Below are 57671 nucleotides of genomic sequence, written 5' to 3'. Positions count from 1 at the left end.
CCTCCACGGCCCGCAGCACGACGTCCACCAGGTCCGACACGACCGTGAACACCTTGCCGGTGAACAGGTCGTCGGGCAGCGTCACGTCCAACTCGTCCTCCAGCCGCACCAGCATCCCCAGGAACCCCAGGGAGTTGATCCGCAGCACCGCGCCGTTGAGCGGTTCGTCGTCGGCGATGTCGGCGGGCGACAGCGACAGCCGGGACTCCCGGATCACCAGCCGCTTCACCGCCTCGGCCACCTCGTCGCGCCCGCTGTGCGTGGTCGTCACCGAGCCCCTCCCGTTCCCCGGACCGCACCCTCGCCCTGGATCGCCCAGCTGTGCGTGAGCAGCGCGGCCAACCCCACCGGGCCGCGCACGTGCAACCGGCCCGTGCTGATCGACAGCTCCGGGCCCAGGCCCATGGTCGGCCCGTCGTGCAGCCGCATCGACCCGTTGACCACCAGCGCGGCGGCGTCGGCCCCGCGCAGGAACCGTTCCACCACAACGGGATCGGTCGCCGCGACGCCCTCGGTGTGCCGCGAGCCGTGCCGCCGGATGTGCGCCAGAGCGGCCTCCAGGTCCGGCACCGGGCGCACCCCGAACGACCGGTCCAGGAACTCGCGGCCGTCGTCGTGGTCGGCCAGCGGCATCACCCGCGGGTCGTCCGCCGACAGCCGGGGGTCCAGCCGCAGCGCGAACGCGTCGGACCGGGCGGTGAACCGCCGCACCAGCTCGTCCGCGACCTCGTCGTGCGCCAGCACCATCTCCAGGCTGTTGCAGGCGGTCGGCTCGGTCAGCTTGGCGTCCAACGCGATGTCCACCACCAGGTCGAGGTCCGCGCTGCGGTCCACGTACAGGTGGTTGACCCCGCCGCCGCTGGCGATCACCGGGATCGCGGAGGTGGTGCGGCAGTGGTCGATCAGCGACGGGCTGCCGCGCGGGATCAACGCGTCGATCGCGTCGTAGCGCTTCAGCAGTTCCCGCACCATGCGCCGGTCGGTCTCGGCCAGCACGTGCGCCATGCCCGGCAACCCGGCGGCGGTCAACGCCTCGGCGATCACCCCGCCCAGGGCCGCGTTGGTGGCCGCGATCTCGCCGCCACCGCGCAGGATGGCCACGTTGCCCACCGCCACCGGCAGCAACGCGCCCTCGACGGTCACCGTCGGCCGGGCTTCGTAGATCATCAGCACCACGCCCAGCGGCTTGGGCACCTTCCGCGCGGTGAACCCGAGTTCGCCGGTGATCGGCGCGCCCGGCGCGGTCACCGCCGGCAGCCACGACTTCACCCGCTCGGCCAGCTCCACCAGCACACCCAGGTGGTCCTCGGTCAGCCGCAACCGCTCCACCAGCGACACCGGCAGCCCCTTGGCGACACCCCGGGCCACGTCGGCGGCGTTGGCGTCCAGCACCGCGCCCCAGTGCTTGCCCAGCCGCTCGGCCAGCTCGTCGCAGTACGCGGCGTACCGGTCGTCGCCCGGGGGAGGGGCCAGCGCACGGGCTGCCGTCGCGGCGTCCAGGATTTCGTCCACGGTGCTCATCGGCCCTCCTCACGGCCCAGGAACCCGCCGATCGCGGCGGTCAGCTCGGGCAGGTGCTCCGGGTCGAAGACCTCGAAGTGGCCCGCCCGCAGGGTGCCGCGGTCGAGGTGCTTCGCGAGGGAGTGCCACCGCTCGGCTTCCTCGGGCGGCACGCCCTCCTCGTCGCACAGCAGCAACAGCACCCGCCCGTCGTAGGGCCGTTCGACCCGATGCCCGGACAACGCCCGGACGTGCGCCTCGAACGTGCGCACCAGCCGGTCCACCGTCTCCGGCGCCGGCCGCGCCCCCAACTGCGCCACGATCACGTCCCGGATCGCCCCGTCACGCTCCACAGTGGACCGCCACGGCTCCGGCGAGCTGTCCACCACGACCAGGTCCGGCGTCGACCCGCGCGCGGCGAGGTCCGCGCACACCTCCCACGCCACCACCCCGCCCTGCGACCACCCGAACACCAGCTCCGGGGTGATCCCGGCGTCGTCGAGGGTGGCCAGCACGGTCGCGGCCATGGTCGGGATGCTCTCCTCCGGCTCCTCGCCGGGCAGCAGCCCGGTCGAGCGCACCGCGTACACGTTGTGCGTGGCGCCCAGGAACGACGCCAGCCTCAGGTACGGCCCCAGCCCGCCGCCCGCGCCCGGCACCATCACGCACACCGGCCGGTCCTTGCGGCGCACGAACGGGATCAGCCGACCGGGCAGCGTGCCCGCGCTCACCGCCCGTCCTCTTCGCGGAGCCGGCGCACCAGCCCGGCCAGCGCGGACACCGTCGGCACCCGGAAGAAGTCCGCCACCGGCACCGCGACCCCGTGGTCCTCCTCGACCCGGGCGAGCGCGGTGAACACGTTGAGCGAATGCGCCCCGTACTCCAGCAGCGACCGCTCCGGCTCGACCCCTTCGACGTCCAGCACCTCGCACCACAGCGCCGCCAGGTCCCGTTCGAGGTCGTCGGCGTACTCGACCGGTCCGGTGGACTCGACGGTCCTGTTGAGTCGTCCGGCCAGCTCGGCGAGCGCGGCGTGGTCGGTCTTGCCGGTGCCCGAGGTCGGGACCTTCTCGATGTCGTGGATGCGCGTCGGCACCATGTAGGACGGCAGCGCGGTCGCCAGCCGATCCCGCACTTCGCGGTGGTCCGCGTCTCCTACCAGGAACAACACCAGTTCCCGGTCGGCTCCGGTCCCGACCGCGACGGTGACCGCCTGCCGGACCCCGGCCACGCTGTTGGCGACGGTGTCGATCTCGCCGAGCTCGACCCGGTAGCCCCGGATCTTGACCTGCGTGTCGCCGCGCCCGAGGAACGTCAGCACGCCGTGCTCGTCCCGGACCACGAGGTCACCCGTGCGGTACATGCGGCCTTCGCCTGCGAACCGGTCGGGCAGGAAGCCCTTCGCGGTCTTGTCCGGGTCGTTGAGGTAGCCCTCGGCCGGGCACAGGCCGCCCAGGTGCAGGTCACCCGGGACGCCCGGGGGAGCGAGGTGGCCGGTCTGGTCGACCACGTAGGCGGTGACGCCGTGCAGCGGTAGCCCGATCGGGACGTGGGCCGGCCAGGTTTCGTCGGCGGCGGTGAGTCGGTGGGTGGTGACGGCGTGGGTTTCGGTGGGGCCGTAGAGGTTGACCAGGGTGCAGTGGGGGTGGTCGACGAAGAAGCTTCGGATTTCGGGGTCGACCATGAGTTGTTCGCCGGAGACGCAGACGTATCGGAGGTGGGGGAATTTTGCGCGAGCGTCTTTCGCGGCTTGTACGTAGGGGCGGAGTGCGGCGACCGGCAGGTAGATGTGCGTGACCTCGGTGTCGGCGATTCTCTTGACGAGGGCGGGGAAGTCGCGGCGGTCGACGCCTCCGCGGCCGACGACTGTGCCGCCGGCGGCCAGGGTGGGGACGATCTCCTGGAACGACACGTCGAAGCCCAGCGGGGCGTACTGGAGGAACCGGGTTTGCCGGCCTTGGCCCAGGAAGCCGATCTGCCAGGCGGTGAGGTTGAGCAGCGGCCCGTGCCCCATCAGGACACCCTTGGGCAACCCGCTGGAGCCGGACGTGAACATCAGGTAGGGCGCCGCCTCCGCCACCCCACCCGGCACGCCACCCGCCGCGCCGCCGCCCGCCGGTTCGCCGCTGGTCGCCGCGCCGCCCGCCGCGCTGTCGGCATCGCGGGGTGCGGGCGGGATGGCGGGAACCGTCGTGACCCCGGCCAGGCCCATGTCCCGCCCGACCACCAGCCGGCACTCGGCCTTGTCCGCCATGTACTTCAGGCGGTCGGCAGGGAGGGTCGGGTCCAGGGGCAGGAAGGTCGCGCCGCACATCAGGATCGCGAACATCGCCGTCGTCGTGTCGCACAACGTCTCCGCCGCGAGCCCCACCACGTCGTGCGGCCGAACACCCCGCCCGACCAGCTCACCGGCCAGTGCTTCGGCGTTCGACAGCAACTCGCGGTAGGTCAGGCCCGCGCCGGGTTCCTCGATGGCGGGAGCGTCGGGGGAGGTCCGGGCGGTGTCACGGACCCAGTCCACCAGGGTCTCCGCCGGCACTCGGCCCGGGTAGCCGTCGGTGCGCAGGGAGTCCACCCACGACGAGTCGGTGAACAGGTCGGCGACCGTGCGCGTCCCGTCGGTGACCGCCCGGCGCAGGGCGGTGCGCAGGGAGTCCAGCAGGCCGTCCGCCACGGCGGGGGCGATGAGTTGCCGGTCGTACTCCAGTTCCAGCAGCCAGCCGCCGTCGCGCGGGGTCGCGCCCAGCCACAGGTCGAACTTCGCGGTGTCGTTGCCGGGCTCGCGGACGTCCAGGATCGTGCTGCCGGGGGTGCCCTCGAAGGTGTCCTGCATCGCGAGCATCGCCGAGAACAGCGGGTTGCGGTTGCTCGTGCGGTCCTGGCGCAGCAGCGCGACGAGTTGGTTGAAGGTGACGCCGACGTTGGCGCGGCAGTGGTCCACGGCCCCGCGCACGACCTCGCCCACGTGCTCGTCGACGGTGCGGGACCAGTCCACGTCCACCCGGACCGGGAGCGTGTTGACGAAGAAGCCGCACAGGTCGTAGGAGCCCACGGTCCGGCGCGCGGTGAACGGGCTGCCGACCAGCACGCTGGTCACCCCGCCGTGCCGTGCCAGCACTGCCCCGTAGACGGCGGTGAAGAGCACGAATGGCGTCACTGACAGGCGCTTGCAGGTCTGCCGGAGCAGCTCGTTGTCCTGCTCGGACAGCAGCCAGGAGACGCGGGCGCCGGTGAAGTCGGTCTCGTGCGGGCGGTCCGGGCGGGGGCTGAGCACCAGCGGCGGCACGTCCCGCAGGCGGTCGGCCCAGGCGCGGGCGGCGTCCACAGTGGACTGCGCGGTGGCGGTGCGGTTCTGGGCGTTCAGCTCGCGCACGAACGCCGTCTCGCGGGCGGCCACCAGTTCCGTGGTGAGCTTGCCCGCCAGAGCAGCTTCGAGGTCCCGTACGAGGGGACCCATCGAGACGCCGTCGCCCACCACGTGGTGCGCGCAGAGGATGACCGCCGCGGCCGAACCGTCGGTGGCCCGCACGTAGCCGAACCGGTAGGCGGGGCCGGTGTGCAGGTCGAACGGCTCGCCGCCGAGCTTGGCGGCCAGCGCGGAGCACGCGGCGGCGTAGCCGGCGGCGGGGGAGTCGACGCGTTCCAGCGGCAGGGTCTCGCGGGTGGGTGGCGGGGTGAGGCGGGCGTGCATCTCGGGCAGGGACAGGAACACCTGCCGCAGCCCCGGCTGCACCGCCACCAGCACGGTCAGCGCGTCGACGACGGTGTCCGCCGGCAGCGAGGGGTCCAGTTCGACGTGCATGAGCTGGTTGTAGATCTGGGCCGTGGTGACCCAGCCGTCCACCACCAGCAGTCCCTTCTGGGACTCGGTCAGCGGCAGCAACGTCCCGATGCCGGTGTCGGTCGCGGTGTCGGTGGACATCAGGCGTCCGCCACCGGTTGGCCGGCCATCTCCGCCAGCCACGCCTTGAGGTCGCCGATGGTGCGCAGGTCGACCATGCGCGTGGCGTCGATCTCGGTGTCGTCGTCGCCGGCCACCTCCACCGCGAGGCGCAGCAGCGACAGCGATTCCAGACCGGCGTCGAGCAGCGGGGTCGAGTCGTCGTAGGCCGCGGTCGCGTGCTTGGCGATGGCCGCGTCGAGATCCACTGGTGCGGTCGTCACGATGCTCCCCAGATCGTCCGTCCGTGCGCCGGCGTGGGGCCGGTCACACCATCCGGGAGCGATGGTTCACAGTGCCGATGTGCGGCCGATGTGCCCGCGATTCGCGGTCGATGTGCGCTTCGGGACCCCGCTGCGTCAGGCTCGCGGGTCCGCGGCGGCCCGTTTGCGGGCCGAGTAGGAACGGGCCTTCGCCCGGTTGCCGCACACGCGCATGGTGCACCAGCGCCGCGAGTGGTTGCGCGAGACGTCCCAGAACACCCAGCCGCACGTCTCGTCCGCGCACCGCTTGAGCCGCTGCGCCTGCCCGGTCACCGCCACCTCGGACCAGGCGATGGCCAGCACGCCCATCGCCTTGCGCGCGGCGGGCAGGGCCGGGTCCGGGCGCAGGCCGTGCCGGGGCGGCGGGCCGTTCGGGGCGGGGTCGGCGGACAGGAACACCAGCACCGGCAGGTCGCGCAGCACGGCGTTGGCCACCGCCAGCACGTGCGGCGACGACGGCCCGTCGCTGCCCAGCGCGTCCCGGACGCCGGCCCGCAGGTCCAGCAGCATCCGGTGCTCCTCGCGGGTCAACGCCACCGGCCGGTCCACCAGCCCGCGCGCCAGCAGCCACCCGGCCGCCTCGGGCGCGGAGGCCAGCACGTCGGTCTCGTCCTCCAGGTCGACGGTGTTCGCGAACGCGGCGACCAGCTCGGCCTCGGGAGACGCCTCGATCATTCGGCGACCTCCCTCATCGGTGCCCGGCTACGCCATTCGGTGGTTACTGCGCCGTGTCTACTACAGCATCGTCCTCTACGTGCGTACTGTCCAGTCAATCCGGTAGCCGGTTAACCCTCTGGAGCCGAAACATGGCCGAGCAGACCAGGGCCGTCGACGCGTCGCCCGAGACGGCGGCGGCTGAGGCGGTGGTGGCCGAAGCGGTGGTGGCCGACCCGAGCGGCCGCAACACCGCCGTGCTGGTGGGCTTCACCGCCGTCACGAACCTGACCGACGGCGTCACCAAGATCGCGTTCCCGCTGCTCGCCACCACCATCACCAGCTCGCCCGCGCAGATCTCCGGCGTGGCGCTGACCCTGTGGCTGCCCTGGTTGCTGGCGGCCCTGCACGTCGGCGTCCTGGTCGACCGGGTGGACCGGCGCAAGCTGCTGTGGGCGGCCAACCTGGTCCGGATCGCGGTGGTCGGCGGCGTGCTGTGGACGGTCGTCCGCGACGCGGTGTCCCTGCCGATCCTGTACGGCGGTGGTCTGGCCCTGGGTGTCGCCGAGGTCGTGGCTCTGACCTCCGCCGCCGCGCTGGTGCCCGATGCTGTCCGTCCCGCTCGCCGCGAACGCGCCAACTCTTGGGTCGCGGGGGCGGAGACGGTGTGCAACGAGTTCGCCGGACCACTGGTCGGCGGCCTGCTGGTGGCCGCCAGTGCCACCCTGGCGTTCGGGACGTCGGTTGCGGGCTACCTGATCGGCATCGTGATCCTGCTGGGGCTGGTCGGCACCTTCAAGGTGGCTCGCGCCACGGACGAGCCGCGCGAGTCGGTCAACAAGCAGATCGCGGCCGGTCTGAATTTCCTGTGGCACCAGCGGATGCTGCGGATGATGGCGCTGGTCCTGACCGTGCTGTGCGCGTGCTGGGGCGCGTGGTTCGGCCTGATGCCGTTGTACGCCACCAGTGTCATGGGGTTGGACGCCAAGGGGTACGGCGTGCTCATCAGTGCGATGGGCGTCGGCGGTGCTCTGGGTGCGTTCGTGACGACCACGTTGAACCGGTTGGTGGGGCGGCGGTGGGTGATGCTCGCCGACCTCATCGGCACGTTCGCGATGGTCATGGTGCCCGTGCTGTTCCCGTCCGTGTGGCTGGTCGCGGCGTCGGCGTTCGTCGGCGGGCTCGGCGGCACGCTGTGGACGGTCAACTCGCGCACGCTGAGCCAGGGCATCGTGCCCAGCGAGATGATGGGCCGCTACAACGCCGCCGCCCGGTTGTTCAGCTGGGGCGCGATCCCGTTGGGTGCGGGGTTGGCGGGCCTGCTGGCCGAGTGGTTCGGGATGAAGGTCGCGTTCGGGGTCTTCGCGGCGGCCGTGTTCGTCTTGATCGTCCCGTTCCTGCACACGTTCACCGCGAAGTCGCTGGCGGAAATCGAACCCCCCAAAGATTGACCGCCGCGCACACCGCCGTTCCCGGTCGCGACCGCTGGCGCACGCGACCGGGAACGCGGCGTACCCACCCACAAACCCCAGGTCGCCGCACACCCCAGCCACGCACCCGCCGCCCGGTAACGCATACCCACCACACCCATCCCGCCCGCGCTTTTCGCCGCGCCCCGCGCGGCGGGCTGCTCCCAGCCACGGCGGGGCTTCGGTTCCCCCATTGGCGGCCTGCCCGCCGGCGAGGCGCTTTTGATCTTGAGAGTGCGCAGCGCGTTCGAGCTCGAGAGCGCGTCAGTGCTGTTCAAGAGCGCGAAGCGCGTTCATTCTCCAGCAGCGCGGAGCGCGTTGCGTCTACACGCGCGAAGCGTGGATTTGAGAGTGTAAGCGCGGCTCTAAAGATTAAAGAGCCTCGCCGGCGGGCGAGCCGCCAAGGATGACACAACTACAACTGCGGGGCTTCTTGCTTGTGTCATCCCCGCATGACCACGGCAAAGCCGACCACAGATTTCCCGGGTGCCGCTGAAATTTTTTGCTCGTTCCTCACAAAGAATTTCGGCCGCACCCGGGAAATCTGTGGTAGCCCTTCGGGCGGGCCATACGGGGATGACACAAGCAAGAAGCCCAAGTTGAGGTGTGTGCCCCGGCGGCACTGCCCGGCGGCACTGCGCGCCGAAAAGCTGGGCGCCGAAAAGCTGGGCGCTGCGCGTCCCGGGTCAGGTGTCGGTCATGAAGTCTTGGATCAGTGCTGCCACTCGGCCCGGTGTCTCGACGACGGGGGAGTGGCCGGCCTCGGCGATCGTCTCGACCCGCGCCCCGACCGCCGCGTACCGCCGTGCCGATCTCGCCCCGTAGAACCGGTCCTGGCCGCCCAGGACCACCATCGTGGGCAGGCCCAGTTCCCGCACTCGCGTGTCGAGGGGGTTCGCGGCGAGTCTCCGGCGGCGTTGGACCAGGACGATCGGGAACATCCCGGCGTCCAAAGCCTTGTGGTCCTCCAGAGACTGCTGGACCAGAGTCGCGCCCACCCGGAAGCCCGGTGCCACCGCGTGTGCGGCGACCGCCCGTACCGCGAACGCCGGCGCGAAACGGTGCAACAGAGCCCCCACCAGCGGCAGCGTCATCAGGAAATCACCGGGCGGGAAGGTCGCGTCCGAGTAGTCCGGAGCCTGCGCCACGACCACCACTCGTGCCACCCGGCCCGACGTCTCCGCCAGCGACAGAGCCACGTCCGCGCCGAACGAGTGCCCGACCGCCACCACGTCCGACATCCCGAGCGACGCCAGCACGCCGGCCACGGCCCGAGCCTGTTCGTCGGCGTCCGCCGCCGGCCCGCCGGTCGCCCCGTGGCCCAGCAGGTCGACGCGGATCACCCGGCAACCGCCCAGCAGCGGCACCAGGCGGTCGAACCAGTGCAGTGAGCCACCGAAACCGTGGAGCAGCACGACCGGTGGGCCCTCGGCGGGGCCGTCCACCCGCACGTGAACGGCCCGCCCGCCAACCGACGCGAAAGACCCGGCGACCCGTCGTCTCACCGCAGGTCGCGCGCCAGAGCCAGGCCCGCCGCGCGGCCGGAGAAGATGCAGCCGCCCAGGAAAGTGCCCTCCAGGGCGTTGTAGCCGTGGACGCCACCGCCGCCGAAGCCGGCCACCTCGCCCGCCGCGTACAAGCCCGGCAGCACCGAGCCGTCCGCGCGGACCACCTGGGAGTCCAGGTTCGTCTCCAACCCGCCCAGCGTCTTGCGGGTGAGGATGTTCAAGCGCACGGCGATCAACGGACCGTGCGCCGGGTCGAGGATGCGGTGTGGCTTGGCCACCCGGGTGATCCGGTCGCCCAGGTAGCGGCGGGCGTGTTCGACGGCCGCCAGCTGGAGGTCCTTGCCGTACTTGTTGCCCAGCTCGCGATCCCTTGCGACGATCTGGCGCTCCAGGTCGTCGTGGTCGATCTTCGGGCCTCGGGCGATCTTGTTCATGCCGTCGACGAGTTCGCGCAGCGTCCGGGCGACGACGAAGTCCACCCCGTGCTGCTTGAACGCCTCCACCGGGCCGGGAGCACCCTTGGCCAGGCGGCTCTTCAAGGCCAGCTTGACGTCCTTGCTGGTGATGTCGGGGTTCTGCTCAGAACCCGACAGCGCGAACTCCTTCTCGATGATGGTCTGGGTCAGGACCAGCCACGAGTAGTCGTGGCCGTCGGCCAGGATCGCCTTCAGCGTGCCGTTGGTGTCGAAGCTCGGGTAGTTCGGCGCGGGCAGCCGGCGGCCCGCGGCGTCGAACCACAGCGACGACGGGCCGGCCAGGATGCGGATGGCGTGGTTCGGCCAGATCGGGTCCCAGTTGACGATGCCCTCGGTGTAGTTCCACATCCGGTCGCGGTTGACGACGTTCGCGCCGGCGGTTTCGCTGATCAGGAGCATGCGGCCGTCCACGTGCGCGGGGACGCCGGAGATCAGGGTTTCCGGGCACTTGCCGAGGCGTTCGGTGGGCCAGTACTTGCGGATCAGGTCGTGGTTGTGGCCGACGCCGCCGGAGGCGACCACCACGGCCGCCGCGCGGTGTTCGAACTCGCCGACGGTCTCGCGGGAGGAGGCCTTGCCGCGTTCGAGGTCGTCGCAGGGCTCCAGGACGGCTCCCCGGACACCGACCACGGCGCCGTCCTCGACGATCAGCTCGTCGACGCGGTGGCGGAAACCGAACTCCACCAGGCCGCGCTTCTCCGCGCCCAGGACGGGTTCCAGGAACACACGCACGACCTCGGGGCCGGTGCCCCAGGTGAGGTGGAAGCGGGGGACGGAGTTGCCGTGGCCGTCGGCCTTGCCGTCGCCGCGTTCGGCCCAGCCGACCATGGGCAGCACGCGCAAGCCCAGGTCGTGCAGGTACTGGCGCTTGCCGCCGGCGGCCCACTCGACGTAGGCCTGCGCCCAGCGCCGGGGCCAGTGGTCCTCGCGTTCGCGGTCGAACGCGGCGCTGCCCATCCAGTCCTGCATGGCCAGTTCGTAGCTGTCCTTGATGCCCAGCCGGCGCTGCTCGGGCGAGTCCACCAGGAACAACCCGCCCAGCGACCAGAAGGCCTGTCCGCCGAGGTTGTTGCGGTTCTCCTGGTCCAGCACCAGGACCCGTTTCCCCGCCTTGGCCAGCTCGTGCGTGGCGACCAGGCCGGCCAGTCCGGAACCGACGACGATGACGTCCGGGTTCATGCGTCCCCTCCGGGGGTGGTGTAGGCGAGCACGACAGCTTCGAAAAGGTCCAGCCGGCGGCGGCGCGCCGCGGGGTCGTCCGGCTCGACCAGGCACTGCACGGTCGTCCCGTCGTGCACGGCGACCAGCGCGAGCGCCAGCGCCCTCGGGTCGGCGACCTCGCGGCCGACCCGCCGCAGGAACGACACCAGGACCGGGGTGAGGGTGCCGGCGATCGCGTCCTCCCGCTGGGCGACGACCTCGCGCAACCCCGGCGTGCGCAACGCGTGCGCGGTGAACTCGGCGGTCACGCGGTACCAGGCGTCATCGACACCCACCGCCGCGTCGACCAGTTCCACGACGTCCCGCGCGGTGGTCAGGTCCGCGGTGTCCGCCGCCTCCAGCGCGCGCCGCAGGTCCTCCAGCAGGGTGTTCGACCGGTCCGCCCACATGGCCAGGAACAGCTCGTCCAGCGAGGCGAAGTTGGAGTAGAACGCGCCGCGGGTGAACCCGGCCCGCTCGCACACCTGCTCGACGCTGGCCCGGCCGAAGCCCTCGGCGGCGAACACCGCCAGCGCGGCCTCGTGCAGGCGGCGGCGCGTCTCGACCCGGCGGCGGGAGGGCGGCATGGCGGGACCTCACTCTCGATACACCAATGTATCGAATACGCCGGTGTATCGGAAGTGGTCAGAGCCAGCCGCGTTCCTTGGCCAACATGCCCGCCTGGAACCGGGTGGCCGCGCCCAGCCGGGACATCAGGTCCGCGACGTGCGCCCGGTACTTGCGCAGGGACACGTTCACGTCGCCGGGACGTGGACCAGCGTCAAGGAGCTGATGGCCGACCGGTACGCGCGGCGGCTCGCCGACCGGGGGATCGCGGCGCTGTCCGTTCGACTTCACCGGGTTCGGCGAGTCCACCGGCGGGCCGCGCGACGTGGAAGACCCGGCGCGCAAGGTCCGGGACGTCCACAACGCGCTGACGTTCCTGCCCACCCACCCGGAGGTGCTGGGCGACCGGCTGGGCGCGCTCGGCGTGTGCGCGGCGGCGATGTACATGGCGGGCAACGCCGTTATCGGGACATGCCGGGGATCTTGGCCGAGGCTGCCCGTGCGGGGTGCGGCGGGTGGTTCTCTTGTCGAGTCCGGCGGTGACGGCGTCGGACACCGGGAACGCGGTGTCGGAGTACATGATCCGGTCGGAGGAGGCGGTGCTGTCCTCGGGTCTGGAGTGGACGGTGTTGCGTCCCACGGGTTCATGTCGAAGTCGCTGCGCTGGCTGCCGCAGTTGTCGGTGGGGGACGCGGTTCGCGACGCGTTCGGCTCCGTGCCGGTGGCCATGATCGACCCTTGTGACATCGGTGCGGTGGCGGCCTCGGCTTTGACTTCGTCCGAGTTCGTCGGCCAGGTGCTGATGCTCAGTGGGCCGGAGCCGCTGCTGCCTGCCGACCGGGTTCGGGTGCTGGGGGAGGTCCTCGGCCGGGACCTGACGTTTGTGGGGCTGTCGGACGAGGAGGCGCGGGCGGAGATGTCGGCGGCGATGCCGGCGGAGTACGTGCGCGCGTTCTTCAGCTTCTACCGCGACGGCACGCTGGGCGAGTCCCGGCTCCACCCGACCGTCGAGCAGGTGACCGGCCGCCCGCCGCGCGACTTCCGGACGTGGGCGCAGGCGTACGCGGGGGAGTTCGCGACGCACTGACCGGAACGCCCTTCTCCGGCCGGGACCGGAGAAGGGCGGGTCCCGGTCGTCTTTGGTCCATGACTCGGCTCAGCCGGCCAGTGCCTCCCGGACGCGGGTGATCACCGCGTGTTCGTCCTCGCCCACGTGGCCATCCGCCGTGGCCACCTCCCGGCAGATCGACAGCACCGCCTCCGGGAACGCCCGCGCGTCCGCCGGGGCCTTCGTCGACAGGATCGCCGCGGACCGGCGCAGCGCGTCCAGGACACCCGCCTCCACGTCGGCGACCGTGCCCTCCGGCAACTCCGGGTGCGCGGCGGACAGGACCTCGCGCAAAGACGGCGAGAACGTGGACAGGGCGCGGATGCCGGCGTGGCTCTCCTGGTCGAGGGCGCCCGGCTCCGCGGTGGAGACCAGGACCATCGCGCCGAAGACGGCCGTGCGCAGGGTTCGGGCTTCGCTGTCGGTGTAGATCACCCGGTCAGCCTAGAGACCGGTAGATGTGATCTTCAGTAACTGCTACTTCAAGTTACACATATTTGGTATCGTCCCTCCCGACCCGGCGCACCGCAGGAGGCGACGATGCACGTCCTGGCACACGAGGCACCACCGGCGGGTGGGGCGGAGTTCACGCAGGTCCTGATCGCGGCGGCGATGGCGGCCGCGGTGTTCGTACCGGTGCTGCTGTTCGTGGTCGCGGAACGGGCCGGGCGGCCCAACCCGGTCGGGCGGCTGGCGGACCGGGCCGCGGACCGGACCGGGCTGCCGCGGTGGGCCGCGCTGCCGATGGGGCTCGCCGGGCTGTCGGGGTTCTCCGCGCTGGTCGGCGTGTACTGGGACGTCCCCATCCACATGGAACTCGGCCGCGACGAGGGTCCGCTGGCCAACCCGTCGCACTTCCCGATCTACTTCGGACTGATGGGCATCCTGGCCAGCGGCCTGATCAGCGCCGCCCTCGCCCGGGACCCGCTGCCGACACGCACCTTCCGCGTCTACAAGGACTGGCGCGTCCCCATGGGCAGTGTGCAGATGACGGCGACCGGGCTGGTGGGCGTGGCCGGGTTCCCGCTGGACGACGTGTGGCACCGGCTCTTCGGCCAGGACGTCACCGAGTGGGGCCCGACCCACATCCTCATGATCGGCGGCGGCGTCGGGGTCGTGCTCGGGCTGCAACTGCTGCTCGCCGAGGCACGCCAGGTCGGCGCGCACGGCCGGCTGGTGCGGCTGCTCGGGCCGGTGCTGGCGGGCGCGTGGCTGATGGGCGCCTCGACGTTCCTGATGGAGTTCGACCTGGGCGTGCCGCAGTTCCCGATGCTCGCGCAGGTGGTGCTGGTCGGGCTGATCGGGGCGTGGACGCTGACCATGGGCCGGCTGTCGTGGGGGCCGGGCGGGACGTTGATCGTGCTTGGTGTGCTGTTGGGCAGCCGGCTGCTGTTCTCCGCGATCCCGGCGGTGGCCGACCTGCACCTGGCCGTGCCGCTGCCGTACCTGGCGGAGGCCGTCGTGGTCGAGGCCGCGGCGCTGTTCCTGACCCGCTGGCGGTTCGCCCTGGTCGCCGGGATCGGCGCGGGCACCGTCGGCATGCTCGGCGAAGCCGCGCTGTCCCAGACGCTCATGCCCAACCCGTGGCCGTCACACCAGCTGGTCACCTACGTCGTCTACGGCACGGCCGCCGCGGTCGCCGGCGCGCTGATCGGCGTGTGGCAGCAGGAACGCGTCGACGAGGTCGCCGCACGCGCCGAGAGCACCGGTCCCCGCCACCTGCCCGGCCTGCTCGGCGCGCTCGCGGCGGTGGGGCTCATGGCCTCGGTCGCCGTGCCCCAGGATCCGGCGCCGTTGAGCGGGGACGTCAGGCTGACCGAGGCCATGGCCGGTTTCGAGGTCTCCAACCCCAACAGCGACGCCGCGCCCCGCTGGGCGCACGCCACCATCCGCCTGGACCGCCCGGTGGAGAACCCGGTGTGGCTCAACGGTTTCGCGTGGCAGGGCGGCGACTTCGCGACGACCCCGCTGGAGGACGTCGGCGACGGCGTCTACCGGACCGCCCAGCCCCTGCCCGTCTACGGCCAGTGGAAGTCCGGTGTCCGCCTGCACACGCCGGACGGCGTGATGGCCATCCTGCCGATCTACGCCCCGGCCGACCCGGCGGCGAACGCTGCCGCCATCGAGGCCCGGGACGGGGCGCGCGCGTTCATGGCGGAGATCGACTTCCTCCAGCGCGAGCGCAAGAGCGACACGCCGGCGGTCCTGTGGACGGTCGCCTACCTGGTCGTCGGCCTGATCTTCGCCGGCATGTGGGTGCTGTTCGCCTGGCTCTACGCGGGTGCCGCCCGAGTCCGCGGCCTGCACCGGGCGGTGTGAACGGGGGACGCGCTGCTCGGTACACCCGCGCAGCGCGTCCACCTTTACGACAGCCTGACGACCGTCAGGACAGCTTGGCGATCTGGGCCGCGACCTCGACCGGCGCCTCCAGCGGCAGCATGTGCCCGGCGTCCTCCACCACCACGGACTCGCCACCCACCGCCTCGGCCAACGCCCGCGCGTTGTACTCGCCCACCAGGCGGTCCTCGTCGCCCACGATCGCGATCACCGGCTTCTCCGCCGCCACCGTCAACGCCGCCTCGCGGTCGTAGCGGTCCACCGCCGGTCGGAACAGGGCGATCGTCTCCGGCCAGTGGCCCCACACCATGTCCGCGGTCAGGTCGACGTCCTCCGCGCGCGGCTGGTCACCGAACAGCCACCACCGCAACCCCGCCGTCTTGGCCGGCTCGATCCGCTCCCGCACCGCCCGGACCAGCGGCCCGAACGCCCGTTCCAGCTCGCGCACCAGCTTGCCCAACGCCTTGGGCCACGCCAACGAGGTCTCCGACAGGCCGCTGGCCGCCGTGGACACGAACACCAGCCCCGCGACCCGCTGCTTGTACAGCCGCGGCCGGCGCTCGGCCATCGCCATGGCCGCCATGCCGCCCATCGAGTGGCCCGCGACCACGACCTGGCCGGTGGGCACCAGGCGTTCGATCAGCTCGCCCAGGTCGTCGCCGAGCTGCTCGATGGTCGCGGTCTCGCGGGTGGCCGGGCTCGACGCGCCGTGGCCGCGGTGGTCGTAGGCGATGACCGCCACCGACTCGGGGAGTTCCGCGATCACCCGGTGCCAACTGCGGTGGTCCAACGCGTAGCCGTGCGCGAGCACCACGGTCACCTCGGCGTCGGGCGTGCCGCTGCGCACCACGTTCAGCTCGGTGCCGTCCTCCAGCCGCAACCGCTCGGTCGCCATACCGCCGTCCTTTCGTCGTCGGACCTCACCGGGTCCAACGACCGGCGGAACGGAACGTCACGGTTCTGGAGTGGACCCCAGCGCGCGCAGCCGGCGGTCGAGCAACCACGCGAACCCCTCGGGATCACCGACCACCATCTGGATCACCCGACCCTCCGCGCGCACCGCGACCACCGGCCCGCCCGGCGGCTCGTCGGCATGCGCCACCCACACCGCCGACACGTCCCGCAACGCCACTTCGCCCCCGTGCAGGTCACTCCCCGTACCGACCCGCCACCGCAACCACCGGTCGTCCACGGTCGCGAACGCCAACACCGGCTTCCACCCGGCCATCCCGGGCACGGATCGCGTCCGACTGCGCATCACCAGCGACGTCCCGGCGATCGCCCCACCCTCGGCGTCGAACAACACTTGATGGGCCCGCACCACCAGCACAACGCCGAGAATGGCGGCCACGACGGGCGGCACCACCAACACGGCGCGATCCGTCACCGCCGCAACCCCCACCACCTGCACCACGGCCCCGACGACGACCACCCACCACCCACTCCACCGCACGTAGCCGCGCAGGACGAAGAACACCACCGGCACCAGACACCCGATCCCCAGCACCACCCACCCTGCGGCTCCGCGCCCCCCACCCACCACGGCGGTCACGACACTCTCCACCGGCGGCCCGAGGAAACCGGTCACGAGCAGCGGAAACACCCGCCGCCACCGCCCGCGGAACTCGGCCAGCACGGCGGCGTGGGCGAAGAACGGCAACCCCACGGCGCACCTCCCGACCCCTCCAAGAGACCACGCCCAGCCCAAGACCGCCCGCCGAGCCGAGAAGTCGAACCCATCCATCCCCAGGTCGGCAGAATTGTCGGTACGTCGTGGGACAATGGAAGCGGGGGCCGGAGGCCGCGCACGCTGCTATCCACGCACGCCGGGCACTCAGCGCCGCAAAGCTACGCCCGCCGCCGCGATCACCACTCCAGCCGCCGCCCGCCACGCCATCTGCCGCCCAATCCGAGCCGTGGCACCCCCGGTCAGCCGTCCTTGAACCGGCCGTCCCAGACCGGCCGCCCCACCCGGCCGTTCCGAAATCGGCCCCGCACGCCGGCACGCGCAAAGAGCGGCCGCCGCACGACCCGGCGCACCCGGACCGCGCGGCGGCCACCCCACCTCAGCTGTTGCGCAAGAACCGGTCCAGCACCCGCACCCCGAACTGCAGCGCGTCCACCGGCACCCGCTCATCCACCCCGTGGAACAACCCCGAGAAGTCCAGATCCGCCGGCAACCGCAACGGCGCGAACCCGAAGTTCCGGATCCCCAACCGCTGGAACGACTTCGCATCCGTCCCACCCGACAACATGTACGGCAGCACCCGCGCCCCCGGGTCCTCCGCCGTGATCGACGCCGTCATGGCGTCCACCAGCGCCCCGTCGAACGTCGTCTCCACCGGCGGCAACCCGATCCACTCCCGCTCCACGTCGGGCCCCAGCAGCTCGGCCACCTCCCGGTCGAACGCCTCCTCCCGCCCGGGCAGGATCCGGCAGTCCACAGTGGCCTCCGCCACCGACGGGATCACGTTCGCCTTGTACCCCGCCGTCAACATCGTCGGGTTCGCGGTGTCCCGCAAAGTAGCCCCGATCATCCGCGACAGCGCGCCCAGCTTCCCGACCGCACCTTCGACATCGTCATCGGGGAAGTCCAGCCCGGTGATCTCCGAAACCCCGTCCAGGAACTCCCGCACCGACGGCGTGATCACCACCGGGAACCGGTGCTGCCCCAGCTTCGTCACCGCCGCCGCCAGCTTCGCGACCGCGTTGTCGTGGTGGATCATCGACCCGTGCCCGGCGGTCCCGCGCACCCGCAGCTTCAGCCACCGGATGCCCTTCTCCGCCGTCTCCACCAGGTACGCCCGCACGTCGTCCTTCAACGTGATCGAGAAGCCGCCCACCTCGGAAATCGCCTCGGTGACCCCCTCGAACAGCTCGGGCCGGTTGTCCACCAACCACTTCGCCCCGAACAACCCGCCGGCCTCTTCGTCGGCCAAGAACGCGAACACGATGTCCCGAGGCGGCACCACGCCGTCCCGCTTGAACCGGCGCGCCACCGCCAGCGACATGGCGACCATGTCCTTCATGTCGACGGCCCCGCGCCCCCACACGTACCCGTCCTGCACCGCGCCCGAGAACGGGTGCACCGACCACTCCGACGCGTCCGCCGGCACCACGTCCAGGTGACCGTGCACCAGCAGCGCCCCGCGCGACGGGTCGGCCCCGGCCAGCCGCGCGACGACGTTCCCGCGCCCCTTGGCCCCGGACTCCACGTAGGCCGTCTCGTACCCGACCTCTTCGAGCTTCTCCGCGACCCACTCGGCCGCCTCGCGTTCCCCGACGAGCGTCGTGGGATCCCCGGTGTTGGTGGTGTCGATCCTGATCAGCTCGCTGGCCAGGCCGACGACCTCGTCCTGCGCCACCCGGAGGCCTTCTTCGACGTTGCTCACCACGTCTTCCTACCACTCCGGCCCGACCTGCCTTGCGCCCGCGTTGCGGGGGAGGACCATGGGAGGTGTCCCCGATCGGAGGTGGCCCGCGATGCCGGACGACTTCTTCCGCTTCGGCGCCAACCCGCTGGAGGACCTGGTCGGCAAGCTCTTCCAGGGCCTGGGCGCGCCCACCTCACAGACCCGCCGCGCCGAGCGGTTCGGCCGTGACCTGACCGCCTCCGCCCGGGAGGGCGCGCTGGACCCGGTGGTCGGCCGGGACGACGTGATCGACGAGGTCGTCGAGGTGCTGTCCCGGCGGACCAAGAACAACCCGGTCCTGCTCGGCGACCCCGGCGTGGGCAAGACCGCGATCGTCGAGGGCATCGCGACCCGCATGGCCACCGGCGACGTGCCGCCCACCCTGGCCGGCAGGCGCCTGATCTCGGTCGACCTGGCCGCGATGGTCGCCGGCTCCAAGTACCGGGGCGAGTTCGAGGAGCGCCTCCAGGGCGTGATGGACGAGGTCGCCGCGACCAACCGCATGATCGTGCTGTTCATCGACGAACTCCACACCGTCGTGGGCGCCGGCAGCGCCGAGGGCGCGGTGATGGACGCGGCGAACATCCTCAAACCCGCCCTGACCACCGGCCGCCTGCAACTCATCGGCGCGACCACGGTCGAGGACTACCAACGCCACATCGTCAAGGACGCCGCCCTGGAACGCCGCTTCCAGCCCGTCCTGGTCGCCGAACCCACCCCGGACCAGGCCGTCACCATCCTGGTCGCCCTGCGCAGCCGGTACGAACGCCACCACGCGGTCCGCATCACCGACGAGGCGATCCAGGCCGCCGTCGAACTGTCGGCCCGCTACGTGACCGAACGCTTCCTCCCCGACAAGGCCATCGACCTCATGGACCGCGCCGGCGCGCGCGTCCGCCTGCGCCAGAAGACCCCGCCCCCCGACCTCGACGCCCTCGAAGAACGCGTCCGCGACCTCCGTGACGAAGACCTGCCGGACCCGTCCCGCCTGGCCGAAGCCGAAGCCGCCCTGGCCGCCGCCCGCGAGGAGCTGGCCAACGCCCCGGAGGTCGACGCCGACGACATCGCCGAGGTCGTGTCCCGCAGCACCGGCATCCCGGTGACCCAGCTGACCGAGTCCGAACGCCACCGCCTCCTGACCCTGGAGGACCAGCTCCACCGCCGGATCATCGGCCAGGACGAAGCCGTGGAAGCCGTGGCCGACGCCGTCCGCCTGGGCCGAGCCGGCCTCAAACACCCCCACCGCCCCACCGGCTCTTTCCTTTTCCTAGGACCGACCGGTGTGGGAAAGACCGAGGTGGCCCGCGCGCTGGCCGAATCCCTCTACGGCTCCCCGGACCGCCTGATCCGCTTCGACATGTCGGAATACGCCACCCAACACGTGGTTCCCCACTTGACCGCCGCGGTCCGCCGAACCCCTTATTCGGTGGTGTTGTTGGACGAGATCGACAAAGCCCACCCCGAAGTCCTGAACACCCTCCTCCAGGTCCTGGACACCGGCCGCCTGGCCGACCCCCACGGCCGAACGACGGACTTCGCCAACACCGTCATCATCATGACCAGCAACACCACCGCCGACCTCATCCACTTCCGCCCGGAATTCCTCAACCGCCTGGACGAAACGATCCGCTTCCGCTCCCTGGACGCCGAGGACCTGCGCCAGATAACGAAACTCCTCCTCAACGACACCCGCGCCCGCCTGGCCGCCCAGAACATCACCCTGGACGTCACCGACGAAGCGATCACCTGGCTGGCCACGACGAACCACACCCCGGATTCGGGTGCCCGCCCCCTCCGCCGAACAATCGCCAAAGAACTGGACCGCCGCCTTTCCCGGGCTTTGCTCACCGGCGACCTCCGCCCCGGCCACCACGTGTCCGTGACGATCCACAACAACGAACCGGCCCTCACCGTTTCCCAGGCCTCGATGTAGGCGGGCTTGTCGGCGGTCTCCGCCCGAGCGGCGCCGGCGGCTGGGACGTGGCGGAGCAAGGCCACCGCGAGGATGGCGACGACCGCGGAGATTCCGGCGCACACCGCCGCCGCCGTGCCGAAGCCGGACGTGAACGCTTCCCGGGCCGCGGAGACCAGCGACGCCCCTGCCTCACCGGGCAGCTTGGCCGCGTCGGCGATGGCACCGGACAACGTGTTGCCCGCCTCGGTACACGGCGAACAGCAGCGCGCTGCCGCCGACGGTGAGGACGCCGAGGAGCATGATGCTCAGCGCGCCGCTGAAGGCGCGGTTGCCGAACAGCGACACCTCCATCAGCGGGTTGCTGATCTTGCGCTGCCGCCGCACGAACAGCACGCCGAACACGACACCGGCGACGGCGGCGATCAGCGGCACGACGGCGAAGCCGTCCTTGGCGATCTCCTTCGGGGCGTAGATGATCGGCAGGATCGCCACCAGCGACAGCGCCACGCTGGCCAGGTCGAGCTTGCCGGCGGACGGGTCGCGGTGCTCGGGCAGCAGGACGGGCGCGGTCACCAGGAGCAGGATCATGACGGGCCCGCCCATCAGGAACACCGAGCCCCACCAGAACCACTGGAGCAGCGCGCCGCCGATGACCGGGCCGATGGCCGTGCCGCCCATGAAGCACGCCATCCAGATGCCGATCGCCGACGCCCGCTGCTTGGGGTCGGTGAACATCGTGGTGATGAGCGACAGCGTGGACGGCATGAGCGTCGCGCCCGCGATGCCGAGCAGCGCCCGGGTGGCGATCAGCATCTCGGCCGAGGTCGAGTAGGCCGCCAGCACCGAGGCCGCGGCGAAGGCCACGGCGCCGATCATCAGCAGCTTCCGCCGGCCGATGCGGTCGCCGAGGGTGCCCATGGTGACCAGGAACCCGGCGATCATGAAGCCGTAGATGTCCATGATCCACAGCTGCTGCGCGCCGTCCGGCGCCAAGTCGGCGCTCAGGTTGGGCAGCGCGAGGAACAGGACGCTGAAGTCGAGTGCCAGCAGGATGGTGGGCAGGGCCAGCACGGCCAGCCCCAGCCACTCCTTGCGCCCGGCCGGCGCGCCGGGCTCGGTCGTGGAGTCCATGATGAGTCCATTCCAGCCTGGTCAGAAGCGCCAGCGGGTGGGCGCGAACTTGTCGCTGGTCGGGAAGCCGAACACGGTGACCGGGTCGACCTCGTAGACGGCGAACGGCCCGTCGCCCGCGGTCGGCGCCGCGTAGGGGGCGGTGAACGCGGCGTCGACGATGGTCACCGGCCAGCCGTACTTCTCCCTGTACGCGGCGGCGACCTGTTCCAGCCGCGCCAGGTCGGTGACCCGCGCGGCCGTGCCCTCGACCACCAGGTCCAGGTCGTCGGTGGACGCCGAGATGGCGAAGTGGCCGGTGGCGTCGATGTTGCGGCTCTTGCGGGCGGTCGGGTCCGACGAGAGGTACAGCGCACCGTCCACCCAGACCGCGAGCACGGGCCGCAGGTGCGGTCGCCCGTTCGGGTGGCTCGTGGCGGTCCAGTAGGACTGCGCCCCGGCCAGCCGCTCGCGCGCCTGCGCCCACGGCGCCGGCCTGCCCCCGTCGGCGCCCAGCACCTCCGCGGAAGCGGGCTCCTTGGCGTTCACTGTCGTTGCTCCTCTCGGACTTTCTTCTCGGATGGGGAAGGATTCAGGCGGGGTAGGGAGACGTCGAGCGCGCCTGGCGCAGCGCCGCGGCCCACCAGACGAGCCGGTCGGCGGTCGTGCGCACCCACCATCCGACACGGCCCCTACGGTCGACTTACCGTCCGCTTTCGGGTTCACGGCAACGACTCGGCTGCGTCCTCCCGGCCAGGGCGACCTGCCCCGCTCCCCGCGCCGCTGGAGGTGCTTGTCACCGCCGACATGGACTCCTATTCGGACGTGCCGCTGCCCGCGTTCACGCTCCCACGCGGCACCGAACCGCTGTACTCGGGCTCAGGCCGGTCGCCGGCCCCGCTCCGGACTTCCCCGAGCGGGTCAGGATTTCGTCGATGGCCCGGGCGGTCAGGGTGGCGCCGCGGGTCAGGGCCGCGTCGAGCGCGGCGGCGTCGAGGGTTTGCACGACCCGGGCGGACACCCGGTCGTAGTCGCCGCGTTCGGCGGGCGGGAGCGGGGCGCCGACCGAGGCGCGGGCCGCGGTCGCCGCGCCGAGCAGGAGCGCGCCGGCCTCGGCCCGCCCGTCGAGGGTCAGGGCGCCGGCCAGGCCCTCCAGCGCCAGCGCGACCGCGCGGGGGTCGCCGGACTTCCGCGCGATCGCCAGGCCGGTCTTGTGGTGGTCCGCGGCCCCGGCCGGGTCGCCGCGCAGTTCGGCGACGAAGCCCAACTCGGCGACCACCAGCGCGTGCCCGACGCCCTCGGCGAAGTCCGAGCCCCGGCTCCACTCCAGCAGGCGGCGCAGGCACGCCTCGGCGGCGTCGAGGTCGCCCTCGCGGCGCGCGCCCAGCGCCAGGCCCAGTTCCGCGCTGACCTCGGCGGTCTTCGCGTTCTGCTCGGCCGCCATGCGCAGCGCCCGGCCGTGCGACTCCCGCGCGGTCGCGAAGTCCCCGGTCAGCAGCGCCACCCGGCCCAGGCCGTTGAGCCGGTCCACGACCTCCGGCCACAGCCCGAGCTGCTCGGCGGCGCGCAGACCCTCCTGGTGCAGCCGCGCCGCCAGCGCGTAGTCGCCGCGGATCTCGGCGAGCGCGGCCAGCGCCGCGGACGCCCTCGACTGCCCCCACCGGTCCCCGACCTCGGCGAACAGCGCCGCGCCGCGGCTGCCGTCGCGGCCCAGCGCGGCCAGGTCGCCCCGGGCCAGCGCCTGGGTCGCGCGCGTGCTCAACGCCGCTGCCGTCCCCCAGCGGTCGCCCGCCGCCTCGAACTCCGCGAGCGCACGGTTGACCAGGTCGCCTTCGGCGGCGACGTCCCCGGTGCGCGACACCGCGTGGTCGAGGAACCAGAACGCCCGCGCCCGGCCCTCGGAGAAGTGCTCGAACAGCTCCACCACCCGCGCGATCCGGGCCGTCCGGTCGGTGCTGTCGCCTTGGAGGACCGCGATCCCGGCCCGCCACGCCAGGGCCGCCGCCACGAGCGGACCGTCCCCGCCGAGGCCCACGGCCGCGTCGAGGGACCGGCGCGCCTCGGCGAACCGGCCGCGCAGGCACCAGTACCAGGCCAGCGCGTTCACCAGCCGCAACGCCGCGTCCCGGCTGCTGTCGTCCCGGCCGGCGTCGCGGACCGTCCCGTCGAAGGCGGCGCGCAGGTGCGCCGACTCCCGGTCCAGCCGCTCCAACCAGCGCCGCTGGTCGGCCGCCCGCAGGTGCGGCTCGGCCCGTTCGGCCAGCGCCAGGTAGTACTCGCGGTGCCGCAGCCGCACCGCCTCCGCCTCGCCCGGGTCACCCGGCTGGTCGAGGCAGTACGCGGCGACCGACTCCAGCAGCCGGTACCGGGGTTCGCCCGCCTCGACCGGCACCACCAGCGACCGGTCCACCAGCCGGGTCAGCAGGTCGAGCACGTCGGCCGGGGCCACGTCGCCGCCCGCGCACACCGCCTCCGCCGCCTCCAGCGTCGCGCTCTCCCCGTGCCGGGCGAGCCGGCGCAGGACCGCGCGCTCGGGGTCGGTGAGCAGGTCCCAGCTCCAGTCGATCATCGCGCGCAGCGTCCGCTGCCGGGGTGCCGCGCCCCGGTAGCCGGTGGCCAGCAGCCGGAACCGGTCGTCGAGCCGTTCCACCAGGCCGGACACGCCCAGCGCGCGCACCCGGTTGGCGGCCAGCTCCAGCGCGAGCGGGATGCCGTCGAGCCGCCGGCACAGCACGGCCACGTCCTCGGCGTTGTCGTCGTCGAGCCGGAACCCGGGCGAGACCGCCGCCGCCCGCGCCACGAACAGCTCGACGGCGCCCGCGCGGTCCAGCGGCGCCACGTCGCGGCGGACCTCGCCGGCCAGGCCGAGCGGTTCCTGGCTGGTCGCCAGCACCCGCAGTCGGGGCGCGGCGCGCAGCAGCCGGTCCACCAGTTCGGCGGCGGGCGCCACGACGTGCTCGCAGTTGTCCAGCACGAGCAGCGCTTCCCGGGTCCGCAGGGCGTCGGCCAGCCGGGCGACCGGGTCCAGCGGCTGGCCGACCGCCGCGTCGTCGCGCAGCCCCAGCGCCGTGGTCACCGCCTCCACCAGCGGTTCTGGCGTGGCTGCGGTCAGCGGGGCCAGCTCGACCAGCCACACGCCGTCCGGGAACGACCCGGTGAGCTGGGAGGCCGTCTCCACCGCGAGGCGGGTCTTGCCGACACCGCCGGGTCCGGTGAGCGTGACCAGCCGCGCCGCGCCGAGCGCCGACCGCACGCCGGCCAGGTCGTCGTCCCGGCCCACGAGGTCGCTGAGCTGGGCGGGCAGGTTGCCGCGCGGCGCGGGAGCGGTCGCGTCCAGGGCGGGATCGCGGGTGAGGACCGCCTGGTGCAGGGCCTTGAGCCCGGCGCTGGGGTCCAGGCCCAGTTCGTCGGCCAGCCGTTCGCGCAGCTCCCGATAGCTGTCCAGCGCCGCGCTCTGCCGGCCCGCCGCGTACAGGGCGCGCACGTGCGCCGCGCGCAGGCGTTCGCGCAGCGGGTAGCGGGCGACGAGGTCCTCCAGCTCGGCGACCAGTCCGGTGTGCTCGCCCAGCCCCAGCCGTGCCTCGGCGCGCAGCTCCAGCGCCGTCAGCCGGTCCTCCTCCAACCGGGCGGTGACCGGCCGGGCGAACGGCTCGTCGGCGAAGTCCGCCAGCGCCGGGCCGCGCCACAGCTCCAGCGCCCGCGCGAGCAGGTCCGCCCGGGTCGCCGGGTCGGCGGTGGCGGCCCGCCCGGTCAGGGCGTGGAACCGGCCGACGTCGGTGCGCTCCGCCGGCACGTCGAGCAGGTAGCCCGGCGGCTGGGACACGACCAGGGCGCGGGCGCCGGGTTCGGCGTCGTCGAGCGCCCTGCGCAGTTGGGAGACCTTGACCTGCAACGCCGAGTGCGGGTTGTTGGGCAGCGCCTCGCCCCACAGGTCGTCGATGAGGCGCGCGGCCGGGACGAGGCCGCCGCGGTGCGCGACGAGGTCGGCCAACAGGGCGCGCACCTTCACGCCGGGCACCGCGACCGGGACGCCCGCATCCGTCCAGACGGCCAGTGGACCGAGCACGTCGAAGCGCACACGAGCACGATAACGCCTCGCACATCGGAGGATGCGGAGCGTTCCGACTGGACAGCGACACGGCGGCGGTCCCCTGCGCCGGGGACCGCCGCCGTGTCGTGCGAAGACCCGCTACCGGAGCTTGTACGCGCGAATCAGGGTGTGCTCGAACGTGTTGCCCTTGCTGTCCGCCCCTGCACCCGCAGCGAGGCGTACGCGCCCGCCGCCGCGGCGTTGCGGACCATCGCGGTGCGGCCGAGCACGGGAGCCTCGGACCACGTGCGACCGTCGTCGAAGGACGCTTCGACGCGCAGGCGCTGCAACCGCCCGTTGTCCCCGCCCTCCTGCCGGCTGATCACCAGCGGCACCGGGAGCAACCGGCCCGCGACGACCGCGCCGTCGGCGTCCAGGTCCGGGGTGAAGCGGACGACGGTCAGCGGCAGGGCGCGCGGCGTGTCCCCGGGCGCGGTGTCGGAGCGGAACGTCCATGCCGCGTGGACCCGGGTGGTGAACTCGCTGACCTCCCTCGGCCGGGAACTCTCCGCCTCCAGCCGGTAGTCCGCCGCCCCCGGCGGCACGGGGAACACCCCGATGCCGGGCAGCGGCGTCTCGCCCACCTGCTCGCCGTTGCGGTACAGCGTGGTCCGGGACGTGCCGGTCAGCGAGTCGCCGCGGTTGCCCGCGCCGTCGCCGAACAGCCACAGGTCGGCCACCACGAGGTCGCCCGTGCGGAACAGGTAGGGCGACGACGAGTGCGGCGGGGTCGGGCCGATGACCGGGAAGCCGAACGACTCCGCGTACCGCCGACCCGGCCGGTAGGTGCGGGCCGGGCCGATCAGCACCGTGTCCGGCGCCTCCGGCGTGCCCTGGAGCAACTGCCAGCGCCACCTCAGGCCCGCCGCCAGGACGTGGTCGACCGCGCCGCCCGAGGCCTCGACCGCGCCGCCGAGCCCGTAGACGCCGTCGGCGGTCGTGGCGTTGCCGGAGTGCCGGCCGATCCGGCCGGGTGCGCGCGGGCCGAACGCGGTGCCGACCTCGGTCAACTCCCTCTTGGAAGGAGCGCGCACGAACCCGGTCGGCGCCCGGCCGCGCTCCTCCCACGCGAGCCGGTAGGACACCGGTTTCCCGTCGACCGGTGCGCCGGCGAACTCCGTGCCGATCAGCACGCCGTACTGGTCCGCGGGCAGCCCCGGGCCGCTGTTGCCCAGGGCCATGTCCGCGGAAAACCCTTGCGTGTACGCGAGACCCATCAGGGACATCGTGTCCTGGTAGCGCCGGCCGAACACGATGTAGCCCAGTCCCTGCTTGGCGGCCTTCTCGGGCGGTGCGATCTTCACCGGTGCCGCCGTGCGCGCGTCGAAGACCACCTCGGTGTCACCGGAGACCGTGATGTCCGGTCGCAGCAGCACCGTCGTGCCGGGCTTGTCGTAGCGGTGCTCGGACACGGCGGTGTAGACGCCCTTGGGCACCCGGACCGTGACGTCGCCGTCCGCGTCGGTGATCAACGTGAACCGGTTGTCGCTGACGCCGAGGAGCAGTGCGGCGTAGTCCGGCTCGGGGTTGCCCGACCGGTCGAGCTGGGTGATCCGGACGTTGTAGCTCTCCACCTCGCGGGTGATGCCCACGGGCGTGCTCAGCACCACGTCCGCGCCGCTGCGGGCCACGACCAGACCGGAGTACGGGCCGTCCGCGGCACCGGACTTGGCGTCGCCGGTCACCACCACCGCCGCTTCGCCGCCCGCCGGCACGGTGACCGTGGCCGGGGTGACGGTGAACAGGCCCGCCGGGGCGGGTGTGCCGTCGGGGTTGCGCACCTCGGTGGTCAGGTCGAGGGTCACCGGCGCGGAACCCGCGTTGCGGTAGGTCAGCGCCTTGCTCAGCGGCACGTCGTCGTCGTGCGGCCACTCCTGCACGCCCAGGGAGGCGCTCGGGGGCGACGTGGTGAGCGTCGTGGTCATGGCCTTCGCCGCGTCGACGCGGCCGGAGCCCTGGTCGAACACCGTCAGGTCCGGGTTGGGTTTCGCCGCGGCCATCAGCGCGGCCTTGAGCCGATCGCCGGACCAGTCGGGGTGCTGCTGGGCGAGCAGCGCGGCGGCGCCCACGACGTGCGGTGTCGCCATCGACGTGCCGGACATGGCGTGGTGGTCGGCGGGACCGGCGCCCGGCACGCCCCGGGACTTGGCGGCCACGATGTCGACGCCCGGCGCGGTGATGTCGGGCTTGATCCCGCCGTCGCCGACGCGCGGGCCGCGGCTGGAGAAGAACGCGATCTCGTCGTCCCGGTCGACCGCGCCCACGGTCAACGCGGCCTCCGCGCTGCCCGGCGAACCCACGGTCTCCGCGCTACCGCTGTTGCCGGCGGCGACGACGAACAGCGTGCCGTGCGCCGCGGACAGGGTGTTGACCGCTTCCTCCAGCAGGTCCACCTCCGGCCCGTCGGTGCCGCCGAGGCTGACGTTCACCACGTCCGCGCCCTGCTCGGCGGTCCAGCGCAGGCCTTCGAGGATCGCGGACTCCGTGCAGCCGGCCTGTCCGCACACCTTCGCGTCGAGCAGTTGCGCGCCCGGCGCGACGCCGCGGTACTGGGTGCCGTTGCTCGCGATGGTCGCCGCGACGTGCGTGCCGTGGCCGATGGTGTCCGTGGCGTCGGGGTCGCTGGTGAAGTTCCGCTCGGCGACCTCCCGGCCGACCAGGTCGGGGTGCCCGCCGTCGACACCGGTGTCCACGACGCCGACCCTCACGCCCACGCCGGTGTACCCGGCCGCCCACGCGGCGGGCGCGCCGATCTGCGCGACGCTGCGGTCCAGCACCGGCCGGCGCACGCCGTCCAGCCAGACCTTCGCCACGCCGGGGGCGGTCAGCAACGCCTGCCAGTCGGCACCGGACGCCTTGACCGCGGTCGTGGCCACACCCCGCACGGTCGGCAACTCCCGGTCGACCCGCAGCGTGCCCAGTGCCGCCGCCCGGTCGCCGGAGCGCGTGACGATCAGCGGCACGCGGTCCCGGCGCGCGTCGTCGTAGCCCGCCTCGACCAGTCCCGTGACGTCGAACAGCCGAGCGTCGAACCGGCCTTCGGCGAGCGGCCGTGCGGCGTCACGCGGGAGGACGTGCAGGTGCCCCTTCCGCTGGAAGACCAGGTGCCCGACGCCCTCCCGCCCGGCGCCCGGGGTGATCGACGCGACCCGATCCCCGTCCAGCACGACCCGATCCCCGCTGACCAGCGTGACGACCCGCCTCGCGCTCGCGGTGTCGTGCGCACCGCCCGCGGGCGCCGCCATCGCCGGCAGCGCCACGGTGGCCGCTACAACCCCCAGCACGAGCACCGCGGCAGGCCACGCCGTGCGCCTTCGTGATCCAGAACCCGACACGAGGTCCTCCCCTTCCCTCCGGCGCGCTCCGCTGCGCCGACCGGCTCGCCAGGCTAGGGATTCCGCGTTGTTCACGGTCAGGACCGCGGTGCTGAACAACGTTCTCCGGACAACGCGAAAGGCCGGTTCAGCGCGCGCTCAGCGTCGGCTCAACGCGTCCCTCGATGCTGTGGCGGCCCGTGATGTCGACAGAGGGGACGGGCCGATGGCGGTGCACTGGAGGCGTTGGCTCGCCGTGGGGAGCGCGGTGGGTGTGGCGGGCGCGCTCGTCGTGGGCGGTGTGTCGGTCGCGCAGTCCCCGGCCGGCACGAACGTGTCGACGTGCAACAACCCGGTGCTGAACAAGTCGCTGGCCGAGTGGGGCTCGTTGCGCGGCGCGGCGCCGGTGCGTGAGGCGGTCACCGACCACCAGTCGGCGAGGTTCGCCTACGCGCAGAAGAACAACTCCGTGGTGAACCCGTCGCTCTACCTGCCGCAGCAGCCCGTCAAGGCCGGCGAGCGGTGGACCTTCGGCTACGACCTCGGGGCCACGCAGGCCGGCCGCGCGCGCGTCGAGGTCGACTGGTACTCCACGCCCGAGGGCGACAACTCGGGGTACCTGGGCCACGTCGACGGCGCCTGGGTGTCGTTCGGCACGACCGGGTGGACGCGGGTCGCGGCGCAGTTCACCGCCCCGGCGGGCGCGGTCCGCGCGAACGTGCTCAGCGACCACGAGTACTCCGCGACCGGCGCGACTTTCCGCGCCACCGCGTGCGACTACCGCGCCGGCGCGCACACGCCCACCGACCCCACGACAACTACGACCACCGACCCGACGACGACCACCACCACGAGTCCGACGACCACCACGACCACCGCGCCGCCCGGTGACCAGTCGCAGGCCGCCGTCCGGTACGGCTGGGGTGCGCCGCTGCCGATCTCGGACGAGTTCGACTACACCGGCCCGGTCGACCCGGCCAAGTGGTCGGTGCCCAGCGGCACGGTCGGCGGCACGGCCGGCTGCTGGGAGGGCCACGCGGGCAACGGCCGGCGGTGCGCGAAGAACTCCGCGGTGGCCGGCGGGATCATGACGATGACCGGTGAGGCCAACGGCGACACCGGCTGGCTGCGGCAGAAGCTGGACCGCCAGTACGGCAAGTGGGAGATCCGGTCCCGCTCGCGCAACACCGGCGCGTCCGGCGGCCTGTACCACCCGCTGCACCTGATCTGGCCGACGTCGGGCCGGCGGCTCGTCGACGGCGAGTACGACTGGGTCGAGTACGCCAACCCCGACGCGCAGTGCCTGTCGGCGTTCCTGCACTACCCGAAGAGCCCCAGCGACGACAAGGTCTACCGCGAGACGTGCCCCGTGGACATGACGCAGTGGCACAACTTCGCCTTCGAGTGGTCCCCGACCGCGCTGGTCGGCTACGTCGACGGCACCGAGTGGTTCCGCCTGTCCGGCGGCGCGGGTCCGGGCGGTCGCGCGGACCTCCAGGCCATGCCGTCGGGTCACCTCAACATCCAGCTCGACAACTTCACCGGCGCCGGCGGCCTGCGCCCGGCGGTGTTCGAAGTCGATTGGGTCCGCACCTACGCCTAGGTCCTTCGCGATGACCTGTGCGCAGGCGTCGCCATAGCGGGAGGTCGCTGCCGTGCACCCTCGTCGGTCTTTCCCCCTCATCAGACTGTGGCCGAGACCGGCGCGCTCCGGCGACCGGGCACCGGGCGATCCGGGTTCGGGCGCCAAGGGCCTGTCGGCGCTCCTGATCGTGGCGCTGCTCGCGAGCCTCACGCAGGTCGTGGCGGCCGTTCCCGCCGTCGCCGAGACCCCGCCGGCGCCCCCGGTGGAGGCGTGTCCGCCGGACCGCCCGGACCCGGTGTCGGCGGTGGTGGCGGCGCGGTTGTGCGGCGGCCGGGTCGGTGTGCGGTCGCAGACGTCGGAGTCGGCGTTGGTGTTCGCCAACCCGGACGGCACTTTCACCCGTGAGCAGCAGACTCGGCCGGTCCGGGTGCGGCGTGGCGAGGACTGGGTGCCGGTGGACACCCGCCTGGCGTTCGAGGACGGCGCGGTCACCCCGCTCGCGGTGCCGCTCGCCATGCGGTTGTCCGCCGGCGGTGACGGGCCGCTGATCACCATGACCGACAACGGTCGCGAACTCGCGGTCGGCTCACCGGTGGGCACGTTGCCGCGCCCGGCGCTGGACGGCGACACCGCTGTCTACCCGAACGTGCTGTCCGGTGTGGACCTCCGGATCACCGTCGACGCCAACGGGTTCTCCGAGGTGCTGGTCGTGCGTGACCGGCAGGCCGCGGCGAACCCGGCGTTGCGGGGCCTGCGGTTCCCCACGAGCACCAAGGGATTGGTGCTGCGCCCGGGCCGCGACGGCGTCACCGAGGCGGTCGACGAGAAGCAGCCCGACCCGGCGACCGCGCACGGCGCGAACCAGCCGGTGTTCACCTCCTCGGCGCCCCGCATGTGGGACGCCACGGGCGCGCCGGGTGTGAAGACCACATCGAGACCGGGGGCGGTGCGCGAGATGCGGGCCGAGCTGAAGGGCTCGGACCTCGTCGTGACACCGGACCTGGACGCGTTGCTGGCCGACCCGGCCACGAAGTTCCCGGTGTTCATCGACCCCGGCTACACCTCCACCCGGCACTCGTGGAGCTTCGTCGACTCGGCGACCCCGGGCACGTCGTACTACAACGTCGCCCAGGACGCCGAGATCGGCAGCGCGAACAACGGTGCCAACCGGCGCCGGTCGTTCTTCAACATGCGGCTGGACGGGTTGTCCGGGCAGAACGTCGTCTCGGCCACCTGGAACCTCCAGCAGACCTGGTCGGGCAGTTGCGACCCGCGGCCGTTCGAGGTGTACCGCACGAACTGGATGACCTCGTCGTGGACGTGGGCCTACCAGGAGACGCCGTCGAACGTGGTGTGGACCAACACCTACGGCGGCTTCAAGCCGCTGGTCGCCACGGTGGACTCGGCGAAGGGGCACTCGGCGGCCTGCCCGGCGGGGCCGGTCCCGGTGGACGTGACGAGCGCGGTCCGCTTCGCCGTCGGCGAGGGCTGGACGTCCGTGTCGTTCGGCGTCCGCACCCCGGCGGCGCACGAGAACGACGCCACCTACCACAAGAAGTTCGACAACAACCCGACCATGAGCGTCACCTACGGCGCCGTGCCCGCGGTCTCGGCGCCCTCGACGGTGCCGGCCACGTCGTGCCTGACCGGGACGGGACGACCGGCGATCGCGTCGCTCACCCCGACGCTGCGCGCGACGGTGACCAGTTCCAGCGGCGGTGACGTGCGCGCCCGGTTCGCCTGGCAGCGCGTGGACGGCACGGCGGTCGGGGAGGTGACCACCGAGCCCGGCGCCTCGGGCTCGGTGCTCGCCACGGCGGTCCCGGCGGGGCAACTCACCGAAGGCACCGCCTACGCGTGGCGCGTCCGCGGTGTCAACGCGGTGGGAGAGGGCGCGTGGGGCCCGTGGTGCGAGTTCGTGGCCGACGGCGGCGCGCCGGGCGTGCCGTTCGTGTCCTCGTCGCAGTACCCGGCGGACGGGAACTGGCACGGCGGCAGCGGGCAGGCCGGGACGTTCACGTTCACCCCGGCGGCGGGCACCGGCGACCTGGCCGGGTTCGTCTACTCGCTGGACACCGACACCACGTCGACCACGCTGGCCGCGACCGGGACCGCCACCGTCACCCTCACGCCGTCGCAGGAAGGCGCCCGCACGCTCACCGTGCGGGCCAAGGACCGCGCCGGGCACCTGTCCGCCCCGAACACCTACCGCTTCAACGTCGGCCGGGCCGGCCTCGCGCAGCCGCAGCCCGGGACCACCGCGGTCAAGCGGATGAAGATCGCGGTCACGAGCCGGCCCGGCTACACGCGGGCCACCTTCCAGTACCGGCGCGGCCCCGGCGCCCCGGAAGCCGACATCCCCCTGGTCAACCTGCGCACCGCCGCGGACGCCCCGATCGCGGCGACCCGCGTGGCGCTGGCCGACCTCGGCGGGCACGCCGTCTGGACCGCGGTGGACACCCTCGGCGCGGTCGGCGGCGTGGTCGAGGTCCGCGCGAAGCTGTTCACCGCCAACGACACCGACCCCGCCTACGACACCGCCTGGGTGCGCGTCACCGTCGACCCCGACGGCGACGCCGCGGCGGACACCGGGATCGGACCCGGCTCGGTCAACCTGCTCACCGGCGACCACACCCTCGACGCGACCGACGCCGACGACCTCGGCCTCACCGTCTCCCGCACCGCCTCGTCGAGGCAGCCGCGCGACGGATGGCTGCCGCAGGGCGAACGGCTCAGCCCCAACCAGCGGCACGTCACCACGGACACGACCGGGTTCGGGCCGAGCGACACGACCGCCGCCCGCTCCACCTCCCGCGGCCACGACCACAGCACCGACTCGCTCGTGATCACCCCGGTCTCGTCGTCGACCAACGCCTACGCCAAGCAGGGCGACACCTTCGTCGACGTGGGCGGCGACTTCGGCGGTCTGCGACTGGGCATGCAGCCCGGCAAGTCCTACCGGTTCACCGGCTGGATCTACGTGCCCGCCGCGAGCGGCCTGACGCTGCCCGCGCCCTACGGGCAGCAGCGCGGTCTGCGGCTGGTGCCGTTCACCAAGACACCCTCGGCCGGCTACCAGGCCACGCCGAGCGGCCCCGCCACCTACACCGACGGCTGGCAGCAGCTCAGCGTGGACTTCACCGTCCCGCCGGACGCCACCGAGGCGTTCCTGCGCCTGTACAACGGTTTCGCGCCCGGCTCCGGCAAGAAGGTCTACTTCGACCACCTGTCGTTCACCGAGATCGTCGCGCCGTTCGGCCCGCAGTGGCGCGGCGGCGCGGCCGGCGGTGAGGGGGCGGGGGAGTACACCACCCTGGAGTTCCCGGAGGCCAACCTCGTCAAGGTCAACTCGCTCGACGGCACCTGGACGACGTTCTCCCGGCACGCCGACGGCACCTTCACCCCCGAACCCGGTGCCCAGGCCCTGACGTTGACCAAGGTCGACGACGGCACCTACCGGCTCAGCGAGGCCGACGACGGCACCGCCGAGTTCACCAGGCAGGGCGACGTCTGGACGGCGACCGCGCACTGGACCGCCGACGCCGACTCGACCACCCGCACCACCTACCAGACGGGCAACGGCCGCGCGCTGCCCAAGCGGGTCGTCAACCCCGTGCAGCCCGGTGTCGGCGACTGCGCGGCCGCCACCCCGGCCCGGGGGTGCGAGGTCCTGGAGTACGACTACGCGACGACCACCACCGCCACCGCGACCGGGCTCGGCGACGTGGTCGACCGGGTCCGCGCGGTCAAGCTGTGGACGTGGGACGGCACGGCGATGACCGCCGTCGACGTCGCCCGCTACCGCTACGACGGCGCCGGGCGGCTGCGCGAGACGTGGGACCCGCGCATCACCCCGCTGCTCAAGACGACCTACGACTACGACACCGAGGGCCGGGTGACCACGCTGTCCCCGCCGGGGCGGCAGCCGTTCCACTTCGACCACGGCACGGCGCCCGGCGACCCCAACGCGGGCAGGCTGCTGCGCGTCCGCCGGCCCGCGCTCGTGCCCGGCACCCGCGACCAGGTCGACGGCGAGACCGCCACCACCGTCGTCTACGGGGTCCCGCTGACCCGCGCCGCCGGTGGCCCGCACGACATGGACTTCGCGTCGGTCTCCCGGTGGGCGCAGACCGACCTGCCCGCAGACGCCACCGCGGTCTTCGGCAGCCAGGACCCGCCCCCGGCCACGCCGGGAGCCGACGGCTACCGGTACGCCACGGTGCACTACCTCAACGCATCCGGGCAGGAGGTCAACGTCGCCACCCCCGGCGGGCACATCGACACCACCGAGCACGACCGGTTCGGCAACACCGTGCGCACCCTGGAGTCGACCAACCGCCTGCTGGCCCTGGGCGAGCTGCCCGACGCCGCCCTCCTCGCCGGCGAGCTGAACCTGCCCGCCGACACCGGCGAGCGGGCCCGGCTGCTGTCGAGCACCAACCGCTACAGCGCCGACGGGCTCGACCTGGTCGAAACCCTCGGCCCGGTCACCGCGATGGCGCTGGCGAAGGACCTGGTCGACCCCACCGGCACCCGGCCGACGCTGCCCGCCGGCACCCAGGTCGTCGCCCGCGCGCACACCGTCAACACCTACGACGAGGGCAAACCCGACGGCGCGAACTACCACCTGCTGACCACCAGCCAACAGGGCGCCCAGATCACCGCCGGCTACCCCGACGCGGACGTCACGATCGACCGCACCGGCTACGGCGCGGAGAAGGGCGGCACGTCGGGGTGGCGGCTGAAGAAGTCCACGTCGTTCCTCGACGACACCGGACCGGGCGGGCTCAACCTGGCCACCCACACCGTCTACGACGACGCCGGCCGCACGACCGCCGACTGGGGCATCGACACGAACGGCGCCGATGCCCGCACCAAGGTCAACGTCCACTACACCGCCGGGCCCAACCCGGCCGACGCGGCGTGCGGCAACCGGCCGGAGTGGGCCGGGAAGCTGTGCGTGCGCCGCGCCGCCGGGGCCGTCACCGGTCACGACCCCGCGCGGATGGCCACGGACCTGCCCGTCCACCGGGTCGAGTCCTACCACCGCTTCGGCGGCGAAGCCGTCGTCACCGAGACCGCCATGGGCCGCACCAGCCGCACCACCACCACGTACGACGCCGCGGGCCGCACCCTCACCGTGACGACCACCGCCGACGACGGCACGCAACCGGTGCCCGCGGTGACCACCGAGTACGACCCGACCACCGGCGCCGAACTGCGCACCCGCACCCCCGACGCCGTCATCACCGAAGAACAGGACACCCTCGGCCGACCGCTGACCTACACCGACGCCGACGGCGCCACCACCCGCACCGAGCACGACCGGCACGACCGGCTGACCAAGGTCACCGACCCGTCCGGGTTCCGCACCTACGCCTACGACCGCACCGTGGAGCCACGCGACCTGGTCACGTCCCTGACCGACTCCACCATCGGCACCTTCACCGCCCGCTACAGCCCCGACGGGCAGTTGGTCGAGCAGACCTACCCCGGCGGCTTGGTGCGCCGCGACCGGCTCGACGCGTCGTTCTCCCCGGTGCAGCGCACCTACAGCCAGGACAACACCGTCGTCTACGCCGAGTCGGTGGTGGAGAACTCGCGGTCGCAGTGGATGTCCCACACCCACACCGGCGGCTGGAAGACCTACGCCTACGACGGCATCAGCCGACTGCTGCGCGCCGAACAACGCGACCCCAGCGGCGCCTGCACCACCCGCACCTACACCTACGACAACCGCACCAACCGCACGGCGAAGCACGTCTTCCACCCCGGCCCCGACGGCGCCTGCAACACCGACGGCCCGGACACCACCACCACCACCCACACCGTCGACACCGCCGACCGCCTCACCGACCAGGGCGTCACCCACGACGCCTTCGGCCGCACCCTGACCACCGCCGACGGCTTGTCGCTGACGTACCACGCCAACGACATGGTCGCGAGCCAAACCCAAGCCACCAACCGCAAGCGCTGGACCCTCGACCCCGCGAACCGCCTGCGCGCCACGCACACCGACGCCGGCGGCGAGGGCGCGTGGACCACCACCGGCACCAGCACCAACCACTACGGCGACGACTCCGACGAACCGTCGTGGATCGCCGAACCCGGCGCCGTCACCACCCGCATGGTCTCCGGCCCGGACGGCGACCTGGCCGCCGTGGTCAGCGGCGGTGAGGTCAAGCTCCAGCTCGCCGGCCTGTTCGGCTCGGTCGTGGCCACGACCGACCTGGCGGTGACCGAGCCCGAGCTGTTCGACTACGACGAGTACGGCCTGCCCGCGGCAGACCAGCCGACCAACCGCTACGGGTGGCTGGGCGCGAAACAGCGGTCCGGCGACACGCTCGGCGGGACGATCCTGATGGGTGCCCGGGTCTACAGCCCGGACCTGGGGCGCTTCCTCACCGCCGACCCGGTCGAAGGCGGCTCCGCCAACGACTACGACTACGTCTACGGCGACCCGGTCAACAAGCTCGATTTGGACGGCGAAGCGCTCTGGATCCCGCTGATCGTGGCCTGCGTCCGGTTCTGCGGGCACATCGCCCGAGGGGCCGCCGCGCTGGCCCGGGCGGCGTCCCGCGCGGCGCCGAGGTTCGCGCGCAAAGCCCCGCGCCGCTCCGGTTGCGGGCGCGGGAACTCGTTCGCCCCGTGGACACCGGTCCTGCTGGCCGACGGCACGGCTCGTCCGATCGGTGAACTCGCCGTCGGCGACCTGGTCGCCGCGACGGACCCCGTCACCGGCGAGACCACCGCCCAGCCCGTCCTCGACGTCATCGTGGGGTACGGCGACAAGCACCTGGTCGACATCGACCTCGACGCCGCGGACCCGGACGTCCTCACCGCCACCGCCGGCCACCCCGTCTGGGTGCACGGCGAGGGCTGGGTCCTCGCGGAAGACCTGCGCGTCGGTCACCGGCTGCACGGCCGGGGTGCGGTCACCGGGGTGGTCGACCGCGGGATCACCGCGCACGCGCTGGTCTACAACCTCAACGTCGCGGTCGTCCACACCTACGTCGTCCTCGTGGACGGCGTCGAGGTCCTGGTCCACAACTGCAACTTGCCGAAGATGTTCCGGAACGCGCCCAGGAAGCAGGGCGTCTACGTGATCAAGTACGGCAAGAAGGAGGCCTACGTCGGCCGGTCCCGCAACATCCACCGGCGCATGCACCAGCACAACAGGAGCAAGTACGGGAGGCTCAAGGGCGCGACCAGCGTCCGGTACTACAAGGGCGGCAACCGGAGCCACCTGCGGATGCGGAAACTCGAACAGGGGATCCAGAACAGGTACCGCGCCGCCGGGGTCAGGGTCCGTGGTATCAACGGCTTCAGGCGGTACGCGCGGCGCTTCTGACGGGATGGTGCCATGAAAGTGCGGAAGTCCCGACTCGGTCTGCGGGAGTTGAGCGTGTCCAACCGCCCGTGGACCGAGGAGGCGGCCCGCCGCTACCGGGACGAGGGGTGCGCGGCCGTGTCGTACACCGCGTTGGACCGCGGGTTCACCGTGCCGGACGTCGGCTTCCTGCGGGAGCTGCCCGGCTTGCGGGAGGTGCGCCTGCTGGGTTCCTTCGAGGACGACACGGCCGTCGCCGGGATCGACACGCTCGAAGTGCTGTGGCTGCAAACCGGGTCTCAGCGCGCGCTGGACCTGCGGGGCCTGCCCCGGCTGCGGGACCTCCTCGTCTCGTGGGCGCGTCCGGTGGACGGGGTGGACGGGCTGGCTTTGCTGCGCGAACTGGAGGTCCACGACTTCCGGGGATCGTCGCTGCGCTGGTTGGGCGCGAAACCGGAACTGCGGTTCCTGCGGATCGACACCTCCCGCAGGCACCGGTTCGACGTCTCCGGGATCGAGGGCTGCACCGGGTTGGAGAGGCTGTGGGTGAACGGCGGGACCATCGAGGGCTCTCGTGCGTTCGCCGCGCTGGTGCGGTTGCGGGAACTGGCGCTGCACGGCGCGAAGGTGCCGGACCTCTCGTTCGTCTCCGCCCTGCCGGCCCTGGCCGAACTGGAGTTGGAGAGCGTCGGCGCGCTGGCGAGCCTCCAGCCGCTGCGCGGGCACCCGGGCCTGCGTTCGGTGGCGATCACGGGATCGACCACGGTCGAGGACGGCGACCTCTCACCGCTGACCACCATGCCCCGGCTCGTCTCCGCGCCGATCGGGACGGCGAAAGCGCACTACCGCCCCACGGCGCGCGAGATCAACGAGCGGTTCCCGCCGATCGCCGGGCCGGTGCCCTGGGAGTGACGAGAGGGGGCGTCGAGGTCTGGTCCGGTCGCGACGCCGAGGACGGCCCGGCGAGTGGCGGAGTCGCGCAGTTCGGCCGCCAGCGCCGCCAAGGGGAATTCCGGGTCCACCGCCGCCCGACCGGCCACGACGGCCAGGGCCAACGGGAACCCGCCGCAGTACGCCAGCAGTTCCGCCACCGCCCCGGGCTCCGCCGCCACCCGCCCCTCGCCCAACCGGCCGACGAGCACCTGCCGCGACTCCTCCCCGGTCAGCACGCCGACGCGCAGCGGCTGGGCGCCGTGCCGGGTGACCAGGTCGGTGAGGCGGTCGCGGCTGGTGACCACGACCGCGCACAGTGGACTGCCCGGTAACAGCGGCACGACCTGGTCCGCGCCGAGGGCGTTGTCGGCGACGATGAGCATCCGCCGGTCCGCCACCAGGCTGCGGAACAGCCGCACCCGGGCGTCCACGTCGGCCGGGACCGACCACGGGGCGACGCCGAGGGCGTCGAGGAAGCCGCGCACCGCCACCGCGGGCGCCACCGGCGCACCGCCCGGGCCGGACCCGCGCAGGTCCACGAACAACTGCCCGTCGGGGAACCGGTTCGCGTGCCGGTGCGCCCAGTGCAGGGCCAGCCAGGTCTTGCCGATGCCGGCCGAGCCGCCGATGGTCGCGAGCGCCATCGTCGCGCCCGGACCGGCGTCGCCGTCCGGCCCGGGCAAGCCGTCCAGCGCGGCCAAGCCGTCCAGCCCGGGCAAGCCGTCCAGCGCGGCCAGTTCACGACCGCGGCCGGTGAAGCCCCTCGGGGGCGCGGGGAGCTGCCTCGGCACCACCGCGGCAGTCGTGCGGAGAGCCGTCGTCACGGCCGGCGCGTCCAGTTCCGGGTCGTTGCGCAGCACCCGTTGGTACAGTCGTTGCAACTCGGGTCCCGGGTCGGTGCCCGTTTCGGCGCTGCACGCCCGCCGTGCGTCGTGGAAGACCCGCAACGCCTCCGCCGGGCGGCCGTCCCGGTACAGCGCCACCATCAGCAACCCGTGCAACCGCTCCCGCCAGGGGTGCGCCGCGACCAGCAGGCGCAGCTCGGGGACCAGCGCCGCGTGCCGCCCGGTCCGCACCTCCCAGTCCAGGCTCTCCTCCAGCACCGACAGCCACTCCTCGACCAGGGCCTGCTTGACCACGGCCAGCTCCGGCGCGGTCACGTCCGCCAGCGGCTCACCCCGCCACAGCTCCAACGCCTGCCGCAGCCCCGCCGCCCGTCTCTCGCCGTGGCCCGCCGAACGCGCCCCCGCGGCCAACGCGCGGAACCGGTGGAGGTCGATCCGCGCCGGGGCCACCTCCAGGGCGTAGCCGGCGGCCCGGTGGACGAGGCGGACCTCCGGGTCGACCGCCAGCACCCGCCGCAGGTCCGACACGGCCCGCTGCACCACGTTGCGCGCCGTCCGGGGCGCCCCGTCACCCTCCCACAGCGCACCGGCGATCCGGGCGACCGGCACCACGCGACCGGCGTCCAACAGGAGCAGCGCCAGCACGCACCGCTGCTGGGCTTTCGCGATCCGCGTCTCCTCGGCCCCGTGCCGCACCACGACCGGCCCCAACACCCCGAACTCCACGCGAACCCCCGGTCACCGTCGTAGCAGGAAGGAGTGCGCTTTTCCTATCGGACCTCGGGGGGACTGGTCCCCTCGCTGATCGGCCAAGCTCCACCGCATGTCGCGTCTCAGACCAAGGAAGGGATTGGCGATGACACGGATTCGTCGTGTCCTCCTGGTGGTGTTGCTCGCGGTGGCCGGGTACCAGCCGATCACCGCGTCGGCGGCCACCGCGTTGCCGGTCGCCGGCGTCTCGGCCAGCGCGCACGACGGCAACGTCCCGGCCAACACGCTCGACGGCGACCCCGGCACCCGCTGGTCCGCCGAGGGGGACGGGGTGTGGATCCGGTACGACCTCGGTTCGGCGCAGGCCATCGGTTCGGTGTCGATCGCCTGGCACAAGGGGGACGTCCGGAAGTCGACGTTCGAAGTCCAGCTCTCCGACGACGGGTCGGCGTGGACCACCGTGATCGCACGGAGGACCAGCAGCGGCACCACCCTCGGGCCGGAGAACTACGACTTCCCCGACAGCACCAAGCGCTACCTGCGCATCCTGGGCTACGGCAACACCGACAACGACTGGACCAGCATCACCGAGACGGCCGTCAACGGGGCCGACAGCGGCGGTGCCTGCGCGTACCCGGCCGACGTGCTGGACCTGTCGAACTGGTACATCGGGCTGCCGATCGGCGCGGAGGAAAGCCCCACCAACGTCTACCAGCCGGCGTTGGACACCTACAAGATCGACCCGTGGTTCACCACGACCCCGGCGTGCGACGCGGTCCAGTTCCGCTCCGCCGTCAACGGGGTCACCACGAGCGGTTCCAGCTACCCGCGCTCGGAGTTGCGTGAGATGAACGGCTCCGCCAAGGCGAGCTGGTCGTCCACCTCGGGGACGCACACGATGGTGGTCGACCAGGCCATCACCGCGCTGCCCGCGGACAAGCCGCACGTCGTGGCAGGCCAGATCCACGACTCGTCCGACGACGTGTCGGTGTTCCGGCTCGAAGGCGGCAACCTCTACATCACCAACGGCGACACCAGCCGCCACAAGCTCGTGACGAGCAACTACGTGCTGGGCACCAGGTTCCAGGCCAAGTTCGTGGTGAGTGGTGGCCAGATCAAGGCCTACTACAACGGTGTGCTGCAGACGACGATCTCGAAGAGCTTCACCGGCGGCTACTTCAAGGCGGGCGCGTACACGCAGGCCAACTGCACCAACTCGTCGCCGTGCAGCGACAGCAACTACGGCGAGGTGAAGATCTACGGGCTGACCGTGACGCACGACAACGGCGACCCGGGCGAGCCGGGGGCCGACCGCACCGTCAACGTCGCCAACTCGACCCAGCTGCAGAGCGCGTTCACCGACGCCCGCGCGGGTGACCGCATCGTGCTCGCGAACGGCAACTACACGATCGGCAAGCTGACCGGCAAGCACGGCACCGCCGCCAAGCCCATCACCGTCGTCGCGGCGAACCGCGGGCAGGCGGTGGTCACCGGCGGGCAGCTGGAGGTCGCGAGTTCGTCGCACGTGGTGGTCGACGGTCTCAAGTGGACGAACAGCAACACGTTGAAGCTCACCGGTTCGAACAACGTGCGGCTCACCCGCAACCACTTCCGGCTGACCGAGCAGTCGTCGTTGAAGTGGGTGCTCATCCAGGGCGCGGACAGCCACCACAACCGGATCGACCACAACCTGTTCGAGGAGAAGCACCAGCAGGGCAACTTCATCACCATCGACGGGTCGGCGAGCCGGCAGTCCCAGTACGACCTGATCGACCACAACCACTTCCGCAACATCGGACCGCGCGCGGAGAACGAGATGGAGGCCATCCGCGTCGGCTGGAGCGGGATCTCCCAGTCCAGCGGGTTCACCACCATCGAGTCGAACCTGTTCGAGAACTGCGACGGCGACCCCGAGATCATCTCGGTGAAGAGCAACGACAACACCGTCCGCTACAACACCTTCCGCAGCTCGCAGGGCACGTTGTCCCACCGCCACGGCAACCGCGGCACCTTCCACGGCAACTTCTTCTTCGGCGAGGGGAAGGCGGGCACCGGCGGGATCCGGATCTACGGCCAGGACCACAAGGTCTACAACAACCACTTCGAGGGCCTGACCGGCAGCGGCTACGACGCCGCGTTGCAGATCGACGGCGGCGACGTGGACACCTCGGGCGCGTTGAACGCGCACTGGCGCGTCTACCGGGCGACCGTCGTGCACAACACGTTCGTGGACAACGTGTCCAACATCGAGATCGGCGCCAACTACACCCACGCGCCGGTCGACTCGACCATCGCCGACAACGTGGTCGTCGGCGGCCGGGGCAAGCTGTTCAACGAACGCAAGACACCGGTGAACATGACCTACGCCGGCAACATCGCGTGGCCGACCGGCACGGCGACGGTCGGCGTCACCAAACCCGCCGACGCCATCCGCACCGTCGATCCCTTGCTGGTCCGTGAGGGACCGGTGTACCGGATCGGCGAGGCCAGCCCGGCCATCGACACCGGCACCGGCCGCTTCACCTTCGTCACCGACGACATGGACGGCCAGCCCCGCGCCGGTGTCGCCGACGTCGGCGCAGACGAACGCTCCACCACCGCAACCGTCCGAGGCCCGCTCACCCCGGCCGACGTCGGCCCGAACGCCCCGTAGGAATCCGGTGCCGGCGGGCGCGCTTCACGCCCGCCGGCCCACCGGACCAGGGGTCACGCCAGCCGCTGCGCGCCGAACCGGTCACAGCCGCGCTGGAGGCCTGCGACCGCTCGACCGCGTCATGACCGTGGTCCTCGGCAAGCGTGGTGCTGCGCGGCGTCGGTGCTGGCTCCGCCGTCAAACGGCTCTCGCCCGTGGAGGTGGCTCGCCGTTGAACTCCTCGCGCCGGGCAGGCGTGGGCAGTCGGCGGCCGGGGCCCTCGGACAGGACCGGTTGGCGTTGCCAGGACGACAGGTCGTGCGGGGTGGTCGGGGTGCCGTGGCAGAGGACGTAGTGGCGGGGGGTCATGGCGGCCGGGTGGGCGGGTAGGCGGGACATGCAGCGGGCGTGGGCTTGCTCGGGGGTGGTCACCGCGTCGGTGGCGGCCACGTAGGCGACGAGCGGTCGGTCGTCGACCTCGGCGAAGATCCGGGCGGGAGCCAGGGTGTCGTCCAGGAGCCGTTGCACTTCCGGCAGGTGGACCCAGCAGGAGTCCAGGTGAAGCCAGTCGTCGCCGCGCTCGGTGCGCGGCAGGTCGATGATCCCGCTCATCTCGCCCGGTGACAGGTCGTCCTCCGCGGCGGCGACCAGGAGGCGTTCCACGGCCAGGAGGGTCTGCTCGACCTCGGGCCGGTCGATGCGCGACGTGTCGCCGGTCCAGGCGTCCATGGCCAGCACCGCGTCCAGGCGCCACAGGTCGAAGCGGAGCGGGGCCGGCGTCGCCTCCATGCGGCGCCAGGTGAACTCGGTCGACCGCACGGGGTCCGGGGTGGCGTCGGAGCGGATGTACGCGGCGGCGTTGTTGAAGATCGGCGGGAAGTAGTTGAAGGCCACGCCGCGTTCGTGCTCGACCCGTTCGGCGATCGCGTGCATCCGGTGCGCGTCGTACATGGCGCTCATGGACGCCCGCACCATCCCCGCCCGCACCCGCGCACCCAGCTCGTCGAACGTCGCCCCGCCGCCGTCGACCTCGACCAGGCTGGACGCGGCCAGCGTGCCGACGTGGTCGGCCAGCCGGCGGTCGAAGAAGCGGTTGTTCGACAGCGCGCAGAACAGGTGGCCCGGGTCGCCGGTGCGCTCGGCCAGCACGGACAGGATCGCGGCCAGGACGATGTTGGACCGGTCCAACGACGTGCGCCGCGCGATCCGCGCCAGGGCCGCCGCGCCGGCGTGCGACACCATCTCCATCGCGCGCGACTCCGCCGGGCCGGGGCCGGGCGCCGCGGCGAGCGGGTTGGCGGGCATCCGGCGCAGCCGGTCGCCCCAGTAGTCCAGCGCGTTCTCCGCGCGCCGGCGCATCGACGGACGCCGCTCGGACTCGGCCTGGTCCAGCGGCTGGTGCCGGGGCGCGCCGACCACGCGGGCCGCCGGGTCGGCCAGCATCTCCTCCAGCTCCCGGCCGAGGACCGCCATCCCCTTGTGGTCGGCCGCCAGGTGCGAGCACCGCAGGACGGCCGCGCACACCCGACCGGACCGGACCAGGACGGCGGCGCTCACCGGCAGGTCCACGGCCGAGTCGTACGGCAACCCGGCCACGACCGCGTCCACCGCCGAGTCCAGCGCCGCCGAGTCCACCGACGCGGAGTCCAGTGCCGAGGAGGCCGGGGCGTCCTCCGGGGTGAGGACGTGCAAGACCAGTTCACCGGAGGCGACGACCCGTTGCCGGCCGCCGCCGGGGAAAGTGGTGCGCAGCCCTTCGTGCCGGGTCAGCAGCACCGCCAGCGACTCGGCGAAGTCGCCCACGCCGAACGCGCCGGCGCCCGGGCGCAGGTGCCAGTACTGCATCCCGTACGCGGGGGTGCCCGTCCAGCTGAGCCACTTGTGCGCGTTGAGCTGGCCGAGGGTCATCGGCCCTTCGACCGCGCGGGTGCCACGGAAACGCACAACGACGGATTTCGTCACCATCGGGTCCCCTGCTCCTCGGGCACGCCCGGGTCGACCGGGCAATTCGATCGAAAGCTATATCCGGTCCCCGGCGGGCACAGGAACCAATCGGGGCAACCGCGTTGAGCCGTTCATCGATACCGTACGAAGCCGTGCTCGGAAATTCGGTAACATCGCAGGTCAACGCCATCGGCCGGAATCTCTGGGTGAATTTGTGCCAACGGCGCTCCGTTGTCAGCCCGGCAGCGGCGGTGATTTTCTCCGCAGTGGCTGCGACACCCGGTCCGGGAGCGCTCCCGAAACTTTTCGCAATTGCCCCGCGGGCGGATTTCCGCTCGCCTGAAACGAGGTGTGGACATGGTGGCTGCCGGGCTCACGATCGAGGCGATGGCCGCGTTCGTGCCGGAACCGGTGTCCTCGGTCGAGGCGGTCGCGCCACGCCTGCGGCTGGGCCGGGCCAAGGTCAAGCTGTTCCAGAAGGTGCACGGGCTCGACCGCCTCCGCCTGGACCCGGACCTGTCCGTGCTGGACCTCATCACCGAGCCCGCGGCCCGGCTCGTCGCCGAGCTCGCCGACCCGGGCCGGATCAAGCACGTGGTCTACGCGCACACCATCCAGGACGTCGCGCCCGCCGGGTTCGACGTCGCCGCCGCCCTGGCCGCGCGGCTCGGGCTGCACCGGGCCAACGCGTTCGCGCTCACCCAGCAGAACTGCGCCAGCGGCCTGGCCGCGGTGGACGTGTGCGGCGAGCTGCTCGCGGCCGCCGACGACCCGGACGCCCTCGCGCTCGTGGTCACCGGCGAGAAGGCCTTCTCCCCGATGGCGCAGCTGATCGAGAACACCACGATCATGGGCGACGCCTCGGCGGCCTGCCTGGTCGGGCTGGCCGACGGGGCCCGGTCCGGCGGCGGTGACCGGGTGCTGTCCTACTCCTCCCGCACCGACGGCCGCTACGCCGACGGCATCCGGCTCGACGCCGGTCTGCTCCGCGAGTTCGGGCTGGCGTACGCGGCCCGGCTGGCCGAGACGATCCGGGCGGCGCTGGCCGGGGCCGGGCTCACCCTGGCCGACGTCGCCCTCATCGTGCCGCACAACGTGAACGTCTCGTCGTGGCGGAAGGTCGTCGAACTGCTCGGCACGGACCCCGCCACCGTGTTCCTGGACAACGTGGCCGAGTACGGCCACTGCTACTGCAGCGACCCGTTCCTGAACTACACCCAGCTCCGCGACCGGGGCCGGTTGACCGCGGGCGGCCACTACGTGTGCACCGCCCTCGGGCTCGGCGCCACCTACGCCGCCATGGTCCTCCGCCACGAAGGATGACTCCACGATGCCCACCGGATACCTGCGCGCCCTGAAACGGGCGGTCACCGGCGACCCGGCCACCCCGCTGGTCTTCCTCTGCAACTTCGAGGTGGAGCAGCGCTGGGCGACCGGCTTCCCCGGCCTGCCCGCCCCCGCCTTCTCCATGACCGGCCCGCTCGTCACCAGGATGGAAGAACTCGGCGCCCTGCTGGCCGGCCCCGACGACCACCTGATCGCGCAACACCCGCTCGACCCCGGTTTCCTGGACTACGTCCGGTCGCTCGGGCTGGAGCCGCCGACGGTCCTGGTGACCGACGGCCCGCCCGCGGAGTCGACGGCGGCCCGCGCGGCGACCTCGCCGGAACTCCTGGCCACCCTGCGCGGGCTCGCCGCCCGCGGCGCACGGCTCATGCCGATGGGGCTGGCCGACGACGGGCTGACCCTCGCCGAGCGCAGCGGCCTGCCGGTGGCGGCGCCGGACCTGGCCACGGTGGTCCGGGTGAACAGCAAGATCTACAGCCGCCGCCTGGTCGAGGACACCGGGCTGCGGGCGATCCCGGGCTGGTGTTGCGAGACGGTGGGGGAGTTCGCCGACCTGATGGCGACGGTGGGCGACCGGTGCTCACCGGACTCGGCGCTGGTCGTGAAGGACGCCTACGGCGTCTCCGGCAAGGGCCTGGTCGTGCTGGACGACCCGGCCAAGGCGCGGCGGGTCGTCCGCGCGGCCACCGCCCGCGCGAAGCGCCGCGACGACGAGCGGCTGCACGTGGTGGTGGAGACCTGGCTGCCCAAGCGGGCGGACCTGAACTACCAGCTCACCGTCGACGTCCACGGCGAGGTGCGGCTGGACTTCGTCAAGGAGGCCCTGACCCGCAACGGTGTCCACATGGGACACATCAGTCCCGCCGAACTGGACGCCGGGCAGCACGACGAGATCCGGCACGCGGCCGACGTCGTCGGCAAGGCCCTGCACGCGGACGGCTTCACCGGCGTGGTCGGCGTGGACGCCGTCGTCGCCGCGGACGGCGCGGTGTACCCGGTGCTGGAGATCAACGCCCGGTTCAACATGTCCACCTACCAGGGCGGCGTGCTGGAGGTCCTGGCCGACCGGCTCCCCGCGTCCCTGGCCGCACAGCACACCCTGCGGCTGTCCGAGCCGATGGCGTTCGCCGACGTGCGGACCGCGCTGGGACCGCTGGCCGAGATCGACCCCGTCCGGGGCGGCGTCGTCGTCACGTGCTTCGGCACGGTCAACGCGATGGCGGACCGGCACCCGGGCGAGCCGTTCGAGGGCCGCCTGTACTTCATCGCCCTCGGACCCGACCGCGCGGCGGTGACCGAGCTGGCCGCCGCGACCAGGACCGCGCTCGACACCTTCACCGGAGGCGCGCGATGACCGAACTGCACGTGCAAGGGCTCCCCGTGTCGGCGATCGCCGAGGAGTTCGGGACCCCGCTCTACCTCTACGACGCCGACGTCCTCAGCGACACCTACACCGCCCTGCGGCAACGCCTGCACCCCGCGGTGGACGTCTACTTCTCGCTCAAGGCCAACCCCAACGTCAGCGTCTGCGCCGAGCTGGTGCGCGCGGGCGCGGGCACCGAGGTGTCGTCGGCCATCGAGCTGGCCACCGCCCGGCTGGCCGGTTCCCGCCCGGAGCACACCATCTTCCTCGGGCCGGGCAAGACCGACGACGAACTGCGGGCGTGCGTGGACGCCGGCATCCGGACCGTCGTCGTGGAGTCGGCCGGCGAACTGCGCCGCCTGGACGCCCTGGTGCCCGAGCGCGGCGGCGCGCCGGTCGACGTGCTGCTGCGGGTCAACCCCGCGTTCAGCACCAAGGGTTCCGGGCTGTCGATGGGCGGCAAACCCCGGCAGTTCGGCATCGACGAGCAGGACGTGCCGTCGGTCGTCGCGCTCGCGGCCACGCTGCCGCACGTGCGGGTCGCCGGGCTGCACGCCTACATGGGCACCCGCATCCTCGACGCCGCCGACATCGCGCACAACACCCGCGGCATCCTGGCCATGTCCCGCGAACTGCACCGGAGCTGCGGCGTGCCACTGGACACGGTGGACATCGGCGGCGGGCTCGGCGTCGCGTACTTCGACAACGAGAAGGACCTCGACCTCGACGCGGTCACCGCGGGCGTGAACGCCGCCGTCGAGGAGTTCCTGGCCGAGCACCCGGACACCCGGCTGATCATGGAACTGGGCCGCTACCTGGTCGCGTTCGCCGGCCGGTACGTGGTGCGGGTGCTGGACGTCAAGACCTCGCGGGGCGAGGCGTTCGCGATCGCGGACGGCGGCACCAACCACCACATGGCCGCGGTCGGCATCGGCAGCTTCGTCAAGCGCAACTTCCCGATCCGCTCGCTGACCCGGTTCGACGAGCCGGCCACCGGGCCCTGCACCGTCACCGGGCCGCTGTGCACGCCCAACGACGTGATCGGCAAGAAGGTCCCGCTGGCGCCGGTGGCGGTCGGCGACCTGCTCGGCGTCGAACGCTCCGGCGCTTACGGGCCTTCCGCGTCACCCGTGCAGTTCCTCAGCCACGGCTACCCGGCGGAGGTCATGGTGCGCGACGGACGGGCGCACCTGGTGCGCCGCCGGGACACCGCCGAAGACCTGCTCGGCAAGCAGATCCTGCTCCCCGTGCGGAGCGGCAACCGAAGGGACGAACCGATGAACCGCGACGAGACGATCGAGGCCGTGAAGGCCGCGCTGGCCGACGTGCTGCAACGCGAGCTGCCCGCCACCCGCGAGGACACCCGGCTGTTCGAGGACCTGCACCTGGACTCCACGTCGGTGCTGGAGGTGCTGATGACGCTGGAGGACTCGGTCGGCATCGAGGTGGACCCGGAGGACCTGGAGCCGGAGCACCTGAAGACGATCGGCTCGCTGGCCGACTACGCGCTCGACCAGGCCGGCGAGCGCAGCCGCGGTTAGCCGGCGGGGGAGAGGGAGGCAGCCGTGGCGCTGGCGCTGGCGGGCGCGGCCGGGGTGCGCAAGTCCGACACCAACCCGTGCCCGTTCGACGAGGACATGCTGGAGTACTACCGAGACCTGCTGGCCCAGTACGACGTGCCCTACGAGGAGCGGCGGCTGCACGAGGGCCCGAACGTCAGCTACACCGAACTGGCCGAGGCCCTGCTCGCCGCCCTCGGGCCCGAGATCGCGGCGCCGGACGTCATCCTGCTGACCTACGCGGTGCCGGACCTGCACCCGCTGCGGGTGGTGTCCGCCCACGTCAACGCGCGGCTCGGCGGCGGCGCGTACAGCATGGCGCTGTCCGAGCAGGGCCTGCGCTCGCCGTACACGGCGTTGCAGGTCGCGGACGCGTTCCACCGGTCCGGGCGGTGCGACACGGCGCTGCTGCTCGTGCTGGAGCAGACCTCCCTGCCCTACCACGACCCCCTGGTGCACGACACGCCGTTGACGGAGACCGCCGCGGCCCTGGTGCTCCGGGCCGCGCCCGGTCCGGTGGCCGGTCCACTGTGGACCGGCACGCCGGCGGAACTGGCGGCCCTGCTCGACGCCACGGACCCGGACACCGTGGTGGTCGCGGGGCCGTGGGTGGAGGCGGGCACGGCGTCCCGCGTGGTCCGCTGCGCCACCGGCACGTACTGCACGAGCGTGTGGCTCGCGCTCGCGGAGAAGCCGGACCTGTGGCGCGACACCAGGTCCGAAATCCTGCTCTGCGACGTCGACCCGCGCACCGGCCGGGCGCACGCCGTGCGCCTCGATCCCGCCCCGACCCCCGGTGAGGCACGACGATGACCACCCTGGAAATCCCGACGACCACCTACGCCGCCCGGCTCGACGCCGCCCACGACTCCGTCGCGCCCGACACACCGGGCGTGGTGGTGGTCGGACCCGGCGGTTTCGCCTACACCACACCGCGAAGACTGGCCGAAGGACCGTCGTGGGTGTCCGCGGCGACCGGGCGCCGGCTGCACGGCGGGGACGTGCGGCCGGTCCGCAACCGGGTGGCCGCGCGGTACGGCGTGGCCTGCGTCCAGCTCGTCGACCCCACCCCCGGGGACCCGGCGCGCGCACGGCACGGCCTGCTGCGCCACCACCTGCTCCGCGCGCACACCAAGGTGCTCGCGAGCACCGTCGAACTGGCCGTGGCCGACCTCGGCGAGCGCACGTCGGCGGGCGGCCCGCTGCTGGGCAGGCAACTGGTGCAGGCGGGTCTGGCGGACGCGATGCTGCTGGTCGAGGAGACCGAGGGGCTGCTGGACGGCGGCCACGACGTCCAGCCCGCCGTGTTCACCCGCCTGGTGCGCGGCGGCCGGGCGTTGCTGCGGCTGCTGGGCGGGGCGAGCTTCCTCATCGACGGACCCGGCGGCGCGGTGCTCACCGCCGAGCAGGTCGGCACCCTCTACCTGGCGGCCCACCATGACCACTGAACTTCCCGACCACCTGCGCGCGCTGGACGCGCATTGCGTCGAGATCGCCCGTGAACTCCGCGAACCCGGAATGGTGCTGGACGAGGACCCGGACGCGATCACCCGCTACCTCGACCTGCCCGCCGTGCGGTTGCAGGAGGCGATGCTGATCCCGCCGCGGTTCGCCGGCGAGACCTACCGGGTGGGCCCGCACGCGTTCCCCGGCGGGTCGTGCCTGTCCCGCGTGGTGGTGATGGACCGGCTCGCGCACGGCGACCCGGGCGTGCTCCTCGCCGCGCCGGGACCCAGCCTGGCCGGCGCCGCCGTGCAGGCGCTGGGCAGCGAGCGGCAGCAGAGCCGGTTCTTCGAGCGGTTCACCAAGGAACCCACCTGGACGTTCTTCGCGCTCACCGAGCACGGGAAGGGGTCGGCGGCGGCCGAGCTGGAGACCCGCCTGGTCCCCGCCGAGCACGGCTACACCCTGCACGGCACCAAGAAGTACATCGGGACCGGGGCGCGGGCGCAGACCGGCGTGGTGTTCTGCCGCCGCGCGCCCGGCCCGCTCGGCATCGAGGCCGTGCTGGTGGACACGCCCGCACCCGGCTTCCACGGCGAGCTGCTGCCCATCCTCGGGTTGCGCGGCGTCCGGATCAGCGAACTGGTCTTCGACGGGCTGGCGGTCGACCCGGACATGGTGCTGGGCTTCGACCGCCGACCCAGCCGCCGCGGTTTCCTCGGCGCCCGGCAGACCCTGGCGACGTACCGGCCCTCGTTGGCCGCCATGTCCCTCGGGGTCGCCGACGCCGTCCTGGACTACGCGCGGGCGGCGCGGACCACACTGTCCACAGTGGACGAACAGCGGCTGGGCGACCTGGCGGGTCGGGTGGCCGTGGCCCGGCGGCGGGTCCGCGAGGTGGCCGTCGCGCTGGACGCGGGCCGTCCGGACCGGCACGGGACCTCGGCGGTGAAGCTGACCGCGACGAGGCTCGCCGAGGAGGCCACGCTGCTGGCCGTCGACCTGCTCGGACCCACCGCGCTGCTGGAACACCCGTGGCTAAACAAGACCTACCGGGACGTGCGGGCGTTCGAGTTCATGGAGGGCGCGGGCGACGTGCACCGGCTGACGGTGTTCCAGGGCGGCCTGCGCGACGCCGGCGGTGGCACGTGACGGACACCGGTGTCGAGGCGGTGTCGCTGACCGGCCGGGCGCGGCGGATGGCGGTCGGCCTGACCGCGATGACCACCGCGGGCACCCTGCTCCAGTTGGCCGTGACGGCCTTCCTCGGCCACCTCGGCGGTGACGCGCTGTACCTGCGTTCGGTGTACGTGCCGTTCGGGTTCATCAGCATGGCGGTCGGCGAGGGCGTCGCCATCGCGATGCAGGTGTCGGCGTCGAACCTGCACCGGCGGGGCGACACCGCGCGGATCGGGGGCGTGCTGGTGCTGATGACGGTGCTCGGCGTCGGCGGCTTCGGCGGGCTCGCGCTGGTCGTGCTGGCGGGCGCGGGTCCGCTGGAGGCGTTGCTCGCGGTGCCCGAGGACATGCGGGACGACGTGCGGGCGTTCCTGGTGGCGGTGCTCGCGGCCAACGGCCTGACCATGCCGCCCGTGCTCGCCGGCGCGGCGCTGCGCGGGATGGGCCGGGCCACCGCCGCCGCGCACATGGCCGTGGCCGCCACGGTGCTGACCGTCGGCGCGATCCTTGCGGCGCAACAGCTGTGGGGTCTCGGCGCGATGAGCGTCCCGGTCGGGCTCGCGGCCGGCTCCGTGCCGCTCGCCGTCCTGGGCTGGGTGGTTTTGCGCCGGGGTGGGCTGGTGTTCCGGTGGCCTGCGGACCCCGTCCCGGCGCTGCGGCTGCTGCGGGAGGTGGCGCTGCCGGTGGCCGGCTCGTTCCTGGTGCTGTCCGGCGCCTCGCTGGGCTACCTGTGGCTGATCCGCGACGGCGGCGTGGCCGGGGTGACCGGCTTCGGGCTCGGCCAGACCGTGCAGCTGTTCCTCATCGTGCCCGCGATCGCGATCGGCTCCGCGGTCGCGATCACCGTGACCCTGCACGGCGAGGCCGCGCGCCCGAACGCCTTCCGCATGGTGCTCCGGCTGACCGTGCCGACCTACGCGGTCATCGCGGGCGCGGTGTTCCTGTGCCGCGAGCCGCTGGTGGGCCTGCTGACCCCGGACGGCGCGGTGCGCGCGGTCGCCGTCGACTACCTGGGCTGGATCGGCCCGTCCCTGGCGGCGCTGGGCGTCACCCTCGCCCTGCTCACCTACTTGGAGCAGGCCGGTCGGGCGGTGGCGGCGCTCGTGCTCAACGTGACGTTCTTCGCCGCCGTCCTGGCGGTCGGCGCGGCCCTCCCGGACCCGCTGCACGCGCACTCGCTGGTCGTGCTGCTCGCCCTGGCCAACGTCGTCGGCTGCGGCACCGTCCTGTTCGCCGGCCGCGCGCTGGCGCGCCGACCCGAGGTCGTGGCGGCATGAGGATCGGCGTCGACCTCGCCCGCGTCGGTGAACTGGACCGGCTGCTGTGCCGGCCGTGGTTCCGCCGGTACTTCTTCTCGCCGCACGAACTGCGGCAGGCGGACGCCCTGGCCGGGCCGCGCGCGGCGGAGTACCTCACCGGGCGGTTCGCGGCCAAGGAAGCGGTGCTCAAGGTGCTCGGCCACGGCCTGTTCGAGGGCGTCCCGCCGCACCGGATCGAGCTGGTCCGGCAGGACTCGGGCGAACCGGCGATCCGGCTGTCGGGTGGCGCGCGGGAGGCCGCCGACCGGCTCGGCGTGGCGTCGGTGACGGTGTCCATCGCGCACAAGGGCGCGGACGTCGTCGCGGTGGCGATCGCCGGCGCGGCGGACCGCCCCCGGCCGGTGCCGCCGCCACTGGAGCAGTTGCTCGCCGACCTGCGCCGGGCGGGTCGCGCGCTGGACGCCCTGACCCCGTTGGACGACGCCGTGCTGTGGGCGGCCCGGTGCGCGCTGGAAGCCTCCGCCCTGCTCGTGCAGTCCTACCACGACACCAACCCGGAAACGATGGCGGAGGCGGTCGCCGCCTCCCGCGCGAGCGTGGTCGCCGCGACCGACGCCGTCCGACGAAGCAGGGAGAGGCCAACGTGAGCGAAGCCGATGGCGCACCCGAGGTCTCGGCCTCGAATGTCGTACCCCCGTGGGACAATGGAGACTGGGGCCGGAGGCCGCCGGATGTCGTCCTCGGGTACAGCGGGTTCGACGGCACCGCGGAGTTCAAGCGGGCGCACTTCCCCGACCTCGCCGACGGCGAGGCCCGGCTGTGCCAGGGGCTGGACGCCGCCGCCGCGCTCGTGGTGGACGGCCGGCTGGTGGCCGCGGTCCAGCAGGAGCGGTACTCGGGCGTGAAGTTCGACCACGCCTTCCCCGCCGACGCCGTCCGCGCGTGCCTGGACGTCGCGGGCCTGTCGATCACCGACGTGGACCAGGTGCGGCACGGCTTCGACTACGGCCTGGCCAAGGTGCTGTCGATGGGCGACGAGCTGAGCCGGCGGCGCTACGACGAGGTGTACCGCCCGGAGCGGCAGACCACCTTGCTGCACCGGCACTTCCCGGAGCTGTCCGGCCTCGACGTGCGGCCGGTGCGCCACCACGAGGCGCACGCGCTGACCGCCGCCGTGCCCAGCGGGTTCGACGAGGCGCTCGTCGTCGTGGTCGACGGCATGGGCGAACTGCACGCGGTGAGCGTGTACCGGTGGGCCGGCGGCGCGCTGACCCGGCTGGCCGCGCTGGACTTCCGCAGCAGCCTGGGGCTGTTCTACTCGGTGATGACCATGCACCTGGGCTACTGGCCCAACAGCGACGAGTACAAGGTGATGGCCATGGCCGCGTCCGGTGACGCCGAGCGGTTCGCCGGCACCATGCGCGACGCCGTCGTGCTCGGCGCCGACGGCCGGTTCGACATCCCGCTGCTGCGGCGCAACCACGACCCGCTGAGCAAGGAGACGTTCGCCGGGAGCAGGCGGTGGCTGGCCGAGCAGGGCTGCCCGCCGGCGCGCGGGGAGATCGAGCAGGTGCACTTCGACCTCGCCGCCGCGGGCCAGCGGCGGCTGGAGGAGGCGTTGTTCCACCTGGTGGGGCACTGGGTGGCCCGCACCGGGCTGCGCCGCGTGGCGTTCGCGGGCGGGGTGGCGCTCAACTGCGTGGCCGTCGGCAAGCTCGCCGCGTCGGGCCTGGTGGACGGCGTGTACGTGCAGCCCGCCGCGGGCGACGAGGGGACGGCGGTCGGCGCCGCCCTGCTGGGCGCGGACCTGCTGCGCGCCGCCGAGCACTACCCGGTGAGCACCTTCCTCGGACCGGACGTGCACTCCGACCGCGTCCCCGCGCACTCCTACTTCACCGTCGAGGTGGACGACCCGGAGGTAATCGCCGCGCACCTGCTCGCCCGGGGCCTGGTGATCGGCTGGGCGCAGGGGCGGCTGGAGTTCGGGCCGCGCGCGTTGGGCAACCGCAGCATCCTCGCCGACCCGCGCCGGCGCGAGACCCGCGACCGGGTGAACGCGGCGGTGAAGTTCCGGGAGGGGTTCCGGCCGCTCGCGCCCATTGTGAAATCCGAGTGCGCCACGCGGTACTTCCGCATCCCGGCGGGCACCAACATGCGGCACATGACCATCGCCGTGCCCGTGCGCCCGGAACGCGCCGACGAGATCGCGGCCGTGGTGCACGACGACGGCACCGCGCGGGTGCAGGTCGTCCACGCCGCCGAGCAGCCGCGCCTGTGGCGGGTGCTCGACGAGTTCGAGCGGCGGACCGGGGTCGGCACGTTGATCAACACCTCGCTGAACGTGAAGGGCCAACCGACGGCCCGGTCGGCGAGCGAGGCGTTCCGGACCTTCGACGAGTCCCGGCTGGACGTGCTGGTCGTCGGCAACGTCGTGCACGCCAAGGACTGGGCGGTGCCGGACGTGCTCGCCGCGACGGCGCGGACACCCGCGCCGACGGCGTAGTCCTCAGCCCGGTTGCGGGCGGGCGGGCTGGTCGAGCAACGCGGCCGCCCGCACGCCCGCCTGGAACCGGCTGACCGCGTTCAGGTTCTGCAACAGGGACGCGATGTGGCGGCGGCACGTCCGCACGGACATCCCCAGGTGCCGCGCCACGCCGTCGTCGGTGAGGCCCCGGGCCATCAGCCGGGCGATGGACCGGTGCAGGTCGTCGACGGCGTCGGCGTAACCCGGCGCGGCGGCGCTGAACGGCGTCGCGTCGTCCCAGTGCTGGTTGAACGTGTCGACGACGAACCGCACGACGTCCCGGTCGCGCACCCGCCGCGCGGTCGGGTGCCCGCCGGGCGCCGCCGGGAAGTCGAGGAGAATGGCCAGGGATTCGTCGAAGACCACCGCCGCGCGCGGTAACCTGCTGCGCGTCCGGATCTGCGCGCCGGCGTCGAGGAGTTGCGAAACTTTTGCGCGGGAAGCGAACCTCGCGCGGCTTTGGTGGGGGCAGATGAGGCGGATCGCGACACCCCGGTCGAGCACCCGGTAACACGTTTCCAGCAACTCGTCCACCAACTCTTCGCCATGCCGACCGGGGTGCAGCACGACCAGTTCCCGGCGGCAGTCCCGACCGGCCGAACCGAGCACGCCGCGGATCTCCGCTACTCCACTCACGCCGTCTATTACGCCGATGTGCTCATCGTCGCGGCGCGTCGATCCCGCAATCCCCGCGATGCGTTCCCGGAACCGGTCGGCCAGCTCCTGCCACTGGTAGATTGCCCGCTCGATGGGGGAGACCAGGGCCGTTGCCGCGAGTTGCGGCACGGTCGGCAGGAGGTGGTCGCGGGTGGCGGGATCGGTGCGGAGCAGATGAAGTTCGACCAGCCGGGCGACCGCGACGTGGATTTCCGATATGGGAACGCCGAGTTCCGCGGCCGCGACTTCGAGCGATCTTATGGCTTTCCGGCGAATGGCGTAGTCGTACAGCCGGGCTTCCAGGCGGTCGCTGTTCGGACCGGTCGAGCCACTCTGCTCGACGTGGTTATCGATCATGCCGTCACTATTGGCTCCGGCGCGCCCGATGTACAGGCCGCGGTGTTGCCTGTTCGTCGGCAACACCGCGGTTCCACCGCCGTGGCAGAATCGGACGGGCAATGAGTGCGGGATTCGGCGGCACGGGCCGCGCGGAAACGTTCGGCCGATTGCTCAGGGCGCACCGCCACCGGTTGGGCCTGTCCCTGGCGCAACTGGCCGCCCTGGTCCACTACGACCGCGGGCACATCAGCAAGATCGAGACCGACAAGCGGCCGCCGTCACTGCGCTTCGCCCAGGCCTGCGACCGGGTCTTCGACACCGGCGCCACGTTCGTCTCGATCGCGGCGGCCCTGGAGCCCTCCGCCCGGCGCCGGCCCGGCTGGGCGCGGCCCGCCCAGTTGCCCTTGGCGCGGCGGGACTTCGTCGGGCGCGAGCGCCTGCTGGCCGACCTGGACGACGCGCTCCTGGGCGGCGAGCGGTCCCTGGCCGTGCCGGTGGTGGTCGTCGAGGGTCCGTCGGGTGTCGGGAAGACCGAACTGGCCGTGCAGTGGGCGCGGCGCAGCGTGGCCCGCGGGCACTTCACCGACGGGCAGCTGTACGTGGACCTGGGCGGGGCGGACGCCGAACTGCCGCCCGCCGACCTGCTGGCCGACGTGCTGATCGCGCTGGGGGTGCCCCGGCCCGGCGTCCCGACCGGCGTGGACCAGCGGGCCGCCGCGTTCCGCTCGCTCCTGCACGACCGGAAGGTGTTGCTGGTGCTGGACGACGCGGCCCACGCGCGGCAGGTCCACCCGTTCCTGCCCGGTTCGCCGGGCTGCGCGGTGCTGGTCACCAGCCGGGTCCGGCTGCCCGGCCTGGCCTCCCGCCTGGGCGCGGTGACCCTCACCGTGCCGGACCTGACCCCCGCCGAAGCCGTGCGCCTGGTCCGCTCGATCATCGGCGACCGGTGCACCGACGTCGACCCGGAGGCCATCGCGGAGCTGTGCGGCTACCAGCCGTTGGCGCTGGTGCTGGCGGCCGAGCACGTCGTCACCCACGGGCCGGGCAGCACCCTGCCCGCCGACCTCGGCTCGCCGGGCCGGCGGCGGTCGGGCTGAGCCCGGCACCCCTAACTGCCGAACCGGCCGTGTGGACCGGCCGTATCCCGCAGTGCGAGC

General features: G+C 72.7%; 37 protein-coding genes and 1 pseudogene (1 of these 38 only partly in view). 18 read left to right on the top strand and 20 right to left on the bottom strand.

The features are described from left to right. The 6 genes from RIN75_RS12860 to RIN75_RS12835 form a co-directional block, all read right to left on the bottom strand. Positions 1 to 271: the 5' portion of a phosphopantetheine-binding protein gene (locus RIN75_RS12860; protein WP_309112096.1), read on the bottom strand. Its footprint begins 11 nt before the window's first position; the window shows 271 of its 282 coding nt (coding positions 1-271); its start codon is at positions 269 to 271; the stop codon falls past the left edge of the window. After that, positions 268 to 1521 carry a glutamate-5-semialdehyde dehydrogenase gene (locus RIN75_RS12855; protein WP_309112095.1) on the bottom strand — a complete coding sequence of 418 codons (1254 nt, stop codon included), beginning with the start codon at positions 1519 to 1521 and terminating at the stop codon, positions 268 to 270. Before RIN75_RS12855 ends, RIN75_RS12860 begins: the two co-directional genes overlap by 4 nt. Next, positions 1518 to 2231, bottom strand: a complete 714-nt coding sequence (locus RIN75_RS12850; protein ID WP_309112094.1) for an alpha/beta fold hydrolase — start codon at positions 2229 to 2231, stop codon at positions 1518 to 1520. The genes RIN75_RS12855 and RIN75_RS12850 overlap by 4 nt, the downstream gene beginning before the upstream one ends. Further along, positions 2228 to 5422 (bottom strand): amino acid adenylation domain-containing protein, encoded by a 3195-nt coding sequence (locus RIN75_RS12845; protein WP_309112093.1) that lies wholly within the window; start codon positions 5420 to 5422, stop codon positions 2228 to 2230. Before RIN75_RS12845 ends, RIN75_RS12850 begins: the two co-directional genes overlap by 4 nt. Continuing rightward, positions 5422 to 5664, bottom strand: coding sequence for an acyl carrier protein (locus RIN75_RS12840; protein ID WP_309112092.1), 243 nt, complete (start codon positions 5662 to 5664; stop codon positions 5422 to 5424). Before RIN75_RS12840 ends, RIN75_RS12845 begins: the two co-directional genes overlap by 1 nt. Before the next feature lie 135 nt (positions 5665 to 5799). Beyond that, positions 5800 to 6378, bottom strand: a complete 579-nt coding sequence (locus tag RIN75_RS12835; RefSeq protein WP_309112091.1) for a CGNR zinc finger domain-containing protein — start codon at positions 6376 to 6378, stop codon at positions 5800 to 5802. Positions 6379 to 6509: 131 nt separating this feature from the next. Between RIN75_RS12835 and RIN75_RS12830 the strand changes: the two genes are divergently transcribed. Continuing rightward, entirely contained in the window at positions 6510 to 7808 is a 1299-nt protein-coding gene (locus tag RIN75_RS12830) for an MFS transporter (RefSeq protein WP_309112090.1), read from the top strand. Positions 7809 to 8512: 704 nt separating this feature from the next. Here RIN75_RS12830 and RIN75_RS12825 read toward each other — a convergent pair. From RIN75_RS12825 to RIN75_RS12815, 3 genes are read right to left on the bottom strand one after another with little or no spacing between them, the layout of a single operon-like run. Continuing rightward, entirely contained in the window at positions 8513 to 9331 is an 819-nt protein-coding gene (locus RIN75_RS12825) for an alpha/beta hydrolase (protein WP_309112089.1), read from the bottom strand. After that, positions 9328 to 10989 carry an FAD-binding dehydrogenase gene (locus RIN75_RS12820; protein WP_309112088.1) on the bottom strand — a complete coding sequence of 554 codons (1662 nt, stop codon included), beginning with the start codon at positions 10987 to 10989 and terminating at the stop codon, positions 9328 to 9330. Before RIN75_RS12820 ends, RIN75_RS12825 begins: the two co-directional genes overlap by 4 nt. Continuing rightward, on the bottom strand, positions 10986 to 11597 hold the full coding sequence (locus RIN75_RS12815) for a TetR/AcrR family transcriptional regulator (RefSeq protein WP_309112087.1): 612 nt from the start codon (positions 11595 to 11597) through the stop codon (positions 10986 to 10988). Before RIN75_RS12815 ends, RIN75_RS12820 begins: the two co-directional genes overlap by 4 nt. A gap of 305 nt (positions 11598 to 11902) precedes the next feature. Here RIN75_RS12815 and RIN75_RS12810 point away from each other — a divergent pair, with 305 nt between their 5' ends. After that, positions 11903 to 12664 (top strand): nucleoside-diphosphate sugar epimerase, encoded by a 762-nt coding sequence (locus RIN75_RS12810; RefSeq protein WP_309112086.1) that lies wholly within the window; start codon positions 11903 to 11905, stop codon positions 12662 to 12664. Between the two features lie 69 nt (positions 12665 to 12733). Here RIN75_RS12810 and RIN75_RS12805 read toward each other — a convergent pair whose 3' ends face one another. Further along, the gene (locus RIN75_RS12805; RefSeq protein WP_309112085.1) at positions 12734 to 13120 is read right to left on the bottom strand and encodes a hypothetical protein; all 387 of its coding nucleotides are present in this window, start codon (positions 13118 to 13120) and stop codon (positions 12734 to 12736) included. 105 nt (positions 13121 to 13225) lie between these two features. On the opposite strand from RIN75_RS12805, the gene RIN75_RS12800 reads away from it, so the two are divergent. Continuing rightward, positions 13226 to 15004, top strand: coding sequence for a hypothetical protein (locus RIN75_RS12800; RefSeq protein ID WP_309112084.1), 1779 nt, complete (start codon positions 13226 to 13228; stop codon positions 15002 to 15004). Positions 15005 to 15068: 64 nt separating this feature from the next. Here RIN75_RS12800 and RIN75_RS12795 read toward each other — a convergent pair whose 3' ends face one another. The 3 genes from RIN75_RS12795 to RIN75_RS12785 form a co-directional block, all read right to left on the bottom strand. Then, positions 15069 to 15917, bottom strand: coding sequence for an alpha/beta hydrolase (locus RIN75_RS12795; RefSeq protein ID WP_309112083.1), 849 nt, complete (start codon positions 15915 to 15917; stop codon positions 15069 to 15071). A gap of 57 nt (positions 15918 to 15974) precedes the next feature. Then, the gene (locus RIN75_RS12790) at positions 15975 to 16688 is read right to left on the bottom strand and encodes a hypothetical protein (protein WP_309112082.1); all 714 of its coding nucleotides are present in this window, start codon (positions 16686 to 16688) and stop codon (positions 15975 to 15977) included. 400 nt (positions 16689 to 17088) lie between these two features. Continuing rightward, a complete protein-coding gene (locus RIN75_RS12785) occupies positions 17089 to 18414 on the bottom strand; it encodes a M20/M25/M40 family metallo-hydrolase (protein ID WP_309112081.1) in 1326 nt (441 codons plus the stop codon). A gap of 91 nt (positions 18415 to 18505) precedes the next feature. Here RIN75_RS12785 and RIN75_RS12780 point away from each other — a divergent pair, with 91 nt between their 5' ends. Beyond that, positions 18506 to 20368, top strand: a complete 1863-nt coding sequence (locus tag RIN75_RS12780; RefSeq protein WP_309112080.1) for an ATP-dependent Clp protease ATP-binding subunit — start codon at positions 18506 to 18508, stop codon at positions 20366 to 20368. A 237-nt stretch (positions 20369 to 20605) separates the two neighbouring features. Here RIN75_RS12780 and RIN75_RS12775 read toward each other — a convergent pair. From RIN75_RS12775 to RIN75_RS12760, 4 genes and pseudogenes are all read right to left on the bottom strand, one after another. Then, a pseudogene (locus RIN75_RS12775) lies at positions 20606 to 21481 on the bottom strand (MFS transporter); the annotation flags it as partial. A gap of 21 nt (positions 21482 to 21502) precedes the next feature. Then, positions 21503 to 22009 (bottom strand): pyridoxamine 5'-phosphate oxidase family protein, encoded by a 507-nt coding sequence (locus tag RIN75_RS12770; protein WP_309112079.1) that lies wholly within the window; start codon positions 22007 to 22009, stop codon positions 21503 to 21505. A gap of 292 nt (positions 22010 to 22301) precedes the next feature. Next, positions 22302 to 25538, bottom strand: coding sequence for a BTAD domain-containing putative transcriptional regulator (locus tag RIN75_RS12765; RefSeq protein WP_309112078.1), 3237 nt, complete (start codon positions 25536 to 25538; stop codon positions 22302 to 22304). A 134-nt stretch (positions 25539 to 25672) separates the two neighbouring features. Continuing rightward, positions 25673 to 28840, bottom strand: coding sequence for a S8 family serine peptidase (locus tag RIN75_RS12760; RefSeq protein ID WP_309112077.1), 3168 nt, complete (start codon positions 28838 to 28840; stop codon positions 25673 to 25675). A 250-nt stretch (positions 28841 to 29090) separates the two neighbouring features. Between RIN75_RS12760 and RIN75_RS12755 the strand changes: the two genes are divergently transcribed. The 3 genes from RIN75_RS12755 to RIN75_RS12745 all read left to right on the top strand — a co-directional run bounded on the left by RIN75_RS12755 (position 29091) and on the right by RIN75_RS12745 (position 38691). Beyond that, on the top strand, positions 29091 to 30467 hold the full coding sequence (locus RIN75_RS12755; protein ID WP_309112076.1) for a glycoside hydrolase family 16 protein: 1377 nt from the start codon (positions 29091 to 29093) through the stop codon (positions 30465 to 30467). Between the two features lie 169 nt (positions 30468 to 30636). Further along, positions 30637 to 37800 carry an RHS repeat-associated core domain-containing protein gene (locus RIN75_RS12750; RefSeq protein WP_309112075.1) on the top strand — a complete coding sequence of 2388 codons (7164 nt, stop codon included), beginning with the start codon at positions 30637 to 30639 and terminating at the stop codon, positions 37798 to 37800. Between the two features lie 12 nt (positions 37801 to 37812). Continuing rightward, a complete protein-coding gene (locus tag RIN75_RS12745) occupies positions 37813 to 38691 on the top strand; it encodes a hypothetical protein (RefSeq protein WP_309112074.1) in 879 nt (292 codons plus the stop codon). Here RIN75_RS12745 and RIN75_RS12740 read toward each other — a convergent pair. Further along, positions 38622 to 40283 (bottom strand): BTAD domain-containing putative transcriptional regulator, encoded by a 1662-nt coding sequence (locus tag RIN75_RS12740; protein ID WP_309112073.1) that lies wholly within the window; start codon positions 40281 to 40283, stop codon positions 38622 to 38624. The two genes, RIN75_RS12745 and RIN75_RS12740, sit on opposite strands and share 70 nt — an antisense overlap. 130 nt (positions 40284 to 40413) lie before the next feature. Here RIN75_RS12740 and RIN75_RS12735 point away from each other — a divergent pair, with 130 nt between their 5' ends. Next, the gene (locus RIN75_RS12735) at positions 40414 to 42921 is read left to right on the top strand and encodes a chondroitinase-B domain-containing protein (protein WP_309112072.1); all 2508 of its coding nucleotides are present in this window, start codon (positions 40414 to 40416) and stop codon (positions 42919 to 42921) included. A 177-nt stretch (positions 42922 to 43098) separates the two neighbouring features. On the opposite strand, the gene RIN75_RS12730 is transcribed toward RIN75_RS12735, so the two are convergent. After that, positions 43099 to 44808 (bottom strand): hypothetical protein, encoded by a 1710-nt coding sequence (locus tag RIN75_RS12730; RefSeq protein WP_309112071.1) that lies wholly within the window; start codon positions 44806 to 44808, stop codon positions 43099 to 43101. A gap of 393 nt (positions 44809 to 45201) precedes the next feature. Here RIN75_RS12730 and RIN75_RS12725 point away from each other — a divergent pair, with 393 nt between their 5' ends. The 9 genes from RIN75_RS12725 to RIN75_RS12685 are packed head-to-tail and all read left to right on the top strand — an operon-like array spanning position 45202 to position 55497. Then, positions 45202 to 46167 carry a 3-oxoacyl-[acyl-carrier-protein] synthase III C-terminal domain-containing protein gene (locus tag RIN75_RS12725; protein ID WP_309112070.1) on the top strand — a complete coding sequence of 322 codons (966 nt, stop codon included), beginning with the start codon at positions 45202 to 45204 and terminating at the stop codon, positions 46165 to 46167. Between the two features lie 7 nt (positions 46168 to 46174). Then, positions 46175 to 47545, top strand: coding sequence for an ATP-grasp domain-containing protein (locus RIN75_RS12720; protein ID WP_309112069.1), 1371 nt, complete (start codon positions 46175 to 46177; stop codon positions 47543 to 47545). Further along, positions 47542 to 49095 (top strand): phosphopantetheine-binding protein, encoded by a 1554-nt coding sequence (locus RIN75_RS12715; protein WP_309112068.1) that lies wholly within the window; start codon positions 47542 to 47544, stop codon positions 49093 to 49095. Before RIN75_RS12720 ends, RIN75_RS12715 begins: the two co-directional genes overlap by 4 nt. Before the next feature lie 24 nt (positions 49096 to 49119). After that, positions 49120 to 49926, top strand: a complete 807-nt coding sequence (locus tag RIN75_RS12710) for a hypothetical protein (protein ID WP_309112067.1) — start codon at positions 49120 to 49122, stop codon at positions 49924 to 49926. Further along, positions 49923 to 50561: a hypothetical protein gene (locus RIN75_RS12705; RefSeq protein WP_309112066.1), complete on the top strand. Its 639-nt coding sequence runs from the start codon at positions 49923 to 49925 to the stop codon at positions 50559 to 50561. Before RIN75_RS12710 ends, RIN75_RS12705 begins: the two co-directional genes overlap by 4 nt. Continuing rightward, positions 50551 to 51708, top strand: coding sequence for an acyl-CoA dehydrogenase family protein (locus tag RIN75_RS12700; protein ID WP_309112065.1), 1158 nt, complete (start codon positions 50551 to 50553; stop codon positions 51706 to 51708). Before RIN75_RS12705 ends, RIN75_RS12700 begins: the two co-directional genes overlap by 11 nt. Continuing rightward, positions 51705 to 53012, top strand: coding sequence for an MATE family efflux transporter (locus tag RIN75_RS12695; RefSeq protein WP_309112064.1), 1308 nt, complete (start codon positions 51705 to 51707; stop codon positions 53010 to 53012). Before RIN75_RS12700 ends, RIN75_RS12695 begins: the two co-directional genes overlap by 4 nt. Further along, positions 53009 to 53641, top strand: coding sequence for a holo-ACP synthase (locus RIN75_RS12690; RefSeq protein ID WP_309112063.1), 633 nt, complete (start codon positions 53009 to 53011; stop codon positions 53639 to 53641). The genes RIN75_RS12695 and RIN75_RS12690 overlap by 4 nt, the downstream gene beginning before the upstream one ends. Continuing rightward, entirely contained in the window at positions 53638 to 55497 is a 1860-nt protein-coding gene (locus tag RIN75_RS12685) for a carbamoyltransferase C-terminal domain-containing protein (protein WP_309112062.1), read from the top strand. The genes RIN75_RS12690 and RIN75_RS12685 overlap by 4 nt, the downstream gene beginning before the upstream one ends. A gap of 3 nt (positions 55498 to 55500) precedes the next feature. Here RIN75_RS12685 and RIN75_RS12680 read toward each other — a convergent pair whose 3' ends face one another. After that, on the bottom strand, positions 55501 to 56532 hold the full coding sequence (locus RIN75_RS12680) for a LuxR C-terminal-related transcriptional regulator (protein ID WP_309112061.1): 1032 nt from the start codon (positions 56530 to 56532) through the stop codon (positions 55501 to 55503). Between the two features lie 101 nt (positions 56533 to 56633). On the opposite strand from RIN75_RS12680, the gene RIN75_RS12675 reads away from it, so the two are divergent. Continuing rightward, a complete protein-coding gene (locus RIN75_RS12675; protein WP_309112060.1) occupies positions 56634 to 57611 on the top strand; it encodes a helix-turn-helix domain-containing protein in 978 nt (325 codons plus the stop codon). Positions 57612 to 57671 lie beyond the last annotated feature (60 nt).

Origin of the sequence: Saccharothrix sp. (assembly GCF_031180885.1) — a bacterium.
Classification (GTDB): Bacteria; Actinomycetota; Actinomycetes; order Mycobacteriales; family Pseudonocardiaceae; genus Actinosynnema.
The sequence above is the reverse complement of the archived record's forward strand: the minus strand, read 5'-3'. Positions and strand labels throughout refer to the sequence as shown.

Excerpts from the sequence above, each read along its gene's own strand:
- RIN75_RS12855 (WP_309112095.1), bottom strand. The coding sequence starts at position 1,521 with ATGAGCACCGTGGACGAAATCCTGGACGCCGCGACGGCAGCCCGTGCG.
- RIN75_RS12845 (WP_309112093.1), bottom strand. The coding sequence starts at position 5,422 with ATGTCCACCGACACCGCGACCGACACCGGCATCGGGACGTTGCTGCCG.
- RIN75_RS12835 (WP_309112091.1), bottom strand. The coding sequence starts at position 6,378 with ATGATCGAGGCGTCTCCCGAGGCCGAGCTGGTCGCCGCGTTCGCGAAC.
- RIN75_RS12830 (WP_309112090.1), top strand. The coding sequence starts at position 6,510 with ATGGCCGAGCAGACCAGGGCCGTCGACGCGTCGCCCGAGACGGCGGCG.
- RIN75_RS12820 (WP_309112088.1), bottom strand. The coding sequence starts at position 10,989 with ATGAACCCGGACGTCATCGTCGTCGGTTCCGGACTGGCCGGCCTGGTC.
- RIN75_RS12815 (WP_309112087.1), bottom strand. The coding sequence starts at position 11,597 with ATGCCGCCCTCCCGCCGCCGGGTCGAGACGCGCCGCCGCCTGCACGAG.
- RIN75_RS12800 (WP_309112084.1), top strand. The coding sequence starts at position 13,226 with ATGCACGTCCTGGCACACGAGGCACCACCGGCGGGTGGGGCGGAGTTC.
- RIN75_RS12795 (WP_309112083.1), bottom strand. The coding sequence starts at position 15,917 with ATGGCGACCGAGCGGTTGCGGCTGGAGGACGGCACCGAGCTGAACGTG.
- RIN75_RS12780 (WP_309112080.1), top strand. The coding sequence starts at position 18,506 with ATGCCGGACGACTTCTTCCGCTTCGGCGCCAACCCGCTGGAGGACCTG.
- RIN75_RS12755 (WP_309112076.1), top strand. The coding sequence starts at position 29,091 with ATGGCGGTGCACTGGAGGCGTTGGCTCGCCGTGGGGAGCGCGGTGGGT.
- RIN75_RS12745 (WP_309112074.1), top strand. The coding sequence starts at position 37,813 with ATGAAAGTGCGGAAGTCCCGACTCGGTCTGCGGGAGTTGAGCGTGTCC.
- RIN75_RS12735 (WP_309112072.1), top strand. The coding sequence starts at position 40,414 with ATGACACGGATTCGTCGTGTCCTCCTGGTGGTGTTGCTCGCGGTGGCC.
- RIN75_RS12730 (WP_309112071.1), bottom strand. The coding sequence starts at position 44,808 with ATGACCCTCGGCCAGCTCAACGCGCACAAGTGGCTCAGCTGGACGGGC.
- RIN75_RS12725 (WP_309112070.1), top strand. The coding sequence starts at position 45,202 with ATGGTGGCTGCCGGGCTCACGATCGAGGCGATGGCCGCGTTCGTGCCG.
- RIN75_RS12720 (WP_309112069.1), top strand. The coding sequence starts at position 46,175 with ATGCCCACCGGATACCTGCGCGCCCTGAAACGGGCGGTCACCGGCGAC.
- RIN75_RS12715 (WP_309112068.1), top strand. The coding sequence starts at position 47,542 with ATGACCGAACTGCACGTGCAAGGGCTCCCCGTGTCGGCGATCGCCGAG.
- RIN75_RS12705 (WP_309112066.1), top strand. The coding sequence starts at position 49,923 with ATGACCACCCTGGAAATCCCGACGACCACCTACGCCGCCCGGCTCGAC.
- RIN75_RS12700 (WP_309112065.1), top strand. The coding sequence starts at position 50,551 with ATGACCACTGAACTTCCCGACCACCTGCGCGCGCTGGACGCGCATTGC.
- RIN75_RS12690 (WP_309112063.1), top strand. The coding sequence starts at position 53,009 with ATGAGGATCGGCGTCGACCTCGCCCGCGTCGGTGAACTGGACCGGCTG.
- RIN75_RS12680 (WP_309112061.1), bottom strand. The coding sequence starts at position 56,532 with ATGATCGATAACCACGTCGAGCAGAGTGGCTCGACCGGTCCGAACAGC.
- RIN75_RS12675 (WP_309112060.1), top strand. The coding sequence starts at position 56,634 with ATGAGTGCGGGATTCGGCGGCACGGGCCGCGCGGAAACGTTCGGCCGA.